Consider the following 47,394-nt stretch of genomic DNA (forward strand, 5'->3'; position numbering starts at 1 on the left):
CGAGGCCCACGGCGACGACGCCGAACGGTACGTCCTGTCCACCCTCATCGACGAGATCCATCGCGAGCAGACCCCGATGGCCTTGGTGATCGAGGACTGGCACCTCGTCACCGCACCGGGCACCGTCGCGGCACTGGACTTCCTCCTCGACCGAGGATGTCATCACCTGCAGATCGTAGTGACCAGCCGGAGCCGGGCCGGGCTGCCGCTCAGCCGGATGCGGGTGCTCGACGAACTCGTCGAGATCGACTCGGACGCTCTGCGGTTCGACGCCGAGGAAGCCGAGGGCTTCCTGCGCGACGTGAGCGGCCTCGACCTCGGTCCCGAAGACATCCGGGGCCTGACCGATGTCACCGACGGCTGGGTCGCCGCGCTGCAACTGGTGTCCTTGTCCCTGCGCGACAGCGAGGATCCGACCGATCTGATCGAGAACCTCTCGGGCCGCCACCACGCCATCGGCGAGTTCCTCGCGGACAACGTGCTCGACACCCTCGAGGCGGAGGTGTACGAGTTCCTGCTCGCGACGTCCGTCACCGAGGAGATCACCGGCAGCCTCGCCACCGCGCTCACCGGCGACCCGCACGGACAGGCGATGCTCGAGCAGATCGAGGCCCGGGATCTGTTCCTGCGCCGGGTCGACGACGAGGGCAGCTGGTTCCGCTACCACCGGCTGTTCGGGGATTTCCTGCGCCGCCGGCTCGAGCGTGATCATCCCGAACGCGTGGAGCCGCTCCATCGTGCCGCCGCGCAGTGGTTCGCACACCAGCACATGCTGCGCGAGGCCGTGGACCACGCCCTCAGCGCCGACGACCAGGAACTCGCCGTCGACATCATCGCCGCCGACGGGATGTTCCTGATCGAGCACTCCCACATGACGACTCTGCTGGCGCTGGTCGCCAAGCTACCGCCCCGCGTGGTGGCCGGACACCCGCGGCTGCAGATGACGGTGGCGTGGGCGAACGCGTTGCTGCAACGGGCCGACCAGACCCGCACCGCACTCGCGGCGGCGCGGGGATGTTTCAGCTGCTGCAACGCGGCGGCGGAGGACATCGCCGTCCTGCAGGTCGAGGCCGACGTCGTCGAGGGTGTCGTCGCAGTCTCCACCGACCGCATCGCCGACGTGGCGGACAGGGTCGCGCCGTGCCTGGACGATCCGGACGCGTTCCGGCCGTGGGTGGTGTCCGTCGCGGCGAATGTGGCGACCTTCGTGGACATCTACCGATTCGACTTCGAGTCCGCCCGGCAGCGGCAGCGGGGGGCCGAGCCGTACCACCGCGCCGCCAACGGCCCCTTCAGCCGCGTGTACGGGCAATGTCTGCTCGGGATCGCGGCCAACGAGCAGCTCGACGTCGCCGTCGCCGAGAGACATTTCCGTGCGGGACTGCGGACCGCGCGCAAGGTGGGCGGCATCCACACCCACGCCGCGCGGCTGGCCGCCGCCATGCTCGGGGAGCTGCTCTACGAACAGGGCCGGATCACCGAGGCCGAGGCTCTGCTCGACGAAAGTCACGAGCTCGGAACCGAGGGCGGCGTACCCGACTTCATGATCGCCCGGTTCGTCACGGCCGCGCGGCTCAAGGCGCTGCGCGGTGACCGCGCCGCCGCGGCGGCACTGCTCGACGAGGGAGCGCGGGCCGCCGACGACTACCGGTTGCCGCGACTGCGTGCCCGGGTGGTCAACGAGCGCGTGCGGCTCGGCCTGCCGGGGCCGCAGCCCGCCCCGCGACGGATGCCGGCGTCCGATGCCCCCGACCCCGACGGCATCACGGAGATCACCGCTCAGGTGGAGGACGCCACCGCCATCCGGCTGCTCTACGGCAGCGGCAGGGCCGAGGACGCCGCCGAGGCATGCGAGTGGGCCCGGCTGTGGCACCGTCGCGTCTCCGGACGCGGTCGGCATCGCGCCGAACTGCAGGCGGTGCGGCTGCTGGTGGCGTGCCTGCACGCCGCCGGACGGATCGAGGAGGCCCAGCACGTGCTGGCCCCCGCCGTGGCGACGTGCGGGCGCCTGGGCATGCTCCGTTACCTCGTCGACGGGGGAGCCCACGTGGTGCCGCTCCTGCCACTGCTGCGCGATCGGCTGCGCACCCTGTTGTGGCCCCCGGACTGGCCGGCGGTGGACGAGGCCTTCCTCGACGAGATGGTGCGGCTGGCGGAGGCCGGCGGCGCGAGCATCGCGCTGTGAACCCGGGCCGCCCCGAACACCCCGGGGTAGGGCAGACTGCGAGCGTGACCGCTGCCGTCCCCGACCACATCCGCACCAGGCTCTGGCGCGACGGACGGCTCGTCGCCGAGAACTACCCGCTGGCGGACGTCTCCGAGTACCTCCAGGACGAGACCGCCCTGGTGTGGGTGGACCTGCACGATCCGACGCACCGCGAACTGACCGACATCGCGGAGGAGCTGGCGTTCGATCCGCACGCCGTCGAGGACGTGGTGGCGCACGGGGAACGCACGAAGGTCACCCGTTACTCCACTCACACCTTCCTCACCGTCTACGCCACGTCGCTGGCGGACGGGAGTGAGCCGGCCGACACGCTCGGGTCCCGGCTCAGGACCACGCGGGTCTCGGTGTTCGTGGTCCCCCGCGGCCTGGTCACGGTGCACCGGGGCACCGGCCTGGACGTCGACGAGGTGGTGCGGCGGTGGGACGACAACGCCGATCTGCTCCGGCACGGCACCGCCGCGCTGCTGCACGGGCTGCTCGACGTCGTCGTCGACGGCCAGTTCGAGACCATTCAGGGGCTCGACGACGCGATCGAGGAACTGGAGGACCGGTTGTTCGACGAGCGCGCGCACATTCGCGCGCTCCAGCGTCACACCTACCGGGTACGCAAGGAACTCGTCCAGTTGCGCCGTGTCGTCCTGCCGATGCGTGAGGTGGTCGCCGCGGTGATGCGGCACCGGGCCGAGCGGGGCAACTCCGTCGAACTCGACGGCTGGTACAGCGACCTGTACGACCACGTCATCCGCGCGACGGAATGGACCGAATCCCTGCGCGACATGATCACCACCGTCTTCGAAACCAACCTGTCGCTGCAGGACGCGCGTCTGAACACCGTGATGAAGAAGCTCACGGGGTGGGCCGCGATCATCGCCGTGCCCACCGCGGTGACGGGCTGGTACGGGCAGAACGTGCCGTACCCCGGCTTCGGGCAGTGGAGCGGGGTGCTGTCGAGCACCGCCGTCATCGCCGCGTCCGCGGGAACCCTCTACATCGTGTTCAAGCAACGCAACTGGTTGTGACGCACGCCCGGGTACGGCACGTGCCCGCTCGGGCTACGTGGTGCCTTCGGAGTCGTCGAAGAACCGCCAGTCGTCGTCGCCCTCGACCCTGACCTCCATCCGCCAGCCCAGCTCGCTGTTGTCGGCCTTGGAGTCCACGAACCAGGCGTGCGCGTCGTCCGCGCTCTCGATGTCCTTGGTCGCCACCACTTCGCCCTTGGGGTCGATCACTCGGTATGTAGCCATGCCGGGTGCTTTCCCCGGCGATCCGGCGCCCAAACCCGCGCCGCGCAGGGTTGGCGCGGCCGGGGGTGGGGTATCCGGTTCCGGAAGAGACCACGGACGAAGGAGGATGAAGTGGCTGATTTCATCGACAAGGCCAAGCACAAGGCGGAGGACGCCACCGGTCAGGCCAAGGAGGGCGCCGGACGCGCGACCGGTGACCGCGACCTCGAGGCCGAGGGCCGCGGCGACCAGGCGTCGAGCGGTCTGAAGCAGGCGGGCGACAAGATTTCCGATGCCGCCGGCAAGGTCAAGGACTCGTTCAAGAAGTAGCCGCGGCACGCACGCGCGTGGCCCCGTCGACCCCGTCGACGGGGCCACCGCTCGTGTCCGGGGCCGTCAGCGTCCCTCTCCGGGCCGGGCCTGCTCCCCGGAGGTCGCGTCGCCGTACTGCTCCTTCGACAGCGGGATCTGTGTTCGACCGGGTTCGGGCGAGAGGTCGTCGCGCGGACCGGCCGCCGGCGCGTATTCGTGCAGTTCCCGGGGGCCCTGGTCGAGCCGGAACGGCGGGTACTCGTCGCGCAGCAGCGCCGCGTAGGCCCACACCCGGAAGCGCCAGCGGTTGATGCCCACGACGAGATCGAACAACCCGCTCGGGTAGCGAGCGGTGAACAGCAGGGCGATCGCCGCGACGAGCACGAGAATGCCGAGCAGGGACCACGAGTAGATCCAGACGGCATCGTCCCAGTTGTCGGAGGTCGCGGTGGCCCCGCCCCCGACGAGCACGCCGAGGACCAGGTAGTGCGGGATGGCGAGCAGCCACCACTTGACCAGCACCAGTCCCCGGGAGAGACGTTCCGGGTAGGGGACGTCGAAGTCGGCGGGATAGTCCGTGCGGTGCAGCGTGAAGGGCGGATACCGGTCGGTGCCCAGGGCCGCGTACGTGTAGAACCCGACGCGCCACCACCACCGCATCACGCCGACGTTGAAGTCGAACAGCGCCCGCGGATAGCGGCCGGTGAACAGGATCGCGAAGCCCGCGACGATCGTCGTGACGAAATGTGCGATCGCGAGGAAGAAGAGCACGATGTAGTGCGGGATCGCCAAGAGCCACTTCACGAGCCACAGCCCGCGCGACGGCGCGTCCGGGTCGCCGCGCAGCATCACCGGGTAGGTGCCCGGGGCGACGGCGGCCGGCGGCGGCGCGTGCGCCGAGGGCGGGCCGTGCCGGCCGAGTCCCACCGCGCCGAGGACGAGCAGCGGCACCCCGATCACCAGCAGGACGAGCCCGCCGACGAGCAGCCACAGCGCGAGCGGTCCCAGGAACGGGAACTGGGCACCCGCCTGCAGGTCCACAGCGACGCCCGGGGTGGCGTCGGCGTTCATCACGACGATCGACCACACCCCTTCCTGGAAGTCCCAGCGCAATTCCTGCGTTCCGGGTCCGGCAGCCGAGGCGGCCCAGAAGTCCTCGTCACCGGGCACCCGGGCGGGATCGTCGCCGGGGATCTCGCGGTACTCGGCGCGGAACGGCTCGAACCGGACGTCGGTGAGTTCGGCGTGTGCGACTCCGGACAGGAAGGCGTCGACCTCCCGCTGCGGGCCGATACCGACGAACACCGGGCGTCCGGGATCCTCCGATGCCGCACGCAACCTGAGCCGGCCGAAGTCCTCGGCGCCGAAACCGGTGGGCGTGTCGTCGAAGACCAGGTCGATGCGTTCGGAGACGAGCGCGCTCGAGTCGGTGCGGTAGCGCTCGGTGGGACCGGTGAACCAGCCGTCGTCACGCTGGACGAAGTACCCCCAGCCGAGCACCCCCGCGGCGGCGAGCAACGCCAGTCCGAGCATCGAGAGCAGGACACCAACCACGAACATGACGATCTTGCCGGCCTTCATAGCGGCCTCCGATTCGGAGTGTCGTACACGCGGTCTGCACTCACCGTAGACGCGACCGAACCGGACGAACAAGGCTTTGCCCCACCTCGTCCGCACCGCACCCCGCGACACGTCACGCACAGGTTCCGTGCGCGTAACGCATCGGCCATCCGACGGCGTGTAGGGTGAGGGCATCGACGACACGTCTCGGTCGATCGCTTCCGATCGGGCGAGTACAGCGTGATTTCGGTCGAGCACCACCCACCGAGCCCTGCCCCGGAACTGCCGTACCCGCATACCGGGTGCGGGTGTAGCGGCGGCAGCGTCGGGGTACCACAGCTACGCTGCCCGACACGGTTCGCCGGCCCGAAAGGACATCATGCACAACGAAACCGAGTTCCAGACGCCGCTCTTCGTCGAGCCCACCACTCCCGGCGACGAGGGCAGCACCGAGCCCGTCGCGACCTCGCAGCCGCCGAGCGGTCCGTACGACTACACCACCATCTTCTCCGCGCGCGCCTGAACGCCAGCCGTATCGTTCCGGACCGCGGGATGGCATGCCCGCCAGACGATCCCGGCACCGCGCCCGCACCGGACGACCCGTGCGGCCGGACCGCCACCCGGTGGCGTAGGGTGGACCTCGGCCGGAGGGGAAGACCCGGCCACGCGAACGCCCCGGCTCCGTGCCGGGGCGTTCGTCATTCCGGGCGCCGCCCGCGGTGACGATCGGGACGGGCGCCGCCCGCAGTGACGAACAGGACGGGCGCCGCCCGCAGTGATTGGAACCGGCCGGGAACGGGAACGCACCCTGCGGGTCGCCCCACGGCCCGCTCCCGACCGGAAGGATTGATCACATGACCGAGGTGCTGTTCGTCGTGACCGGAGCCGATCACTGGACGCTCGCCGACGGGACGCGCCACCCGACGGGATTCTGGGCCGAGGAACTGATCGAGCCGTACCGGGTGTTCACCGATGCCGGCTTCCGTCTCACGTTCGCCACGCCGGGCGGCCGCAGCCCGGCCGTGGACGAGGCCAGCCTCGCGCCCGACGCCACCGGCGGCGAGGACCGCAGTGACGAGCTGCGGCGGGCTCTCACGGAGCTGAAGCCGGTCCTCGATTCGCCCGCCGTGCTCGAGGACGTGCGCGCCGAGGACTACGACCTCGTCTTCGTCCCGGGCGGACACGGTCCGATGGAGGACCTCGCCGCGTCCGAACCGTTCGGCAGGCTGCTCGCGGAGTTCGTGGCCGCCGGCAAGCTCGTCTCCGTCGTATGCCACGCTCCCGCAGCGCTGTTGCCCGCACGGGGTGCCGACGGCGGCTGGCTCTTCGACGGGTACCGGATGACCGGCTTCACCAACGAGGAGGAAACGCAGGCCGGGCTCGCCGAGAAGGCACCGTGGCTGCTCGAGGACCGCCTCCGCGAGAGCGGTGCCCGATTCGACGCGGGACCGGCGTGGGAATCGCACGTGGTAGTCGACCGCCGCCTCTACACCGGGCAGAACCCGGCGTCGTCGCGTGCGGTGGCCGAGCGAGTGGTCGAGGCGACGAGGGGATAGCCCGCCCGGCACTCGAGGACTCCCGGAGGGCGGATTCGACACCCTCGGCCCACGGTGCCCGTATCGACGCTGCGCCACCGGGTATCTGTCGTAGGCAACCCGAGGAGGCGCGGATGCGAGCGATGGTGTACCGCGGACCGTACAAGGTACGCGTGGAGGAGAAGGACGTCCCGAGGATCGAGCACCCGAACGACGCGATCGTTCGGGTGGAGCTCGCCGCCATCTGCGGTTCCGATCTCCACCTCTACCACGGCATGATGCCCGACACCCGCGTGGGTATGACGTTCGGGCACGAATTCGTCGGCGTGGTCCACGCGGTCGGGTCGTCGGTGCAGAACCTGAAGCCCGGGGATCGGGTGATGGTTCCGTTCAACGTGTACTGCGGCTCGTGCTACTTCTGTGCGCGCGGGCTGTATTCGAACTGCCACAACGTCAATCCGAACGCCACCGCCGTCGGCGGCATCTACGGCTACTCGCACACCTGCGGCGGATACGACGGTGGCCAGGCCGAATTCGTGCGCGTACCGTTCGCCGACGTCGGACCGGCGCTCGTCCCGGACTGGATGGACGCCGAGGATGCGCTGATGTGCACCGACGCGCTCGCCACGGGGTACTTCGGGGCGCAGCTCGGCGACATCGTCGAAGGCGACACCGTCGTGGTCTTCGGCGCGGGACCGGTGGGCCTGTACGCCGCGAAGTCGGCGTGGTTCATGGGTGCCGGACGTGTGATCGTGATCGATCACCTCGACTACCGGCTCGAGAAGGCGCGTACGTTCGCGCACGCCGAGACGTACAACTTCGCCGAGTACGACGACATCGTCGTGCACATGAAGAAGGTCACCGACCACCTCGGCGCCGACGTGGCCATCGACGCGGTCGGCGCCGAGGCCGACGGCAATCTCCTGCAGCACGTCACCGCAGCCAAGTTCAAACTGCAGGGCGGCTCTCCGGTCGCCCTGAACTGGGCGATCGACTCGGTTCGCAAGGGCGGGACGATCTCGGTGATGGGCGCGTACGGCCCGATGTTCAGCGCCGTGAAGTTCGGTGACGCCATGAACAAGGGACTGACCCTGCGGATGAACCAGTGCCCGGTCAAGCGGCAGTGGCCACGCCTGTTCGAGCACATCCGAAACGGCTACCTCGATCCCAAAGAGATTGTCACGCACAGGATCCCACTCGAAAACATCGCGGAGGCCTATCACATCTTCTCGGCCAAGTTGGACGACTGCATCAAGCCGGTCGTCGTGCCGAGCGGCAACTGAGGAGGAACCGGCGACCATGCCCTACACAGCGGACAAGCCCGGACGCAGGAAGTCGAGCGACGAACTGCGCGCCACCATCCCGGGGTGGGGCGTGGACCTCGACCCGAAGGATCGGCCGGCCGTGCCGAAGGAACGGTTCGATCCGGGTGCGAGCGGTGCCCACTGGGATTTCCCGGAACGCCAGGAAGAGCGATGGCCCCGCGAACGCTCGATCGAGCATGCGTTCCTCCCCCCGGTCTTCGGCACCTCCTGCCCGCCCCGGGGATTGTCGGGGGTCCTGCGCAAGTATGCCTACCGCCGGTTCAGCGAGGGCCGCGCCGCGCACTGGCTCATCCTCCTCGGTGCGGATCGGGTCGACGCCGCCGAGTCCCACCTTCGCTCCTTCGCCACGGGACGTCCGGACAATCCGATCACCGAGACGGGGGTCCGGAGCGAGTTCACACACCACGGGATGAGATCCCGAGCCGGGCGCAAGCGAGTCGACGTCGCACACGAGTGGATGGATCCGATCATCGTCGGCGCACCGTGGGTCGTGGCCGGCGCCGCCACGGCCACCGCGGTGCAGACACTGCGGAGACGTCGCTTCCGGTGACCAGCGGCGCGACTAAATCTTGCAGACATACCGGGCATCCGGTTTCCTGTAGGTGTGCGCCGCCGGTGGAAGTGGGACAGGGAAGAACCGCTCTTCGGTGACCCCGAGTCCCCGCGCGGCATGGTGGCGATCGTCGCAGTCGTCGCCGCGGTGGTCGTCTCGGCGACAGTGCTGTTGCTCCTGACCTCGGGCGGGACGCTGCGCTGACGTTGCCAGGGAAGACTCACCGGCGGCAACGACGGCTGCCGGCGTGTTGCTCCTCCCCCGGCCTTCCGGGCGCCGTATTCGGCCGAATGCGACCCGGAGGGGGTGCTCGCCTGGAACGATCCGGAGTGTGAAGCACTTTCGGATAGTCGACCGAGACGGTGCCGTCATCGACCAGCAGTCGTTCGAGACCGAGGACGAAGCCCTCGCATGGGCGCACACCCACCCGCGGTCGGGAACCCCGGAATGGACGCTGGAAGAACAGGTCGGGCACGACTGGGAGAAACGGGAGAAGCGGGAGCGGCCCTGACCACGACCGGTCGGGACCGCCCCCGCCGTGGATCACCCCTCCTGACGCTGCGCCCAGGTCAGCACGAGCTTCGGCTCTCCGGGATCGGAGGAATCGAGTTCCAGCGTGGCGTCTTCCGGGGCGCCCGCGAGGAAGGCCCGGACGATGCTCATCGTGACCGGGGTACCCAGGGACAGAACGGCACTTTCGGTTTCGTTCGACATTCTCCGAACGTATCGTCATCGCGGGCCCTGCGCTGGGCGAGACGAGTGGACCGGACGTCCGGTGAGCGGTCGGCGCGATGTCGTGAACCGATCACCGTTCGGGCAGGGTCATCGCTCGACGGGGTCGCGATGTCAGGGAGTCAGCGCCCGGCAATCGTCGAGCTGAGCAGGTGGCTGTCCACCACCCCGCTCCCGGCTGTCGTCCTGGATGACCGTGCCGACGTACCGATTCGTGAACGGGATCTCGTCGGCCTCCACGGTCCCCTGCAGCACGATCCTGCCGTTGACCCGGGCCGTGTACCGATTCCCGTCGGCACGCAGCTCGACGACCGCGCCTTCGGGAAACTTCGACGTGGACGCGTACTGCGGCGTCCCCGCGGCGGGGGCGAATCCGTTCGGGCTGGAAGGATCTTCGTAGTACAACGCCATCATGCTCTCGGTGAAGGCGAACTGCACACCGGTGTCGACACCGGGATTGGCGCGCACCACCGGACCGATCGACGAGTGCTCCGGGTCGTGACCGTTCCAGCGGACCACACACCGCATCACCTGCGTCTCGCTCGGCATCGGCTCACTCCAGAACGCGAGACTCAGCGGAGTCGACGGAGTTCCCCGGCCGTCGAGATGACCGTTCGTGATCCTCAGGGTGCCGCCCCCTCGGGTGATCCAGTTCGGGCCGAGCGGGCCGTCCGGACGATCGAAGTCGTCGGCCGCACGCACCACCAGCGGCGCCGGCGCGCGGCGGATGCCCCCTTCGTCGGCGGTGGCCACGAGCGGGGAGCCGGCCGTCCCCGGAATCGGAGCGAATTCGGGCGCGGAGGCGCGGACCTGTTCGTCTGCGGTACCCGGATCCGCGGAGGCAAAAGGGGAGAGTCCGGTTGCGAGGGCCAGCGACCCACACACGATGCCGAGCCGCACTGCACCCCTGCGGACGGACGCCCCCAGGCGATCGTTTGGTTCGGTAAGCACACAGGGCATTGTAGGGACGGAAGTCGCGGCTGCCAGTGATGCCCGTCACGGCCCCCGCCCTCGGCCCCGCGGGTGGCGGGCCGGAAGCCGCGGCGGACGCGCTGGTCGAGTCGCTCCCGGATGGCCAGCTTTGTGGTGCCCCCAGTCGGACTCGAACCGACACTCGGCGGATTTTAAGTCCGCTGCCTCTGCCAATTGGGCTATGGGGGCGCAAGAAGAGAGTAGAGCGTGGTACCTCGGCGCCCGCAGCCGCGTCGCGCCCAGTCATCCGCGGCGACGATCGTCGCCGCGTACGGCTGGGGGCGGGGGGGCTGTCGGCTGAGGTGCCGCGGCTGCCTACGCGATCGACAGGGCGATTCCGTCGAGGATGTCGTGCTCGCTCACGACCAGCTCGCCGATGCCCGCGCGACGAGCGAGTTCGTCGGCCAGCACCGTCGTGACGACGGCTCCGCCGCCGATGACGTCGACCCGTCCGGGGTGCATCGGGCCGAGCGCAGCGCGTTCGTCGTGCGTGGCGGCGAGCAGGCCGTCGCACACCTGGCGCAACCGGTCGAAGCCGACGGTGGACAGGTGCACCCGCTCGGGGTCGTACTCCTCGAGCTCGTTCGCGAGCGCCGCGATCGTGGTCATGGTGCCGGCGACGCCGACCCAGGTGCGGGCCTGCTCCACCGGCACGTGGGCGAGCGCCTCGGTGATCTTCTCCCCCGCGAACGTGCGGGCCGCCGCGACCTGCTCGGCCGTGGGCGGATCGTCGTGCAGGCACCGCTCGGTCAGGCGCACGCATCCGATGTCCGTGGAGTAGGCGGCATGCACGCCGTCCGCGTCGCCGAGCACCACCTCGGTGGATCCGCCGCCGAGGTCGACGACGACGAACGGCCCTCGTGACGGATCGAGTTCGCCGACGGCACCGGTGAAGGACAGCCGCGCTTCCTCGTCGCCGGAGATGACTTCGGCCTCGGCACCGGCGATCACCGCGCCGAGGACCTCGCGGGTCATGGCGAAGAAGTCGTCCCGGTTGGCGGCGTCGCGGGTGGCGGACGTGGCCACCATCCGCACCGCCTGCGCCCCGGTCTCGCGGACGAGCCCGGCGTATTCGACGAGGGCGACGCGGGTGCGTTCGATCGCCTCGGGAGCGAGGCGGCCGGTCGCATCGACGCCCTGCCCGAGCCGCACGACCCGCATCAACCGGGTGACGTCCGTGAGCCGGCCGTCGTCGTCGAGATCGGCGATGAGCAGGCGGATGGAGTTGGTGCCGCAGTCGATCGCCGCGACGCGGCGGGTACCCGCGGTCACTCGCTCTGCCCTCGCAGTTCGGCGTAGGTGGGCCAGTCGACGGGGATCGCGGTGCCGCGTAGGCCGGCGTCGGCGGCAAGGGCGACGGCCTCGTCACCGAACGGGTTCACGCCCGGTCCCTTGGCGAGGGAGTGCGCGATGAGTACGTGCAGGCATTTGACGCGGTCGGGCATGCCGCCGCCGCTGAAGTCGGTGCCGAGCGATTCGATCGCGTCGCGTTCGGCGAGGTAGGACTCGTGGGCACGGCGGTACGCGGCCGCGATCGCCGGGTCCGCGGCGATCCGCTCGGTCATCTCCTTCATGACCCCACCGGATTCCTGCCGGCTGGCCTCGGCGGTGAGCCGCGGATCGGTGAGGTAGAACAGCGTCGGGAACGGCGTGCCGTCCGGCAGCTTGGGCGCGGTCTTCACCACGCCGGGGGCGCCGTCCGGGCAGCGGTAGGCGATCGCGAGAACGCCACGCGGAGCCCGCCCGAGCTGGGCGGCGACGGCGTCGAGGTCTTCCTGTGCGACGGGATCGGTCACCCGGTCGGTTCTCCTGGTTCTGGGGGCGCCACCGGCATCTGCCGCGGCACCGGGGCGGGTTCGGGTTCTGGCGCGGGTACGGACACCGACTGCCACAGGTCGCTGTACCAGGCGCCGGTGGAGGGCAGCTCCTCGGCCTGTTCGGCGACCGGTTCCTGGTAGTCGCCGGGCAGTTGCACCTGGTAGGGAGTCTCGCCGGGCATGACGAACCGCAGCCGTTCGCGGGCCTGGGCGCGGATCCACGCCGGGTCCTCGATCTGCGCCTTCTGTTCGCGCAGCGCCGCGATCTCCTGCTCGAGCTGCGCCCGTTCCGCGGCGACCCGCTCGGCCTCGGAGCGCTGGCTGACGTACGTGCGCAGCGGAACCGCGAGGGTCAGGGCGAGCCCGCACACCACGAGGGCGAGGACGACGGCACGGCCGGTGGACAGGCCGAAGAAGGTGCGCTCGGGGCGGGCGGCCCGGGATTCGCGCGGCGTCCCGACCCGGGTGGGCCGGGCCCGGCCCCCGGTGCCTCCGGCGCGGGCGCCTGCGGCGTCGGCGGGTGGTTCCGTCGAGGCGGTCGGTCCGGCCGGGCGGGCCCGGCTGGGCCGCCGAGCGCCTGGCGCACCCTCGGTGCGGGTGCGCCGGGCGCCGGGCCGGGACCTACCGCGCTGGCTCATGCGGGTGCGCTCAGCCCTCGATGCTGAAACGCGGGAACGCCAGTTCGCCGGCGTACCGGGCGGCGTCGCCGAGCGACTCCTCGATGCGCAGCAGCTGGTTGTACTTGGCGACGCGCTCGGAACGGGCCGGGGCACCGGTCTTGATCTGGCCGCTGCCCACGGCGACGGCGAGGTCCGCGATGGTGGTGTCCTCGGTCTCGCCGGAGCGGTGGCTCATCATCGACTTGTACCCGTTGCGATGCGCGAGATCGACCGCGTCGAGGGTCTCGGTGAGGGTGCCGATCTGGTTCACCTTCACGAGCAGCGCGTTGGCGGCACCCTTGACGATGCCTTCCTCGAGGCGCTCGGGGTTGGTGACGAAGAGGTCGTCGCCGACCAGCTGCACCTTGTTGCCGATCTTGTCGGTCAGCGCGACCCAGCCGTCCCAGTCGTCCTCGCTCAGCGGGTCCTCGATGGACACGAGCGGGTATGCGGAGAGCAACTCGTCGTAGAAGTCGGCGAGCTCGTCCGCGGTGCGGTCCTTGCCCTCGAACTTGTAGCCGGTGCCCGCGGTGTAGAACTCGGTGGCGGCGACGTCCAGCGCGAGCGCGACATCCGTTCCGAGCTTCAGACCGGTCTTGGCGACGGCCTCGCTGATGAGGTCGAGGGCCTCCTTGGTGCCGGCGACGTCGGGCGCGAATCCACCCTCGTCACCGAGGCCGGTGGCCAGGCCGCGGCTCTTGAGCACGGACTTGAGGGAGTGGTACACCTCGGCGCCCCAGCGCAGGGACTCCTTGAAGGTGGGCGCGCCGATCGGGGCGACCATGAACTCCTGCACGTCGACGCCGGTGTCGGCGTGAGCGCCGCCGTTGAGGATGTTCATCATCGGCACGGGCAGGATGTGGGCGTTCGGGCCGCCGAGGTAGCGGAACAGCTCGAGCCCGGAGGACTCGGCCGCCGCCTTGGCGACGGCGAGGGAGGCACCGAGGAGCGCGTTGGCTCCGAGCCGGCCCTTGTCGGGGGTGCCGTCGGTGTCGAGGAGGGCCTGGTCGACGGTGCGCTGTTCGGTCGCGTCGAGACCGATGATCGCCGGGGCGATCTCGCCGAGGACGCCCTCGACGGCCTGCTCGACGCCCTTGCCCAAGTAGCGCTCGCCGCCGTCGCGCAGCTCGACGGCCTCGTGCTCACCGGTGGAAGCACCGGACGGCACCGCAGCGCGGGCGAAACTTCCGTCGTCGAGCAGCACCTCGACCTCGACCGTGGGGTTACCACGCGAATCGAGGATCTCGCGGGCTCCTACCTGCTCAATGATGGCCACTGGCTGATTCTCCTTCGATGGACTTCACGCTGCGGGGTCTGCACGCTGGGGACAGCCTAACCGCCCCGACCTGCGCCCGAAGCACGGCGCGCCCCGCGGTGGCGGCCACCGGCGGGTTGCCCGGTGGCGAGGCGGACGGATCGGACAGTCGCGTCAGGGTCGACGGCCCACCCCGTACGCGGCGGCGCGGTCGCGTACCAGAGCGAGGTACTCACCCGAGAGGTTGTAGGCCATGAGAGCGCGCGTCCACCCCTCGGCAGTGGTGAGGTCGCCTCCGCGGTCGCACAGATAGCGGCCGGCGGACAGGGCCGCGTCGTCGATGTTGTCGGGATCGGCGACGCCGTCGCCGTTCGCGTCCACACCCCAACGGGACCAGGTCTCGGGAATGAACTGCATGGGCCCGACGGCCCGGTCGAGAACGGGATCACCGTCGAGGCGGCCCCCGTCGGTGTCGCGGATCTCGGCCAGTCCGGGTCCGCCGTCGAGGGGCACACCGCGGATCGGCGGGTCGACGCGGCCGTCCGGGGCGATGGCGGCGCCGTTGTACCGGCCGTGCCGGCTCTCGACGCTTCCGATACCGGCGAGGGTCGTCCAGGCGAGACCGCAGCCGGGGCGCGCGGCGGCGAGCACGGCGGCGGCGTGACCGTAGGCCTCGAGGGCGGTGCGGGGGATGCCGAGTGCCTCGGCCTGCGGCGCGGCCCAGTCCCGCAACTGGTCGGCGGTGCGGCCGGGGGCGTCGACGTCGATCGCCGGGACGGCGGTGCCGGGTACGGGCGGGACGCCGTCGGGGATCGGGATGCGCGGCTCGCGTGGGCTCCAGACCGCAACCCCGACGACCACGAGGATCGTCGCAGCGACCGCGCCGAACAGGACGCGCGGCCACGGTGAGCGTCGCGGCGAGGTGGCAGGGGGCATGGTTCCCATCATCCATATCGCCGGCAAAGCGCAGGTAAAGAGACCAAGGTCCCTTTCGACGGCGCTCTCGCCGGGTGTATGTTTTCGGCTTGCATCACCTAATAGAGGTTCGCCTCACCTAACTTTTGGAGTCGTGTCCATGTCAGTGCTTGCCGCGAGTTCCGGGGCGCCTTCGATCGCCACCCAGCTGATGGGTTCGGGTCTCATCGGCCTGCGCGAAGGCCTCGAAGCAGGCATCGTCGTGATGATCCTCGTCGCCTTCCTCGTCAAGTCCGAGCGCCGCGATGCACTGCGGTGGGTACGGCTCGGCGTCGGCACTGCCGTCGCCATGGTGGCCGCGACATTCGCGATCATCCATCTCGGCACCACCACCCTCACCGGGCTCGCCGCCGAAGTCGCCGCGGGTCTCGCCTCGCTCGTCGCGGTGGTGATCGTGACCGCCATGGTGCTATGGATGCGCACCGCATCGCGGTCGATCTCGGGCGATCTGCGCGCCGGGATGGAGAAGGCACTGCTCGCAGGACCGGCCGCGGTACTGACCCTGTCGTTCTTCGCGGTCGGGCGTGAAGGCCTGGAAACCGCGCTGCTGATGGTCGGGTACGCCGAGAACACCGCCGGCAGCGCGTGGCCGCTCGTCGGCCTGCTCCTCGGGCTCGGCGTGGCCGCCGTCCTCACGGTCCTGATGTACCTCGGGGCGATCCGGATCGACATGGCCCGCTTCTTCCGGTACACGGGTGTCTTCCTGGTCGTGGTCGCCGCCGGCATCCTGGCCTACGGCCTGCGCGCCCTCCAGATCGGCGGCGTCCTGCCCGGCGGCTCCACTCTCGCCTTCGACGCCTCAGCCCACTACGACGCCGGCAGCTGGTACGGAACCGTGCTGGCCGGCATCCTCAACCTCCGCCCGGATCCCACGATCCTGCAGGCCGTCGCGTGGGTGAGCTACCTCGCCGTCGTCCTGTCCCTGTTCCTGCGTCCCGTCGCGCCGGCGCGCACGGCCGAACCCGCCGTCGCCGCCTGACCCCTCCTGTTCGAAAGGCACCGATCACATGCGCCGATCCACGTACGCCCTCGCGGCGGCAGCGGCCCTGCCCCTCGCTCTGGCGGGCTGCACCGAGAAGTCGACCGCAGCCGACGACTCGATCGCCGTCACCGCCACCGACAACGCATGCGAGGTGGCGGCGGCGAAGGGCACGACCGGGCACTCCTCCTTCAGGATCACGAACAACGGAACCACGGTCACCGAGTTCTACGTGTTCGCCGCCGGCGACCGGGTGATGGGCGAGATCGAGAACATCGGCCCAGGACTCACCCGGCAGCTGATCGTGAACCTGCCCGAGGCCGGCACCTACGACCTGTCCTGCCGCCCCGGGATGGTCGGGGACGGCATCCGGCAGGAATTCGTGGTCACGGGTGATTCCAAGGCCGCCACCGACGCCGACGGCAAGCTCGCCGAGGCCGGGGACGGTTACCGCCGGTACATCCGCAGCCAGACCGAGGCGCTCGTCTCCGCCACCGGCGAATTCGTCGCCGCCGTGAAGGCGGGTGACGTCGACGAGGCCAAGCGGCTGTTCCCGATCAGCCGCACCTACTTCGAACGGATCGAACCCGAGGCGGAGAGCTTCGGCGACCTCGATCCCCGGATCGACCTGCGCGAGGCCGACCTCGAGCCCGGTCAGGCGTGGACCGGCTTCCACCGGCTCGAGAAGGACCTGTGGGTGCAGGGCGCCCAGTCCGACACGACTGCGATCGCCGATCGACTCGCCGCCGACGTCCAGGAGCTGGCCGACCTGGTGAATGCCGACGACTACACGGTCGATCCGACCAAGATCGCCGGCAACGCGCAGGGTCTGCTCGACGAGGTCTCGACCTCGAAGATCACCGGTGAGGAGGACATCTTCTCGCACACCGACCTGTGGGACTTCCAGGGCAACGTGGACGGCTCCCAGGCCGCGGTCGCGGCTCTGCGCCCGATCCTCGACGCGAACGACCCGCAGCTGGCGCAGGCCATCGACACCCGCTTCGCCGATCTGGACGCCGTGCTCGCGCAGTATCGGCAGGGTGACGGCTTCGTCTCCTACGACACGGTCACCGAGTCGCAGCGCCAGGAGCTCTCCCGCCTGCTCGACGCACTCTCGGCCGAGGTGAGCAAGGTGCAGGGCGTCGTCGCGGGGGCAGGGGGCGCATGAGCGAGACGCCGACCTCCGCACCCGCGTCCCGCGCGGGCATCTCCCGCCGGCGCCTGTTCGGTGCCGTCGGCGCCGGCGCCGCGCTCGCCGGGGCGGGCGCGGTGGTCGGCCGGGTCACCGCCCCCGGCACGGACGCCGGCCACGCCGGCACCGTCCCGTTCCGGGGTGCGCATCAGGCCGGGATCGTCACCCCCGCCCAGGACCGCATGCACTTCGTCGCCTTCGACGTCACCACCGACGACCGGGACGAGATGATCACGCTGCTGAGGACGTGGACGGAGATGGCCGAGCGGATGACCGCCGGGCGCGAGGCCACCGAGGACGGCGCCACCGGCGAGGGCCCCTACCATCCGCCCACCGACACCGGCGAGGCCCTGGACCTCGACGCCTCCCAGCTGACCCTGACCATCGGGTTCGGACCGTCGTTCTTCGAGCGGTTCGGATTGTCCGCTCGCAAACCTGCTGCGCTGCAGGATCTTCCACACTTCCCGGCGGACAACCTCGATCCCGCGCGCAGCGGCGGCGACATCGCGATCCAGGCGTGCGCCAACGATCCACAGGTCGCGGTGCACGCCGTCCGCAATCTGGCTCGGGTCGCGTTCGGCACCGCGTCGGTGCGCTGGTCGCAACTCGGCTTCGGCCGCACCTCGTCGACTTCCACGTCGCAGCAGACACCGCGGAACCTGTTCGGGTTCAAGGACGGAACCAACAATCTCAAGGCCGAGGATCCCGCGGCGCTCGCCGAATCGGTCTGGGTGGACGCCGGCGACGACCAGGCCTGGCTCGCCGGCGGCACCTACCTGGTGGCGCGACGGATCCGGATGCTCATCGAGCAGTGGGACCGGGCGGTGCTGCAGGAGCAGGAACAGGTGATCGGCCGCACCAAGCGCGAGGGCGCTCCGCTCGGGAAGACCGGCGAATTCGACGAACTCGATCTCGAGTCCAAAGGACCGGACGGGCCGTTCGTCCCCGTCGACGCGCACGTGCGGCTCGCGTCGGCCCAGCACCTCGGCGGGCTGAAGATCCTGCGCCGGGGATACAACTTCACCGACGGCTCCGACGGACTCGGCCACCTGGACGCGGGCCTGTTCTTCATTGCGTTCTGCCGCAACCCGCTCGAGCAGTTCGTGCCGATGCAGCGCGAACTGGCGCGACGGGACGCACTCAACGAGTACATCCAGCATGTCGGGTCGGCGGTGTTCGCGTGCCCGGCCGGGCCGGCGCCGGGCGAGTACTGGGGGCAGGCGCTCTTCGAAGCGTGAGGGACGACGGGCCGGTTCAGGCCCGGTCCCCCACCGGCGTCTGCCACGGGAGCTCGATCCGCTGCCGGTGCAGCAGTTGCTCGACCGCCTCCGCCGACTTCGGACGGCTCAGCAGGAAGCCCTGCGCCCGGTGGCATCCGAGTTCGAGCAGCTTCGTCGCCGCCGCGACGGACTCGAGCCCTTCGGCCACCACGTCCAGCCCGAACGCGGAGGCCAGCCCCATGATCGACTCGACGATGACGCGGTCGCTCTCGCTGCGCTGCAGATTCAGCACGAACGCCTTGTCGATCTTGAGGGTGTGGACCGGAAGGGACTTCAGGTGCGCGAGCGAGCTGTACCCGGTGCCGAAGTCGTCGATCGCGCAGCACACTCCGAGGCGCTCGAGCCGGCGCAGTGTCTTACGCGAACGTTCGAGATCGCTGACGACCACGTACTCGGTGATCTCCAGACACAGGCACGAGCTGCCGAGGCCGAACTCCTCCAGAGCGCTCTCCACCGTCTCCACGAAGTCGAGGCTCACCAGCTGCACGGGCGAGACGTTCACACTCATCGTCAGGTTCAGGCCCGGGATACGCCGCCGCCACTCGGCCAACTGTTCGCACGCCGTCCGCAGCACCCAGCGCCCGAGTTCGCCCGCCAGATTCGTCGACTCGGCCACCTCGATGAATTCGGCCGGCTGCAGCTTGCCCAGCACCGGGTGATTCCACCGCACCAGGGCCTCGACCCCGAGAATGCTGCCGTCACGCAGGTCGAACTCGGGTTGATAGTCCAGGGTGAGATGCTCGTCGTCGATCGACGTCCGCAGGCTCAGTTCGATGAGGTTGCGGCGCTCGCTCGCGCCCCGCATGTCCTCGGTGTATGCGACGACGCTGTTGCCGCCCTTGCTCTTGGCCATCAGCATCGCCTCGTCGACACGCCCGAGCAGCGCCACCGGGGTGATCCGTCCGGGCTCACCGACGGCGACGCCGAGGCTGCCGCCGCGGCCCACGACCTGGCTGCCCAGCTGCACCGACATCCCGACCGCCCACCGCAGTGCCTCGGCACGTTCCCGGGCCGCCTCGAGCGATACGGCACCGTCGAGCACGACGACGAACTCGTCACCGCCGAGGCGGGCCACCATGTCCTTCGGATCGCACACGCGCGACAACCGCTGCGCGGTGCGGCACAGGAACACGTCGACGGCGGCGTGACCGAGAAAATCGTTGAGCGGCTTGAGGCGGTCCAGATCGAGAAACAGGACGGCGACCGGTCCCGGCTGCCCCCGCTTCAGCCGTTCCTCGAGGTGTTCGAGGAGGGCGCGCCGGCTCGCGAGACCGGTGAGGTCGTCGTGATAGGCCGCGTCGCGCAGGTCCTGTTCGGCGCGGACACGGGCCTGCACCTGCGCCAATAGGGCCGCGATCATCATCAAGGTGTTGATCTCGTTCTCACTCCAGTCGCGATCACCGGCCTTGATGAAGCCCAGGGTGCCGGTGGTGACGTTTCCGGAGATCAGCGGCACCGCCGCGACCGAGACCTCGGGCACTCCCGAACCCAGGCGCACGCGGTTCGCGTATTCGGCCCCTGACTGTCCGGGACGACTGACCGCTGGTTCCTTCATGGTCTCCGTCATGGCGAAGATCGGGTCGGCGTCGCGGAAGTGCACCACCCCCAGAGGATCCGGGTCCGGCACGAATTCCCGCGGGGGCCACTCGGCGACGAGCACGGTCGCGTGGATCTCGTGGTCGTTGTAACGAAGAAAGCAGTTGTCGACCTCGAAGTGCTCGACGAGGTCCTGGAGCACTTGCTCGATCACCGAGTGATGAGACACGGCGTCCGCCGGCATGAGGCGGGAAGCGACACGGGTGACAATGTTCTCGAAGCTCTTCTCCACCATCTCAAACCCCTTGGGAACAGCACATTCGACGCACACGGGACCGCATCAGGGATGTCTTCGAACCCTATCCGAGCGGCGCGCGCTGCGAACCCGTTCCGGCCGCGCCCGCGCCACCCGGAGCAGGAGGGCGAAACGCAGGCCGGTCGGTCTGTCGAACGCGTCGTCGAGCGCCGACTGCAGCTTTCCGAGCGCGCCGAATCGGACCTCGGAGAGTCGGACGAGGTCGGTGTCGTCCTCGGCGTAGAGGAACACCGGGGAGGCCGGCTGGACTGCAAGACCCATGCCGTGGGCGCGGATCCACACGCTCTCGGCGGTCATCCCCGCCCGGACGTAGTCGGCGGGCTGTGGCCCCGGCGCGAAAACCGCCACGAGAGCCGAACTGCTGCGCACCCGCATTCCGGTCAGCCGACCCAGCCCGTGCCCCAGGTCCCACTCTCCGAGTTGGTCGAGGACATCGTTTCGCACCGCCAGGTCGAGCATCGTGCGTTCCGCGTCGTCCATCCCGAGTGTTCCGACGTCGATGCCGCTGGCGGTGTCCTCGGAGTGCGGCCACCGCAGTTCCGCGAGCATCTCCCGGCGCAGAACGGGCGTCAGGTAGCGGATCCTGTCGGATTCTGCGAGCAACTCCGCGGTCTCGGCGAGGCGATCGGCGCCGGTGACGACCCGGATCCGGCCGCCCTCCTGCTCGGCCGCCTCGTACAGGGCAGCCGTCTCGGCCTCGGAAAGCGGCGATCCGTCGCCGGGTCGCCGATTGGTGCCGCGCGAGAGCATGGGCTCGTACTGGGCGGCCAGGACCGAATCGGTTCCGTCCGAGAACTGCATCGTCGCGAGCACTTCGCGCGGCGGCTCGGCGGCGTCCCGCTCGAGCACCCGGACCGCACCGAGTATCCGGTGCGCCGCCGCGGCGATGCGCGCGTTCTGCAGGGCTGCGCCCAGCGCCACGTAGCTGCCTCGGGCGTGGATGTCGATCGCGGTCGGCGTGAAGTCGTCGGCGGCGGCGACCTCGAGCCGCTCGCCGTCGGCCGTGATGGACCACGGCTGGCTGTTGCCTCCCGAGGGGGCCCGGCTTGCGGCGTGCAGCACCCGGTCGATCGGATCATCCGATTCCGCGGGCGGAGGTACGTCTGTGCCGGCCCGGCGTCCGGGATCCGCGGGGAGTGCCAGGGCGTCGAGACAGGCTTCGACGTCCACGCGGCCTCGTCCCGCATTCAGGGGTTGGCCGAGGCCGAGCCGTCGCACCACCGCGGCGACCGTCGCGCCGCCGAGCATCACCTCGCTGCCGAGCTGAGGCCAGGTGGCCAGCGTCTGCTCCACCTCCAGCAGGGACGCGGCCATCCGGGTCGAGATCCGCTCCGGTCCGAGCAGGCGCAGCGCGTACGGGATCTTCTCCCGGCCCGACAGGGCGGCGAGGCGATCCGGCTCGATCTCGCCGAGCAGTCCGTGGAACGGCCGTCCCGGCAGCAGATCGTAGCGTTCGACGTCGATCAATCCCCGGTCACTCGTTTCCATCACCACCGGCACGGCCCGTCGGGCCGCCTCCGCACGCAGTGCGACCTTCACGTCCAGCGAGTCGCACTCGTCCACGACGATGTCGAGGCCGTCCAGGAACTCGCCGACCGTCTCCGGTCCGATCCCGTCGGGCCACACCGACAGGGGCAGGTACGGATCCAGCTCCGAGAGTCGTCGCGCGGCCACGACCGCCTTGTTCGTGCCCAGGTCCACGAGGGAGGCCGGCACCCGGTTGAGATTCGACAGCTCGATCGGGTCGAAGTCGGCGAGCCGCAGTTCCCCGCACACCCCGTCGAGCACCAGCGCCTGTGCGACCGAGAAGCCGACGCTCAGGCCGACGATTCCCACAGTCGTTCCGCGCAGCCGGTCCTGTTCGGCGGAGGTCACCTTGTTCCGATTGCGGTCCAGCCGCAACCGCCGGAACGAGTGCGGTCCGAGCACACGGACCACGGTCCGGCGCCACGGGTAGTGGACCCACCGGGCCGGCTCGTCGAGCACGTCACTCCCGGCCGGCGGGAGCACTTCGCGCAGTCCCCGCACCTGATCGGAGAGACGATCGACGACGACAAGTCCGGGTTCGGAGCGCAGGCGGTCGAGCCCCTCCATGTCCTCCGGCCGGTCCTCCGCGAACACCGACGGCGTCCATCCGGCCTCGCCGTCGGACCTCACGCGGGCTCCCCGCCGACGGGAAACCCGTCCACTTCTCGTCGGAGTTCGTCGCCGAGGGGATCGGCGTGCAGACGGTCCCACCACATGAGCCGGGTCCGATAACGGGCGTCCGGATACGGAGTAGCCGGCATGCTCTCGTCGACCACTCCCCCACAGGTCCGCCACAGATCGAGGAGGTTGTCGGCGGCGGTGGCCATCATGTAGCGGGACTGGAGGAGGTCCATGAACTTGGCGCCCATCCGGGCTATGGCCAAGGTGAGTTCCCGGCGCTGGGGCACGTCCTCGGACACCCATGCGGCCTTCGCCTCGATCAGACCGAAGGGGATCCGGCTCTCGATCATGCGGCGGAGCCGCTCGACGTGCTCCGGAGCGTTCCACTCGGTCAAGGCATGGGACTCGTCCGCACTCCGGAACGGCCCCTGGGCTCGTACCCCTCCCACGACGACTCCCCGTCGATCCACCCCCGCGCAGAACATCGCCGTGCTCTCGCCGCTTCGCACCGTCTCGTAATCCAGTGCGGACTCGACCCCGAATCGGCGGTAGGCCCCCAACGCCCGGGCAAGATATTCGTTCCACAGGTCCGGCGCCGCGGCGGGCACGGCGGCGACGAACGAATATCCCGAGGCCGGATCGCTGTAGGTCGAGACACGCTCGCGCACCGAGTCCGATGCGACGCGCACTGCTCGATCCACTGTCGGCCTCCGACCTTGCGGATGACCCCGCACGGAGTCACCCGGTGGACCACATCAGGCCCTCTCGCTCACCGTCATGCTCCTCGACCGGGACAGCACGGGTCATACATGTGGCTGTATGGAATCGAGTATGCAGTATCGGGGTGTTCGCCACAGCCTTCTTCAAGCCAGAGATATGTAGAGTTCCGTCTCTCCCGACGGGCCGATGACAGCCACCTCCTCCCGGTAGGCCCGCTCGATCCGCCCCTCCTTCTCGGCGATCTCGACCTGGTGCCACACGTCCTCGACGGGATCGGAGTGGTCGCTGTCCGGAACGAAGCGGGCGAAGTATCCGGTGGGGACCCGGACCAGCGAGTCCCCGGCCGTCAGGTCGGACAGTCCGTCGCAGCGACGGCCGACCACCGCATTCCAGCCGACCTCGGGGTGCCAGATGTAGACCACGACCACCGCGCCGATGCCGCGCGCGCGAATGCGGTCCTCGGTGAAGGTCAGCAGTTCGGACCGCTGACCGGACGACCCCGGCTCGAGCCCCGGCAGAACCAGCCCCCCCACATAGTGGTCGTGCAGCTTGGTGAGTTCGAAACTCATTGCGCACCAGCCTTTTCCGGAGTCCGGATCGCTACGTACATATCGATGCGGTACGCGTGGGGATAGAACTCGAAGTCACCGGTGAACGACCGGACGATCTCCCCCGCCTCCTCGGCGGCACGGATCTGGTTCCACAGATCGATGAAGACGCCGGGAAACGTGCCGGTCGAGGAGAACTTCGCGTACGTCCCGGCGGGCAGACAGGCCACGAGATGACCTTCGGTCACCTGATCCAGCGACTCGCACTGGTATCCGACCGTCTGGGTGTAGTAGGAGTCGATGTCGACCGCGTGATCGGTGTAGGCCGAGGCCAGCGGCCCACCGAGTTCCTGCTTGAGCACCGCCGACCAGGCCCGTTCGAGCGCCCGGTCGCGAACCTTGCCGAGAGCCCGGCGCGGGCTCCGCACGGGCAGGCCGGCGACGAGGGTCTGTTCACGCTGCACGATCTGAAACGACATCGGGCGACCTCCCCAGGATCTCACGGTACGCCTCGACACCCCTGCGTGCCCGACCCACGAGTGAGGGTGTGAGTGGTTCCGAGTCTAGGGGTGTCTACCAACTGGCGCCAAACAGCAAGCAAAACAATCTTTCGGTTTGTTACAGGCTTTCATTCATCCTCCAGGTATGATTACCTTGTCTAGTCGGACCTGATGTTGCGAAAATTCTCGTCGCACGGTCCCGGCCGACTGCCCGAGGGGTGTGATCAATGAAGTGCCGCCTGTGCGAATCGGACCGGCTCCTCAGCGTGCTCGATCTCGGCGCCACGCCGCCGTGTGAGCGCTTCCTGGCCGCCGACGAGCTGGACCTGCCCGAAAACACCTACCCCCTGCACCTGCGATTGTGTGAGGAGTGCCTGCTGCTGCAGATCCCGGCACTCATCACACCCGAGGACACCTTCACCGAGTACGCCTACTACGCGTCGTTCTCCGACTCGTGGGTGGACCACGCCCGGCAGTTCGTCGAGACCGCCGTCCGCGACCTGCAGCTCGGACCGGACTCGTCGATCGTGGAGGTCGCCAGCAACGACGGCTACCTGCTGCGGCACGCGGTCGCGGCCGGCATCCCGTGCCTGGGCATCGAACCGTCGGTGAACGTCGGCGCCGCGGCACGTGGGATCGGCGTCCCCACCGTCACCGCATTCCTCGACGAGGGACTCGCCGAGGACATCCGCGAAGAGTACGGGCCGGCCGACCTGGTCGTGGCGAACAACGTCTACGCCCACATCCCCGACCTGCTCGGCTTCACCCGATCGCTGCGCACCCTCGTCGCCGACGACGGCTGGATCTCCATCGAGGTGCACCACGCGCTGAAACTGGTCCGCGAAGCGCAGTTCGACACCGTCTACCACGAGCACTTCCAGTACTACACAGTGCTGTCCGCGATGCGGGCGCTGGCCACCGGCGGTCTGTCGGTCGTGGACGTCGAACTGCTCGGCACCCACGGCGGATCGATCCGGCTCTGGGCCCGGCCGGACGAGGTCGCAGGTCCCCCCGGGACACGGGTGGAAGCCGTGCTCGAGGAAGAGCGCCGGGCCGGTCTCCACACGACGGCGGGCTACCGAGAACTCGAAGCCCGCGCCCGTTCCGTTCGCCGAACCCTCCTGCGCTTCCTCCTCGACTGCCACGATCAGGGCCTGTCCGTCGTCGGTTACGGCGCACCGGGAAAGGGAAACACCCTCCTCAACTACTGCGGTATCCGCCCGGACCTGATGGCGTACACCGTCGACCGCAACCCGTACAAGCACGGGCGTTACACCCCCGGCGCCCGGATCCCGATCCTGCCGCCGGAACAGCTCGAGAAGGACCGGCCCGACGTGGTCGTCGGCCTGCCGTGGAATCTGGCGGCGGAACTGACGACCCAGTTGCAGTACATCTCCGCCTGGGGCGGCCGGCTCGTCTTCCCGCTCCCCGAACTGCACACCACCATCGGCCCCGCCGACTTCGTCAGGAGGATCACGGTATGAAAGTCGTTCTGTTCTGCGGCGGCTACGGCATGCGGATGCGCAACGACCGGACCGACGAAATTCCCAAGCCCATGCAGATGGTGGGCCCGCGGCCGCTCCTGTGGCACATCATGAAGTACTACGCCCACTACGGTCACACCGAGTTCGTCCTGTGCCTCGGCTACGGCGCGGCCAAGATCAAGGACTTCTTCCTCGACTACCACGAGGAACAGTCCAACGACTTCGTGCTCCACGACAACCGGGTCGAGTTGCTCAACACCGACATCAGCGACTGGTCGATCACCTTCGTCGACACCGGTCTCGAATCCGCGATCGGCGAGCGCCTGCGCCGCGTGCGCGAGCACCTCGGCGACGACTCGCACTTCCTCGCCAACTACGCGGACGTGCTCACCGACGCTCCCCTCGACGTGATGATCGAGCGGTACCACCGGTCCGGCGCGACGGCGTCGATGCTCGTCGTCCCCCCGCAGTCGTCGTTCCACTGCGTCGATGTGGCGGAGAACGGCGAGATCAAGGAGATCGTTCCGGTCAGCCGTTTCCCGATCTGGGAGAACGGCGGGTACTTCGTGCTGAGTCAGGAGATCTTCGATCTGCTCCCACCCGGGGGCGACCTCGTCGCCGACGTCTGCGGCACCCTAGCCGGGCAGGGTCGGCTGTACGGCTATCGGCACAACGGCTTCTGGAAGCCGGCGGACACGTTCAAGGAACGCGCCGAGCTCGACGACAACTACGCCCGCGGCATCCATCCCTGGACCGTGTGGGAGACGGCGCGGGCGGTGGTGACATCGTGATCGACCTGCACGTCCTCGACGTCCGCGAGATCGCGGTGCTCGGCGCGCACTGCGACGACATCGCGATCGGGATGGGTGGCACGCTGCTGAGCTTGATCGCATCGGCGCCGATCCCCCCACGGGTGCACGCGTTCGTGCTGTCGGGTGAGGACTCGCGACGCGAGATCGAAGAACGCCACGCGCTGGCCGCACTGTGCCCCGGGGCCGACGTCGAGCTCACGGTCCTCGACGTTCCGGACGGCCGAGCCCCCGCGTACTGGGACGCGATCAAGACCGCCCTCGAATCCTTCCGGCACACCTGCGAGCCGGACGTGGTGTTCACACCACAGCGCGGTGACGCCCACCAGGACCACCGGTTGCTGTCGGAACTGGTCCCCACGGTCTTCCGTGACCACCTCGTGCTCGGCTACGAGATCCTCAAGTGGGAGGCCGATACCCCGCACCCGGCGATCTACCACCCGCTGACCCGCAAGGTCGCCGAGGAGAAGGCCCGGATCCTCCTCAAGTACTACCCATCCCAGGCCGGTCACGACTGGTTCGACGAACAGGCGTTCCTGGGCCTGTCCCGCCTCCGCGGTGTGCAGTGCCGACGTCCGCACGCCGAGGCATTCGTCCTGGAGAAGGCCACCCTCCGCTTCGGAAAGGCATGACATGCGCGTCCTCGTCACGGGTCATCAGGGGTATCTCGGGTCGATCATGGTGCCGGTTCTCCGCTCCCACGGTCACGAGGTGACCGGCCTGGACTCGGGTCTGTTCGCGGACTGCCTGCTCGGCCCCGCGCCCGACGAGCCGCCGGCCCTGCGCCTCGACCTGCGAGACGTCACCGCGTCCCACCTCTCGGGTTTCGACGCCGTGATCCACCTCGCCGCGCTGTCGAACGACCCGCTGGGCTTCCTCGAGCCTCGGATCACCTACGAGATCAACCATCAGGCATCGGTGCAGCTGGCCCGGTGTTCGAAAGCCGCGGGTGTGCGCCGGTTCCTCTACGCCTCGACCTGCTCGGTCTACGGTTCCGCCGGCGACGACCTGGTCGGCGAGAACGCCCCGCTCCGCCCGCTCACGCCCTACGCGGAAAGCAAGGTGCGGGTGGAGGACGACGTCGCGGCGATGGCCGATTCCGGCTTCTCCCCCGTCTTCCTGCGCAACGCGACCGCATTCGGGTTCTCGCCACGGCTACGCGCCGACATCGTCCTGAACAACCTCACCGGTTCGGCGTACCTCACCGGCGAGGTCCGCGTGCTCTCCGACGGAACGCCGTGGCGGCCCCTCGTGCACGCACAGGACATCGCGGAGGCCTTCGCGCACGCCCTCGTCACACCCACCGAGCGCGTGCACTGCGCAGCCTTCAACGTGGGCACCGAGGCCAACAACGTCACCGTCGCCCAGATCGCCGAGGCCGTGGCCGACACCGTTCCCGGCGCCACCGTTGCCATCACCGGCGAGAGCGGCCCCGACCCCCGGTCGTACCGCGTCGACTTCTCCGCTGTCCGTAGAGCTTTCGACGGGTACGAGGCTCGATGGACGGTGCGCGACGGCGCGGCGGAGCTGTACCACAGCTATCGCCGATACGGCCTCACCGCCGACGCGTTCGCCGCGCGCTTCACCCGGCTCGCGCATCTGAGCCGCCTCCAGGAGACGGGCGAGCTCGATTCGACGCTGCGATTCCAGCGGATCGGGGTCTCGGATGCGTGAACTAGAGCGAGGCGAGAAGATCGGACCAGGTGCCTGCGGCGTCGTCCCGCGCACTGATCACGCTGACCGGCAGCGGCCAGGCGATCGCGAGGGTCGGATCGTCGTAACGCACCGCGACATCCTCGGCCGGATCGTGCGCCCGGTCGATCCGGTAACACACGTCGGCAATGTCCGTCAGCGCCTGGAAACCGTGCAGGAATCCCGGTGGGACGAACAGGTTCGCGAACTCGACGTCGTCGAGCCGGAACGCTTGGTGCCGACCGAAGGTGGACGATCCCGGGCGGACGTCGACGAGCACGTCGTGGACCGCGCCGTGGGCACACCGCACCAGCTTCGCCTCGCCGCGCCCGGATCGACCGTGCATGCCACGCATCACCCCGCGCACGGATCGGGACTGCGAATCCTGCAGGAAGTCGGAAGCACGTACGCCGGTCGATCCGGCCTGTTCGTCGAAGAGCCGGGCATCGAATGTGCGGGTGAACAGGCCTCGTCCGTCCCGGAACGGCTCGGGACGGAACACCAGGACGTCGCGCAACTCCGTCGTTTCGACACGCACCCGACGATTCTCCCGCACCTTCCGTGGCCCCGGCACCCGAATGGACCCGAAGGGGTGCCGACATGACGACCTGCCGCGGCTGCGGCGGCGCCGGCGTCGAACAGGTTCTCGATCTCGGCGCGATGCCCGCAGCGGACCACTTCCCCCTCGCCGGGACCCCCGTCACCCCGGCCGAGACGTCGCATCCGCTGGCAATGGCCCTGTGCCGGGACTGCGGCCTCGCGCAGCTCGCCGACGACGACACCGTCCCCGACGAGCCCCGCGGCGTCGAACCGCAGGCCCTGCGCGACCAGGCCGCCGCTGCCGTGCGCGACGTCGCGGACGCCGGTTGGCTCACGGGCCGCACGGTCGCCGAGTTCGGAAGCCCCCACGGCGGCACCTGGCTGCCGCTGCTCACCGACCGCGGATACGAGATCGTGCCCACCCGGCGTCCGGCCTCGCTCGTACTCGACTGCTTCGGGATCATGCACGAACCCGACCAGCACACCGCCTTCCGGCAACGCACCCGCGCCCTCACCGCCGACGGCGTCCTGCTGCTCCAGTTCCATTCGCTCGCCACGATCGTGCGGCAACGGCAGTGGACGGCGCTGCGGCACGGCCACTTCGCGTACTACTCGCTGACCGCACTGCGACATCTGCTCGCCGATGTCGGCCTCCACGTCGCCGACGCCTGGACCTTCGACCTCTACGGAGGCACCGTCCTCGTCGCCGCGACCCGCGCGCGCCGACCGTTGTCCCTCGCCGCCCGCCGGATCCTGACCGACGAGAAGGCCGTCGGCGTCACCGAACCCGTCGCCGTGCACGCGCTGCAGCGGGCCGCCGACGAGCAGGCTGTTGCCTTGCGCACCTGCCTGAAGACGATGGCGCGGCAGGGACGGCGTGTCTACGCGTACGGCGCGGCGTCCCGCGCGGTCGCGCTGTTCGCCCGGGCCGGCCTCGATCAGCACCTGGTGGCGGGGGTCGCAGACGCCTCCCCCGCCAAGCAGGGCCGGCGGATGCCTGGCACCGACGTGCCGATCATCTCTCCAGAACAGTTGCTGCGCCTGCGGCCGGATCGCGTGCTCCTGACCCTGCCCGACCTGCTGCCAGAGGTGCGGCGGCGTTATCCGGAACTCGACGGACGGTGGATGATCCCCGCCGACCATGCGGCGCCGCGACGCGGGACGCACGGCCTGCGAGCCGCGCGGGTGACCACCGGCGCCGGAAGCGAGGTGCAATCGTGACCACCAACGCGCGCCGCGGCCCACGGGCCGTGTTCGTCCACCGGCCGCAGGCCGTGCAGCCCCGCGGCGCCCTGCCGGCCTCCGGTTCGGACGCCGCGGCGGAGCCGATCACCCCACGGCACTTCGCCGCTCGGTTGCGGGCGCACATCGACTTCTTCCCACTGACCGCGGACCTGGTGGTGCTCTCGGTGGTCTTCGCGCTCACCGCGGCCGGCAGACCGGTCGCGAGCGCCGCGCTGCTCGTCCTGCTCATGACGATCCTGGGCACCTACCGGGCACACCTGACGCTCTCGGTGCTCGACGACCTGCCACGCATGCTCGCCGCCGTCACCCTCGCCGGGGTGGTCACGGCGCTGACACTCGCACCCTACGGACCGTCCTTCGGCGCCGTGAAGGTGACCGCCGTCGCCTTCACGGTCGTGACGCTCTCCCGTACCGCCGCCTACGCCGCCGAGCGGCGTGTCCGGCGGAACGCGCGTCACCGGCGCCGCACCGTGATCGTCGGGGGCGGTGAGATCGCCGCGATGCTGGCGGACGAGATCGCCGGCGAGCCGTCGTGCGGGCTCGAACTGGTGGGTCTTCTCGACGACGACCCCCGGCCCGATACCGTGCGCCGCCTCGACGTACCCGTCCTGCCACTGAGTGGAAACCTGCGAGAATTTCTCACCGCCGAGCAGATCAGCACGGCCATCCTCGCCTTCTCCCTCGTTCGCGACTGCGACATGCTGAAGATCCTGCGCGAGTGCGACCGCCTCGACTGCGAGATCTACGTCGTGCCCCGACTGTGGGAGATGGCGGCCGTGAGCGGGGACATGGAGCGCATCGGGGCGATGCCCCTCACGCGGGTCCGCCGTGCGGCGCACCGTTCGCTCACATGGGGAATCAAGTTGTGGACGAGCCGGGTCCTCAGCGCCGTCGCACTCGTCGTGCTGGCGCCGCTGCTGGTGGTGACCGCTGCCGCCGTCTGGTTCTCCGACAGATCGGCACCGATCCTGTTCCGGCAGCGGCGCATCGGCCTGGACGGCCGGGAGTTCGAGCTGTTGAAGTTCCGCACCCTGAAGCCTGCGAACGAGGACGAATCCGCCACGAACTGGTGCATCGCCGGTGACGCCCGCCTCGGCCGCGTGGGCAAGATACTGCGCGCGACGTCGCTGGACGAGCTGCCGCAACTGTGGAACGTCGTCCGCGGCGACATGACCCTCGTGGGACCGCGGCCCGAGCGGCCGCACTTCGTCGACAAGTTCGGTGCGACGATCCCCAGCTACACGGCGCGGCACCGGGTTCCGGCGGGCCTGACGGGCTGGGCGGCCGTGAACGGGTTGCGTGGTGACACCTCGATCGTCTCGCGGGCCCGGTACGACAACTTCTACATCGAGAACTGGGGGCTGTGGTTCGACCTCAAGATCATGCTGCGCACCGTCTCGGCGGTCCTCTCGATGAAGGGACGATGATGGACACCCGGAGCGGCCGTGCCGTCAACGTCGCAGTGTCGCCAGCAGTCCCCGGGATCGCGCCGACAACCGTTCGAACGCGGCCCGCACGAGGCGCGAGTCCCCGGCGATCACGTCCTTCCGGGACACCAGGTCCGGGTAGTCCTTCGCGATTCGGTGGTGAAAACGCATCATGTCCGTGAGCTTGCTGAGCGAGGACGTCCGGCTGCACAGGTTGAACGTCGAGTCCCGCCATGCCGCAACACGTTCGGACATCCCGAAGAACATCCCGAAGGTCGAGACCCGGGCGAACAGGTCCACGTCCATCGGGAACACCAGGTCACCCCGGAAGCCGCCCACCCGGTCGAAGTGCTCACGCCGGAACATCGCGGCGGCGGTGGGACCGAAGTCGGCCGGCCCGCGGCGCACGATCGTGCCGATGAGGGCACGCGGGGTGTGCAGGCCTTCGAGTCCGGGGATGCCCAGCCCGCTCTCCCGGATGTTGCCGGCTTCGTCGATGACGTCGAACCGTGCGGAGGTGAGCGCGACGGTCGGATCGGCCATCACCCTCGCCTGTGCCTCGATCGACCCGGGACGCAACAGGTCGTCGGCGCACACGATCTTCACGAGCGTCCCGCCGGACAGGGACACGGCCTTGTTCCAGTTGTCGCCGATCGAGAGCACCGCGTCGTTGCGGACCACCCGGACGCGGGAGTCGTCGAACGAGCGCGCGATGTCCGCGGTGCCGTCCTCGGTCGCGTTGTCCAGCACCAGGACGTCGAGGTCGGCGTCCTGTTCGAGGATCGAGCGCATGGTCGCGTCGAGAGTGCGGACTGCGTTGTACGCGGGGACGCAGACAGAGATCGAAGCGGTCATGAGAACCCTCCGTGACGTTCGAGTTCCGTCGCCGGAAGGGCGTCACCACCCAGGCGGCGGATCGTGCGGGGTGCCGGCTCGGACCTGCGTCGGAGCGTACCCGCATTCGAATCGGGATCGCACCGCATTCCCTCGACCCCTCGCGGACGCCGGGCGGCCGACGGCGGTGTCGCCGTGACACCCTCCGCCCCTACCTCCGATCGTCGGCCCGGCGCGCCGCTGCGGATCCACATGACCGGATCCGAGTGGTTCGCCACGGCACCCGGCGGGCTGAACCGGTACTTCACCGACCTGTACCGCGCCCTGCGCCACCGGCCGGGCGTCGACGTGTCCGCGATCGCGTTCGGCGACCCGGAATCGGGCGGACAGAGCTGGGGTCCGACGGGCGGATCGACGCTGCGCCGAGCCTGCGCCGCCTTCCGGGACCGCACCGCGCTGCCCCGCCAGGCGATCATCGACCGGCACTTCAGCCTCTACGGGCGTCCGTCCGTCGGCCGGGGCGGCCCGCACCCGCTCGTGGTGCATTTCCACGGGCCGTGGGCAGCGGAGAGCCGCCTGGCCGGATCCGGCGAGATCGCCGCACGCGCCAAGTACCAGCTCGAGCGCGCGCGATATGCCGGCGCCGACCGGTACGTGGTGTTGTCCGGACACTTCCGGGACGTACTCGTCCACTCGTACCGCGTCCCACAGGACCGCATCCGGGTCCTCCCGCCCGGGGTCGACCTCGACCGCTTCCGTGCGACGGACGTCCCGGGTTCCGCACGCACGGTGCTGTGTGTGCGCCGGCTCGAGCGGCGGATGGGCGTGCACGTCCTTCTCCGCGCCTGGCCGGGCGTCGTCGCCGCACATCCGGACGCCCGCCTGGTGATCGTCGGCACCGGCACCGAGGAGGCCGCGCTGCGGACTCAGGCCGCCGAGTCCGCAGTAGGCGATTCCGTCGTATTCGAGGGCCGCACCGACGATGCGCGGCTGGCACACCTGTACGAGCAGGCCGCCGCGACGGTCGTGCCGTCGGTGGCACTCGAGGGCTTCGGGTTGATCGCGCTCGAGTCGCTGGCTGCGGGCCGCGCCCCTGTCGTCACCGACTGCGGCGGTCTGCCCGACGCCGTGCGCGGACTCGACCCGTCGCTGATCGTGCCCGCAGGCGACGCCGAGGCCCTGGCCGACCGGCTCGCCGGTGCGCTCTCGGGCCGGGTGCCGGGGCGACGGGAATGCCGCCTCCACGCCGAAACCTACTCCTGGGACGTGGCCGCCCAGCGGCACGTCGCGCTGTACGCGGAGCTGGTGTCGTGACCAGCGCGCTCTTCGTGACTCACACGGCCGCACCGTCCGGCGCCGAGATCGCCACCGCCCGGTTGGCGAAGGCGCTACGGGACCTCGGTGTCGACGTGGCCGTGGCCTTCGCCCAGGACGGTCCGATGGCAGAACGGTTGCGAGCGGTCGGCGTCGGCACCACGATCCTGCAGGGCACGTTCGACAGCCGGGCGATGACGGTCACCGATCCCACCCTGCCCGGGTTGCTCGCCGGTTCCGCTCGGCTGATCCGGCTCGGATGGGAGCTGGGAGCCGTCGCTGTCGAGCGGGGTGCCACGGTGGTGATCGCCGAGAGCTCGAAGGCACTGATCATGGGCGCCGTGGCGGCGCGCCGAGCGCGAGTTCCCCTGATCTGGCACGTGCACGACCGGGTCTCCGCCGAGTACTTCGGTCCGGTGCTCGCCACGATCGTCCGGGGTCTGGGCCGCTCGCTCAGCCGCGGTTACATCGCCAACAGCAGATCGACGATGTCCTCGTTGATCCCGCGCCGGTGCGCCCTCGTGGCGTATCCCGGCGTCGAGCCGGCACGGAGTGCACCGCGGCCGCCGCAACGGGAACCGGCGGAGACGGTCGTCGCGGTCGTCGGACGGCTGACGCCGTGGAAGGGACAGGACGTGTTCCTGCGTGCCGTCGCGGAAACGGCAGTGCGTCCGGCGCACATCTACCTGGTCGGCGGCACGTTCTTCGACGAGGAACCGTACCGCGAGCGACTCGAACGCCTCGCCTCCGACCTCGACCTACCCGTGACCTTCACCGGGCATGTGGACGACCCCGAGGGCTACATGCGGGCCGCAGACATCCTCGTGCACTGCTCGGTCATCGCAGAGCCGTTCGGCCAGGTGGTGGTGGAGGGGATGCGGGCCGGATGCGCGGTGATCGCCTCCCGCCCGGGTGGCCCCACCGAGATCGTCGATCCCGGAGTGAACGGACTGCTGGTCGACGCCGGTGACCGACACGGGCTCACCGCAGCGCTGGACACCCTGATCGGCGACCCGGACCTGCGCAGCCGGTTGGCGGTCGCGGCCCGGCAGCGCGCCGAGAGCTTCGACATCACCGAATCCGCGCGGGCGGTGGCGCGTTTCCTGGACACGCTCGGAGTCCCCTCCCACGCGGAGGTGGACGCCACATGATCGAGGAACGCGGAATGAACAAGGCCGTCGCGCTGGTGCGGGACATCGGCTTCGTCAGCTTCGGCAAGTACGGTCAGTACGTCGTCACGGCCGTGACCCTCCCCCTCATCGCGCGCGTCCTCGGGCCGGAAGGGCTGGGACTGCTCGCGATCGGAATGTCGGCCTACTTCATCGGATCACTCCTCGTCGATCTCGGGATCACCCAGTTCCTGGCGGCGAAAGTCCCCAACTCGGACGTCAACCAGATCCGCGGCGACTATCTCACCATCCGCCTCACTGTTCTCGGCACCCTCGGCACGGCGCTCGTCGCCGGCCTGATGCTGGGCGTCGACCCCCACGTCCACATGATCCTGCTCGGCTTGTTCGCCGGAGGCTTCTGGTCGGTGTCGGAGGACTGGGTGTTGATCGGGCAGGGCAGGTTCGTCGCCTCGACGGTCTACCAAGGGGCCGGCCGGCTCGCGTACCTCGCGCTGTTGCTGGTGGTGCTCCCGCGCTTCCCGAGCGCCTCGGTGGCATTGCTCTGCATGCTCGTCTCGTCGATCCTCACCGTGGCGCTCACCTGGCGGGATTCGCTGCGCAAGTACGGACGTCCCGCGCGGCCGCGCCGGATCGTTCCCACCGTCCGGATGGCCGCACCCGTGTTCACCTCCCGCCTGCTCGTGGTCAGCTACGGGCAGGGGGCCGCGGCCATCTACTCGGCCGTGCTCGACGCGGCATCGCTCGGCCTGTACTCGGCCGGCGACCGCCTGGTGCGGGCCGTGCAGTCCATGCTGGATCCGATCGGTTTCGCGCTCCTGCCGCGCATGGCCCGTAGCAGCGGCGGCGCTCGGTTCTGGCGGCGCGCGACCCTCGCGATGCTCGCGTGCGTCGGCATCGCCGTCCTCGTCACCGCGGCATTGTGGATCGCCGCGCCGCTCGCGGTGCGACTCGTCTTCGGCAGCGACTTCGCCGACGCCGTCCCGCTCCTTCGCGTCGAGGTCCTCATCCTGCCGGCGACCGCACTGAGTTCCTTCGTCACGACGGCGGTACTGCCGGTGCGGGAGGACACCTCCGGCGTCCTGATCGGCGCGATCATCGGCACCTGCATCGCGGCCGTCGCGCTCTACATGGCCTTCCGGACCCATTCGGTGTGGGCGCTCGTGTACGGCACCGTCGCCTGCGAGTTCGGCGTGGCCCTGTGGTACGTCCTGCGGACACGGCACCTGGCTCTGCGCGAACGGCGACCCGCGCCGTCCGAAGCGGACGTCGACGCCGCCGACGTCCCCGTTCCCCGGGGGGAGAAACGATGAGAATCCTCTACATCGGCGACGACTGGGTCGGCAGCAACGCCCGCTCGCTGGCCGACGGCTTCCGGCAGGCGGGACACGACGTGGTCGTCGTGGACACGACCTCCGTGACGCTCCCGGCGCGGTTCTCGCCGCCGTGGATCTACTCGAAGACCCGAGGACAGCGCGCACCGTGGGACCTCGACGCCGTGCACCACCGGATCGAGTCGATTGCGGCGGACTTCCGGCCCGATCTCCTGTTCTGTTTCCGCACAGTACATCTCGACCAGCGCCGGTTGCTCGACACACCGGCCCGCCTGCACGTGCACTACAGCCCCGACGATGCCTCGAATCCGTACAACACGTCACCGGGTTACCTCCGGTGCGAACGCGAGTGGGATCTGGTGGTCACCACGAAACGGCACAACGTGCCGGAACTGATCGATCGCGGAGCCCGCGCGGTGAAATTCGTCCCGAGCGCCTACGATCCGGCCTGGCACCACCTCTCGGCGCGTCGGGACCCGCGCCGGTACCTGGTCGGATTCGTCGGCAACTGCCGGCCCGACCGCCGCGACACCGCCGTCGCCCTGGCCCGCCGTTACGGCGAGCGGATGCTCGTCCGTGGCCCCGGCTGGCGACGCGTGCCGGCACTGCGTCGCACCCACGCCGTCGTCGGCGGGCCGGTGTACGGGGAGCACTTCTCCGTGTCGGTCGCCTCGATCACGGCCAATCTGGTGTTCCTCAACTCCGACAACCGCGACACCCACACGTGCCGCACGTTCGAGGTGCCGGCGGCCGGCGGGTTGTTCGTCGGGCAGCGCACGAACGAGCACGCGGCGCTGCTCGCGGAAGGCCGCGAGTGCCTGCTCTTCTCCGACGACGACGAGCTGCTCGAGATCCTGCAATGGTGCGAACAGCATCCCGAGCAAGCCCGCGCGATCGCCGAGGCCGGACACCGACGGATCGTCACCGGTCACCATCGGTACGTCGACCGGGCGGCGGAGATCGTCGCGGTGCTGGAGGACGGAGAGAGCTCGCCCGGCGCGGGCATCGCCGGGCTCGCACCCGCCGTGGTGGACCGCGACCGCGGAGTGCAGGAGGGGGCACGGTGACCGGCCCCGGCATCGAACTCGTCCTCGTGGGCACCGCGCTGATCACGATCGTCGTCGCGGCCGCCTACATCCGCGGCGTCGCGCGGGTGTTCCTGATCGCGCAGGCCGTCTACTGGACCCTGTCGTACATCGCGCGTCCGCTCGTGTTGCTCGCGGTGCAGCCGCGACCACGGTACGCGGACAACATCGCCGACCCGCGGCTGGCCACGATGGGCTACGACCGTGGCATCGCGGAGGTCCTGCAGCCGGTGGCGTTCGGCCTGTGGGTGTACGCCGGTGCCGTGGTGGCCTACGCGATCTGGGCTCGCCGGCACCACCCCGCACCGCGGCCGGCCGCCGGGGACTTCGTCCCCACCCTGGCGGCCGTGTACGCCCTCGGTCTCCTCGGACGCGCGGTCACGTACCTCACCGGATCGACGGGGCAGGCCGGTGACGTCCAGAGTTCCAATCCCATACTGGGATTCGTCGCCCAGCTCGCCACTGTCGGGGCGATCGGCCTGATCATCTTCATCCGGCCTGCGGACCGCCGGACGACCGTCGCACTGCTCGCAACGCTGCTGACGGTGGAGTTGCTGTGGACCGTCGTGGTCGAATCGAAGACGCCGATCATGAGCGCCGCGATGGCCGTGGCCGTCCGCTTCGCCATGTACGGCTGGACGCGACTGCGCGTGGTGTACGTCGCCGTGATCTCCGTGGTGGGCATCGGCGGGTTCGGGTGGCTGCAGTCGATCAAGCAGCCCGACTACATACAATCCGAAGTCCTGGCCCGAGATTCGGCGTATCCGCCGTGGGTGCAGCCGTATCTGAGCATCCTGCGGCGGTTCGATCTGCTCGAGGCGGCCACGGACAGCTACTACATGACCATGCGCCCGTGGATGACCCCGTTCGAGGTAGTTCAGCACGGTCTCCAGAGCCTGATTCCCGCGCAACTCCTCGGCACCGAGAAGCTGCGATCCGGCACGGCGTGGGCCACCGAGGTACGGGGGTCGTCCATGGACATGAGCCGGGTGTCGGTATCCCTCGCCGACGGGAACATCAACGAGGGCTTCGTCATCGCCGGCTACGCGGGCGTGGCGGCCGGGGTGCTGTTCACCTTCGGCCTGCTCCTGCTCGGCGTGCGGGCGCTGCAGGCGCGGCACATCGTGGTCGTCGGCCTGGGCCTGGCGATCACGGCATCCCCGATCCTCTTCGAACGGGGAATTCTCGGCAGCATGGAGGTCATCGGCAAGTCCCTCCAGCTCGTAGTGCTGATCTGGCTCGTCGACATGACGGTGCGCGAATACCGCACACGCACCGGCGCGGCGAAAGACCCGGTCTCGGCACCACACGAAATCGGCACAGTCGTCGGGGTACGAACAAAGGGGTGGAGCAATGGCACTGAGTGACTACACGGGCATAATCCGGCGCAGATGGTTGACGGTGGTGGCGACGGTCCTCGCCTGCACGGCCCTGGCGTGGGCGTACGCGTCGACCATTCCGACCGCGTACGTGTCGACGACCCGGATGTACGTGTCGATGGCGACCGGAACGTCGGTCAACGACTCGTACCAGGGCGGTCTCGCGGCGCAGCAGCGCATCACGTCGTACCCGTACGTCGCGACGGGCGCCACCGTCGCGGACCGGGTGGTCGACAGGCTCGGGCTGACCATCTCCCCGGGCGAGCTCCAGGGCAAGGTGTCGGCGACGTTCCCGCCGGCCACGACCCTGCTGGACATCACGGTCACCGAGACCACCCCCGAAGCCGCGCGGCAGCTCTCCCGGGCCGTCGCGGACGAGTTCGCGCAGCTCGTCGCGGAGATGGAGACCACGGTGATCGGAGCGGCACCCGCCGCCCGGGCCTCCGTGATCGATCCGGCCCCGCTGCCCAGCGCACCCGTCGGCCCCGACACGAAGCGCATCCTCGCACTCGGCGTCCTCGCCGGTCTCGGACTCGGATTCCTCCTCGCGTTCCTCCGGGACCGGTTCGACCCGACGATCCGGACACCGGAGCAGCTCGGCCGCACCGTCGGCCTGCCGATCCTCGGGACGATCTCGCGCAGCAACACCGACGCGGCGAAGGACATCGGGCGCCTGCGGGCCCACATCACCGCCGCCCGCGGTGACCGGGACCGGATGGTGGTGATGCTGACGAGCTTCACCGAGCGCTCGAAGCCGTGCGTCGCGGCCCGGCTCGCGAAAGCACTGGCGGACACGGGTGCCCGCGTGGCGCTGATCGACGCCGACACCTCCGGGGACGGAGTCACGGGCCGGCTCGACATGCAGTCCTACGCCGGTATCGCGGAATGGCTGCGCGACCAGTACCCGCCGCTGACCGAGCTGCCGACGTGGTCGGAGGCCGGAGTTTCGGTCCTGCCCCTCGGCGCCGCCGACGAACGCACGCCGGACCTGCTGACGTCCGAGCGGTTCGCCGACATCCTGTCCGGGCTCGGGGAGCATTTCGACTACGTCCTCGTCGCCACCGCCCCCGTGCTCACGGACTCGGCCGCCCTGAGCCTGTCCGCGCACTGCGACGCGACGATCGCCGTGGTCGAACTCGGGACGACGAAGGCACCCCGGGTACGGGCTGCCGCGGACAGCTTCGCCGCGTCCGGGACCGGCCTCGTCGGTGCGGTGGCGACCGTCCCGGCACGCGCGCGCCGGTTCCCCCAGCCGAAGAAGCGGCGCACGCAAGCGGAACCGGACCTCGGTCTCGTCTACTCCCCCTAGTCCCGAGGGTCCCGGAGGTGAATGCATGGCCGACGAGGTGGTGAGCCGCCGGCGACTGCTGGCCGCGTCGCTGGGCGCGGCCGCAGTGCTGCCACTGGCGGCGTGCCCGTCACAGCAGGCGCCACCGAACGTCGAAAGGGAGGTCTCCGAGGTGTCGAGAGTGTCGCCAGGGCGCAACGTACGGGACTTCGGGGCGGTCGGCGACGGCATGGCCGACGACACCGAGTCCATCGCCCGCGCGGCGGCGGCCGGGGAGGGTCCCGCAGTGCTGTACCTGCCGGCCGGGTACTACCGTGTCACCGCGTGGCCGGATCTGCCCGACTTCTCGACGGTCACCGGCGACGGTGGCGACGTCACCATCGTCTTCTACGAGGGCGACGGCACCCTGGTCTCCCTCCGCGACCGGCACCGCGTGCGGTTCGCGCGGATCGGGTTCTATCTCACGGGCCCGGAAGCGGTGGCCGTGTCGCTCTCGGGCTCGTTCCGGTGTTCGTTCGATTCCGTCGTGCTGCGGGGCAGTCACCTCAGCGAGAACTTTCCGCAGTACCGGGCGCAACAGGGTGTCGTCCTCGAGAGGAACACCGGCGGAACGTCCTTCGTCGACTGCGACATCAACAACTTCGGCATCGGGATCGTCACCTCGTGCATCCAGAACTACCTGACGGCGTCGAAGTTGACGAACAACTACGTCGGCGTCCTGGGTACCGGCAACGACAACAATGCGGGATTGTCGTTGACCAACGTGGAGTTCGTCTCCGACAACGACCCGAGGACGACCGACAGACACGTGCGGGTCGACGGCGCGGCCAACAACTGGTGGCTGACCAACGTGTGGTTCGAGGGCGCCGACATCGCCCTCTCGATCGGCGAACGCGGCCGCGGCGGCCCGTCTCAGCTCGGTCTCGTCAACTGCAAGATTGCGGCCCGAACCGTGTGCCTGGACCTGGTCCATTGCCGGCAGCCGTATCTCGCGAACGTCCGCTTCGATCCGGACACCGAGGTCTTCCCCACCGAGTTGCGGATAGACCCGGAGGGCTGCCCGGAGGGGACGGCCGTCAACCTCGTCTCCAGCGCGTCGACCGACATCGATCTCGCGGTGTTTCCGGAGGGCTGGAACGTGACCGGACGCGGAATCGTCTCGGGCGCGGTGTTCGCGGGACCCGTCGTGGCCCGCGCGGTCGACGAGACCGATCTGCTGCAGGCGCAGAACCGGGACGGGGAAACCCTTTCCGCGATTCTGTCCGACGGGTCGTGGCTGTCGGACCGGCCCGGCTCTGCTCCGATCCTCAGGGACGACGGCGGAAACTACTGGCGGTTGCGGGTCACCGCCGACGGCAGGCTCGGAACGGATCCGCTGGGTGACCGACGGCCGTCGGGATGAACGCAGGCGCACCGCCCGTGCGGCCGCGGTCAGGACAGCACGTCGTCGACGACCTGCTGCATCCGCTCCCGGAACACGGCGTGCGAGAACGTCTCGGCATGCGCGCGGATCACGGCGGCGTCGTAGTCCGACCCGTCGAAGTCCTGCATGGCGGCGGCGAAGTTGTCCACCAGCTCGGCGTCCCTGCCGCCTGAAACGAGCCGCCCGGTCACCCCCGGCACGACACTGTCGAGGGCCCCGCCCGCGCCGAGGGCGAGCACCGGCGTGCCGCAGGCCATGGCCTCGACCGGCACGATCCCGAAGTCCTCGAGCCCGGGCATCACCAGAGCCATGGCACGCCGGTATATGTCGACCAGCTGCTCGTGCGGCGCCCGCCCGACGAACGTCACCGTCGGCCCCGCGATACTGCGACAGTGGTCGAGGCTGCGGCCGTCGCCGACGACCACGAGACGCACCCCGGCCGCGTTGGCGGCCAGGATCGCCAGATCGGGTCGCTTGTACGGCACCAGGCGCCCCGCGAGCAGGAAGAAGTCCTCCCGGGGAAGACAGGGATCGGGGGTGAACGACTCCGTGTCGACCGGCGGATGCACGACGACGGCGTCGCGGTGCCACCACCGGTTGATCCGGTCGGCGACGGCCGTGGAGTTCGCCACGATCCGGCGCAACCGCGGCGCGGCGGCGAGTTCGGCGCGCCGGGCGGACGACGCGAGCAACGCCAGCGCCGCCCCTCCGAGCCGGCCACCGGCCTCGCCCTTGCGCAGCGAGGCGTCCCACGCCCACCGGGCCGGGCTGTGCACGTACGCGATCGTCGGCACGGTCGTGGCGAACACGGCCTGCGTGGCGAACGCGTGATGGCTGACGAGCACGACGTCCGCGTCGGCCAGGTGCATCCCGCGAAAAGCCCGCGGCATCAACGGCAGAAGCGGCGCGTACGACCGCTCCCCGCCCAGGTGGTACAACCGGTCGAGCCACGTCGTGTCGGTCCGCGTGCGCAGGACGGGTGGGATTCCCGACGAGCGCGCGATCGGCACGTGGGCCCGCGCGTCCGGCCACTGCACGGCCAGCTGCTCGACGACGTGTTCCGAGCCCGCGATCTCGGTGAACCGCTCGTGGACGAGGGCGACGCGGGGGGCGTTCATGGACCGGGACGACCGGCGGCACCGGCGCCGCGAGACGTACGCGGGGATCCTCGATCCGGACGGATCATGCACCACCCCTTTCGGTCCGGACTGCTCGGACGACCTCCACCCCAGCATGGACGGTACCAGCACGCGACCTCCGCGTCAGGGCATTCGGGCTGCTCGCACGGGCTCCGCGGGCGGGCGGCCCCGACCCGATTCCGGATCCGATTCGACCGTTCCGGTCGAAACCGTACGGCTCCTACGGGTACGCTTGGCACACACCCTCGACCGCCGATGCCGCCGTTGTCTCGTCCACCCCGGCCGGACCGCTGAGCAGAGGTGAACGCGTGAAACGTCCCAGGCCGTCGGTCGTGCTGTCGTCAGCCGGCCGCCTCTATACCCGCCCCCTGCGGCACCGGTTCCGCCGCCGGCAAGGGCGCACCCTGTGCTTGCGGATCGGTCCGGTCGAGGTGTCCGGACACGTTGTGTCCCTGCGGTCGCCACGGTTGTCCGATTGGCCGCAGTGGCAGGCCATCCGGCTACGGGATCAGAAGTTCATCGAGCCGTTCTGGACGTCGTCCCCGCGCCCCTGGGCGCAACGGCACACCGAACGGGACTGGGCCGACGAGTTCCTGCACGCCCGACGCGAGGCGCGCGCCGGGCGGGCACTGCCCCTCGTCATCGAGGTGGACGGCCGGCTCGCCGGTCAGTTCAACCTCGAGCGCATCGACCGGTGGGCCGGCTTGGCCGAGGCGGGAGTGTGGATCGACTCGACCCTCGCCGGCGAGGGAATCGCCCTCGCCGCCGGTTACCTCCTCGCCGAGTACGCGTTCGGCACCGTCGGACTGCACCGCATCACCGCGCCCGTGTGCGTCGGCAACGCGCCGGCGGCGCACTGCGCCGAGCAGGGCGGGATGCGCCGGGAAGGCACCATGGTCAGTTATCTCGATGTGGGCGGCCGGCGCAAGGACCACGACCTGTGGGCCATCACCGCGGAGATGTGGGCGGCGCAGAAGGACCGGATTCCAGATCGCGCCCGTCGGTGAGCTCGCCGTCGACAAACCGCGCGATGCGGTCGAAGACGGCCCTGCTCGCCCGGATCTGGTCCTCGGCCCGGGCCAGCAACGCGGGCCGCGACTCGGGCGCGCCGGCCCACATGCTCCGGATTGCATCGCGGAGCCGGTCCTCCATCCCGTCCCGGTCGAGCCGCACCGTCTCGATGCCGGTCCCGAACATGGAATTCAGGCCGGCGAACTTGTCGTCGTAGTACCGGGACGTCGACAGTCCCACCACCGATATCCCCTGGGACAGCGCGAAGACCGCGACGTGGTAGGCGCCGGTGACGATGATCCGGCACCGGCCGACCTGCCGCGAGAGTGCGCGAGCGCCGGCGAACCGGCCGAGGGGCCGCACCGCGCCGGGATATCCGTCCAGGAGCGGCATCGTGGACCGTCGGTCCTCCGCGTCGTGCTCGGACACGATCAGCGGAACGATTCCGCCACCGTATCCGGCCGCCGCATCGCGCACGACACGACCGACGGAGTCCTGGATCACGGCCCCGACCGGTGAGTACTCCGCGACCCTCAGGCACACCCCGAGGTCCGTGCCGAGCTCGGCCCGGCGCGTGGAATAGCCCAGTTCGACCGCATCGTCGCCGGTCACCACGATGCGCTCCGGCGGAACCCCCAGGGAGCGCAGCAGTTCCGGGCCCCGCACGTCCTCGCGCAGTGCGATCAGGTCGACCCGCGGAAGCACGCGCGCCGCCCGCTCGAGCAGGTCCGGTTCGGTCAGCGGGCCGAGACCCTGACCCGTCATCGCAGTGGGGATTCCACGCTCGGTGGCGTATTCGAGCAGATCCAGAGTACGTTCGGTCTGGAACCGATCGACGTCGGTCATGTATCCACCGCCGATCGCCACCACGACCGAGGCCGTGTCCACCGCGTTCGGCACGCATCCACCGTCCCTGCTGAGTGCAGCGCGGCCCGGAACGACTGTCCTCGACGCGGGCTCGTTGCTCGCGGCGCCGCGGCCGACAACTCGCCACACCCGCCGCGCGACCCTCCCCGGAAGAGCGACGGCGGCGTCCCAGCCGTTCATCGGCACACCCGCGACCTCGGGGCCGATCCGGCTCATCGGACCCGGCCGCCGGCGCCACCGCGGCCAGTTCCCGCCCCGCTGGTAGCAAATCGGATCGACACGCGATTCGTAGGCGCGCAACAACGCCGGGGCGGAGGTGAGAACCCCGATCCGTGCATCCGGCCACCGTTCGGCGAACCGCCGGACGGTCACGTCGAGAATCGCCAGATCGCCCCTGTTGTTGAGCCAGTACTCCCCGTTCTCGAGGAGGACGCGGACTTCGGACCGGGGGGACGCCGCGCGTGGAATGCGATTCGCCATGTCAACACCTTCGGGCATTCGCAGAGTCGGGGATCTCGGGCCGCAAGCCACACGCGCCTGCCCGAATTGTCCGGGCCGGCAAGGTAGGTCGAGTCGACTCGAACAATACCCGATTCCGTGCGGCCGCGTCCGTACCGTGGGCGCTGCCGGTCGGGGCGGGCCGGGTACGCAACACCGAATTCACCCGTTCACCACGACGATCGTCGCCGCGGATGAAACAATCGAAGCCCGCGCAAGTTCTCCGGGGGTTCGCGCATGAGTCACCCGTCCGAACATCTCCGTCGATCGTTCACCCGGTCGACCGCACTCCAGGCCCGGCTCCACGAGATCGTGCCCGGCGGTGCGCACACGTATGCCCGGGGCTCCGACCAGTACCCGGAATCCATGGCACCCGTCCTCGAACGCGGGGCGGGGGCCCGCGTGTGGGACGCCGACGGAAACAGCTACGTCGAGTACGGGATGGGCCTGCGGTCGGTGACGCTCGGGCACGGCTACCGTCCCGTCGTCGACGCCGTCGCCACCACGATCGCCGACGGCACCAACTTCAGCCGGCCCACCACTCTCGAGGTGGCCGCGGCCGAGGACTTCCTCGCCCTGGTGCCCGGCGCCGACATGGTGAAGTTCGCCAAGAACGGCTCCGACGCCACGACCGCCGCGGTGCGCCTGGCCCGGGCCGTCACCGGCCGCCGGCACGTGGTGGCGTGCGACCAGCCGTTCTTCTCCGTCGACGACTGGTTCATCGGCACCACCCCGATGAAGGCAGGAATCCCCGAGGAGATCACCGAGCACACCCACCGGTTCCGGTACAACGACCTCGACTCGCTCGACCGGGCGCTGTCGGCCAGGCCGACCGCGTGCGTGATCCTCGAGGCCGCCACCGCCCTCGCCGAACCCGATCCCGGCTTCCTACCCGGCGTGCGCCGACTGTGCGACAGGCACGGGGCCCTGCTGATCTTCGACGAGATGATCACCGGATTCCGCTGGTCCGAGCACGGGGCACAGGGCGTGTACGGCGTGCGGCCGGACCTGTCGTGCTGGGGCAAGGCGATGGGGAACGGCTTCCCCGTCGCGGCCCTCGCCGGCCGGCGCGAATTCATGGAGCTCGGCGGTCTGCGCACCGACGGGGACCGGGTGTTCCTCCTGTCGACCACGCACGGACCGGAGTCCGGCGGACTGGCCGCGTTCCGCGCGGTGGTGCGTGCCTATGCGACCGAGGACCCGATCGGCCGGATGGAAGCGGCGGGCCGCAGACTGGCCGACGCCGTCAACGCCGCGGCCGCGGACCTCGGCGTGGACCGGTACGTCCAGGTGATCGGTCGACCGTCCTGCCTGATCTTCGTCACCCGCGACCCGAACCTGCAGCCGTCCCAGGAATTCCGCACGCTGTTCCTGCAGGAGATGCTCCTCCGGGGTGTACTCGGGCAGTCGTTCGTGATCTCGGCGGCCCACACCGACGCCGACCTCGAGGAGACGGTGGAGGCGGCGCGCGGCGCCCTCGCGGTGTACCGGCAGGCGCTCGACGCGGGCGGGGTCGCCGGCTTCCTGCACGGCCGGCCCGTCGCCCCGGCTCTGCGCGCCCGTGCGGAGCCGCGGCGGCTCGGCGAGGCGCCGGTCGGAACTCACTTCTCCCAGTAACGCACCCATGCGTCCGCGTCGAGACCGCCGTACGGCACGCCGTCGGCGTGAGCGGCCTTCTCCGTCGCGCGCACCGTCGCGACGAACTGCAGCGTCGCGCTGCGCAGCGCGTCCTCCGCGCCACCGTCGCCGGTGACGTACACCGTCCGGAGTTCGGGCGGGACGAGGTGCGCGGGAAGCCCCGCCCGGGTGGCCCGGGCGATCACCTTGTCGGTCAGCGCCAGCGCCGGCTGCGCCGTCGCGATGCCGTCGAGGCAGGAGGGCCGGGCCTTCTCCGCCGCCTTCGCCACCTCCCACGCCGCCTCCTGCTCGGCCACGTCGATCGGGCCGGTGTGACCGTTGGTCAGGTGCGGACTGCGCGACGCGAGCTTGGCGACGAGCGTGTCGGCGACGTCGTCGACGGTGAACGGGTCGGTGCCGGACTCCTCGGCGATCCGCGAGTGGAACAGCACCTGGAGCAGCAGGTCTCCCAGTTCCTCGCGCAGCCCGTGCGGGTCGCCCTCCTCGATCGCGTCCAGCAGCTCGTACGTCTCCTCGAGCAGGTAGCGGCGCAACGAGTCGTGTGTCTGGGTGACCTCCCAGCCGCCGAAGCCCCACAGCCGGTCCATCACGTCCACGGCACGCAGCAGGCGCTCCCCCGGCGCGGGCGGGGCGGCGATCACCCGCTCTCCCCGCCGTACGCGGTCGCGCACCGCCTCGTGTCCCGCGTCGACGGCGATCAGCGTCTCGGCGCCGGATCCCACGGTGGCGCCGAGGGTTTCGCGCACCGACACCGGCACGTCGTCGGTGCAGTCGAGCGGCCCGGTCAGCAGCGGCACCGCCTCGAACGGCACCGATCCGGGCCGGTACGGGTCGAGCAGAATCACCGTCACCGCCGTCGCCTCACTTTCCCCGTCGCTGCGCTCGCCCCGGTCGCA

The 47,394-nt window shown here is 69.9% G+C and carries 45 protein-coding genes, 1 tRNA gene and 1 pseudogene; 27 read left to right on the forward strand and 20 right to left on the reverse strand.

The features are described from left to right. Together OEY_RS28070 and OEY_RS0105440 are read left to right on the forward strand one after the other, a co-directional pair. Positions 1–2,185, forward strand: a pseudogene (locus OEY_RS28070) (serine/threonine-protein kinase); the annotation flags it as partial. Positions 2,186–2,229: 44 nt separating this feature from the next. Further along, positions 2,230–3,246, forward strand: coding sequence for a magnesium transporter CorA family protein (locus OEY_RS0105440; protein ID WP_010592899.1), 1,017 nt, complete (start codon positions 2,230–2,232; stop codon positions 3,244–3,246). A gap of 33 nt (positions 3,247–3,279) precedes the next feature. Here OEY_RS0105440 and OEY_RS0105445 read toward each other — a convergent pair whose 3' ends face one another. After that, positions 3,280–3,471: a hypothetical protein gene (locus tag OEY_RS0105445; protein WP_010592900.1), complete on the reverse strand. Its 192-nt coding sequence runs from the start codon at positions 3,469–3,471 to the stop codon at positions 3,280–3,282. Positions 3,472–3,582: 111 nt separating this feature from the next. Here OEY_RS0105445 and OEY_RS0105450 point away from each other — a divergent pair, with 111 nt between their 5' ends. Continuing rightward, a complete protein-coding gene (locus OEY_RS0105450) occupies positions 3,583–3,780 on the forward strand; it encodes a CsbD family protein (RefSeq protein WP_010592901.1) in 198 nt (65 codons plus the stop codon). 66 nt (positions 3,781–3,846) lie between these two features. On the opposite strand, the gene OEY_RS0105455 is transcribed toward OEY_RS0105450, so the two are convergent. Then, positions 3,847–5,343: a DUF4389 domain-containing protein gene (locus OEY_RS0105455; protein WP_010592902.1), complete on the reverse strand. Its 1,497-nt coding sequence runs from the start codon at positions 5,341–5,343 to the stop codon at positions 3,847–3,849. A gap of 358 nt (positions 5,344–5,701) precedes the next feature. On the opposite strand from OEY_RS0105455, the gene OEY_RS30790 reads away from it, so the two are divergent. From OEY_RS30790 to OEY_RS0105485, 6 genes are all read left to right on the forward strand, one after another. Then, positions 5,702–5,845, forward strand: a complete 144-nt coding sequence (locus OEY_RS30790) for a hypothetical protein (RefSeq protein WP_017680289.1) — start codon at positions 5,702–5,704, stop codon at positions 5,843–5,845. A gap of 331 nt (positions 5,846–6,176) precedes the next feature. Next, complete coding sequence (locus OEY_RS0105465) at positions 6,177–6,878, forward strand: type 1 glutamine amidotransferase domain-containing protein (protein WP_010592903.1); 702 nt, start codon at positions 6,177–6,179, stop codon at positions 6,876–6,878. 113 nt (positions 6,879–6,991) lie between these two features. Then, positions 6,992–8,140, forward strand: coding sequence for a zinc-dependent alcohol dehydrogenase (locus OEY_RS0105470; protein WP_010592904.1), 1,149 nt, complete (start codon positions 6,992–6,994; stop codon positions 8,138–8,140). 16 nt (positions 8,141–8,156) lie between these two features. Beyond that, positions 8,157–8,732 (forward strand): hypothetical protein, encoded by a 576-nt coding sequence (locus OEY_RS0105475; protein ID WP_010592905.1) that lies wholly within the window; start codon positions 8,157–8,159, stop codon positions 8,730–8,732. A gap of 54 nt (positions 8,733–8,786) precedes the next feature. Further along, positions 8,787–8,939 carry a hypothetical protein gene (locus OEY_RS30795; protein ID WP_172603545.1) on the forward strand — a complete coding sequence of 51 codons (153 nt, stop codon included), beginning with the start codon at positions 8,787–8,789 and terminating at the stop codon, positions 8,937–8,939. Positions 8,940–9,066: 127 nt separating this feature from the next. After that, positions 9,067–9,246, forward strand: coding sequence for a hypothetical protein (locus tag OEY_RS0105485; RefSeq protein ID WP_017680292.1), 180 nt, complete (start codon positions 9,067–9,069; stop codon positions 9,244–9,246). 32 nt (positions 9,247–9,278) lie between these two features. On the opposite strand, the gene OEY_RS30800 is transcribed toward OEY_RS0105485, so the two are convergent. From OEY_RS30800 to OEY_RS0105525, 8 genes are all read right to left on the reverse strand, one after another. Next, positions 9,279–9,449: a hypothetical protein gene (locus tag OEY_RS30800; RefSeq protein WP_017680293.1), complete on the reverse strand. Its 171-nt coding sequence runs from the start codon at positions 9,447–9,449 to the stop codon at positions 9,279–9,281. A 132-nt stretch (positions 9,450–9,581) separates the two neighbouring features. Then, positions 9,582–10,418, reverse strand: coding sequence for a hypothetical protein (locus tag OEY_RS0105495; protein ID WP_230831643.1), 837 nt, complete (start codon positions 10,416–10,418; stop codon positions 9,582–9,584). Between the two features lie 133 nt (positions 10,419–10,551). Further along, a tRNA-Leu gene (locus OEY_RS0105500) sits at positions 10,552–10,628 on the reverse strand. Between the two features lie 126 nt (positions 10,629–10,754). Beyond that, on the reverse strand, positions 10,755–11,711 hold the full coding sequence (locus OEY_RS0105505; RefSeq protein WP_010592907.1) for a Ppx/GppA phosphatase family protein: 957 nt from the start codon (positions 11,709–11,711) through the stop codon (positions 10,755–10,757). Beyond that, the gene (locus OEY_RS0105510) at positions 11,708–12,235 is read right to left on the reverse strand and encodes a DUF501 domain-containing protein (protein ID WP_010592908.1); all 528 of its coding nucleotides are present in this window, start codon (positions 12,233–12,235) and stop codon (positions 11,708–11,710) included. The genes OEY_RS0105505 and OEY_RS0105510 overlap by 4 nt, the downstream gene beginning before the upstream one ends. Beyond that, on the reverse strand, positions 12,232–12,894 hold the full coding sequence (locus OEY_RS0105515) for an FtsB family cell division protein (protein ID WP_010592909.1): 663 nt from the start codon (positions 12,892–12,894) through the stop codon (positions 12,232–12,234). Before OEY_RS0105515 ends, OEY_RS0105510 begins: the two co-directional genes overlap by 4 nt. Before the next feature lie 10 nt (positions 12,895–12,904). Next, positions 12,905–14,191 (reverse strand): phosphopyruvate hydratase, encoded by a 1,287-nt coding sequence (eno, locus tag OEY_RS0105520; RefSeq protein WP_010592910.1) that lies wholly within the window; start codon positions 14,189–14,191, stop codon positions 12,905–12,907. A gap of 153 nt (positions 14,192–14,344) precedes the next feature. Next, complete coding sequence (locus tag OEY_RS0105525; protein WP_010592911.1) at positions 14,345–15,106, reverse strand: lytic transglycosylase domain-containing protein; 762 nt, start codon at positions 15,104–15,106, stop codon at positions 14,345–14,347. Between the two features lie 139 nt (positions 15,107–15,245). Between OEY_RS0105525 and efeU the strand changes: the two genes are divergently transcribed. The 3 genes from efeU to efeB are packed head-to-tail and all read left to right on the forward strand — an operon-like array spanning position 15,246 to position 18,554. Next, positions 15,246–16,124 carry an iron uptake transporter permease EfeU gene (efeU, locus tag OEY_RS0105530; RefSeq protein WP_010592912.1) on the forward strand — a complete coding sequence of 293 codons (879 nt, stop codon included), beginning with the start codon at positions 15,246–15,248 and terminating at the stop codon, positions 16,122–16,124. 28 nt (positions 16,125–16,152) lie between these two features. Next, on the forward strand, positions 16,153–17,292 hold the full coding sequence (gene efeO, locus OEY_RS0105535; RefSeq protein ID WP_010592913.1) for an iron uptake system protein EfeO: 1,140 nt from the start codon (positions 16,153–16,155) through the stop codon (positions 17,290–17,292). Continuing rightward, positions 17,289–18,554 carry an iron uptake transporter deferrochelatase/peroxidase subunit gene (gene efeB, locus OEY_RS0105540; RefSeq protein WP_010592914.1) on the forward strand — a complete coding sequence of 422 codons (1,266 nt, stop codon included), beginning with the start codon at positions 17,289–17,291 and terminating at the stop codon, positions 18,552–18,554. Before efeO ends, efeB begins: the two co-directional genes overlap by 4 nt. Positions 18,555–18,570: 16 nt before the next feature. Here the strand turns inward: efeB and OEY_RS0105545 are convergent, their stop codons facing one another. From OEY_RS0105545 to OEY_RS0105565, 5 genes are all read right to left on the reverse strand, one after another. Then, complete coding sequence (locus OEY_RS0105545; RefSeq protein WP_010592915.1) at positions 18,571–20,427, reverse strand: putative bifunctional diguanylate cyclase/phosphodiesterase; 1,857 nt, start codon at positions 20,425–20,427, stop codon at positions 18,571–18,573. A 45-nt stretch (positions 20,428–20,472) separates the two neighbouring features. Continuing rightward, entirely contained in the window at positions 20,473–22,605 is a 2,133-nt protein-coding gene (locus tag OEY_RS0105550) for an Rv1355c family protein (protein WP_010592916.1), read from the reverse strand. Beyond that, complete coding sequence (locus tag OEY_RS0105555) at positions 22,602–23,285, reverse strand: hypothetical protein (RefSeq protein WP_010592917.1); 684 nt, start codon at positions 23,283–23,285, stop codon at positions 22,602–22,604. The genes OEY_RS0105550 and OEY_RS0105555 overlap by 4 nt, the downstream gene beginning before the upstream one ends. Before the next feature lie 174 nt (positions 23,286–23,459). Beyond that, on the reverse strand, positions 23,460–23,885 hold the full coding sequence (locus tag OEY_RS0105560; protein ID WP_010592918.1) for a hypothetical protein: 426 nt from the start codon (positions 23,883–23,885) through the stop codon (positions 23,460–23,462). Continuing rightward, positions 23,882–24,343, reverse strand: coding sequence for a GyrI-like domain-containing protein (locus tag OEY_RS0105565; protein WP_010592919.1), 462 nt, complete (start codon positions 24,341–24,343; stop codon positions 23,882–23,884). The genes OEY_RS0105560 and OEY_RS0105565 overlap by 4 nt, the downstream gene beginning before the upstream one ends. Before the next feature lie 248 nt (positions 24,344–24,591). Here OEY_RS0105565 and OEY_RS0105570 point away from each other — a divergent pair, with 248 nt between their 5' ends. Genes OEY_RS0105570 through OEY_RS0105585 form a run of 4 tightly spaced genes read left to right on the forward strand, consistent with a single transcriptional unit; the run spans position 24,592 to position 28,331 of the window. Then, positions 24,592–25,848: a class I SAM-dependent methyltransferase gene (locus OEY_RS0105570; RefSeq protein ID WP_010592920.1), complete on the forward strand. Its 1,257-nt coding sequence runs from the start codon at positions 24,592–24,594 to the stop codon at positions 25,846–25,848. Further along, positions 25,845–26,639: a glucose-1-phosphate cytidylyltransferase gene (locus OEY_RS0105575; RefSeq protein WP_010592921.1), complete on the forward strand. Its 795-nt coding sequence runs from the start codon at positions 25,845–25,847 to the stop codon at positions 26,637–26,639. The genes OEY_RS0105570 and OEY_RS0105575 overlap by 4 nt, the downstream gene beginning before the upstream one ends. Continuing rightward, on the forward strand, positions 26,636–27,289 hold the full coding sequence (locus OEY_RS0105580) for a PIG-L deacetylase family protein (RefSeq protein WP_029539901.1): 654 nt from the start codon (positions 26,636–26,638) through the stop codon (positions 27,287–27,289). Before OEY_RS0105575 ends, OEY_RS0105580 begins: the two co-directional genes overlap by 4 nt. A 1-nt stretch (position 27,290) precedes the next feature. Next, positions 27,291–28,331, forward strand: coding sequence for an NAD-dependent epimerase/dehydratase family protein (locus tag OEY_RS0105585; RefSeq protein WP_010592923.1), 1,041 nt, complete (start codon positions 27,291–27,293; stop codon positions 28,329–28,331). A gap of 1 nt (position 28,332) precedes the next feature. Here the strand turns inward: OEY_RS0105585 and rfbC are convergent, their stop codons facing one another. Continuing rightward, complete coding sequence (gene rfbC, locus OEY_RS0105590) at positions 28,333–28,887, reverse strand: dTDP-4-dehydrorhamnose 3,5-epimerase (protein ID WP_010592924.1); 555 nt, start codon at positions 28,885–28,887, stop codon at positions 28,333–28,335. Positions 28,888–28,949: 62 nt separating this feature from the next. Here rfbC and OEY_RS0105595 point away from each other — a divergent pair, with 62 nt between their 5' ends. Next, positions 28,950–30,110 (forward strand): class I SAM-dependent methyltransferase, encoded by a 1,161-nt coding sequence (locus OEY_RS0105595; protein WP_010592925.1) that lies wholly within the window; start codon positions 28,950–28,952, stop codon positions 30,108–30,110. After that, on the forward strand, positions 30,107–31,561 hold the full coding sequence (locus OEY_RS0105600; protein ID WP_010592926.1) for a sugar transferase: 1,455 nt from the start codon (positions 30,107–30,109) through the stop codon (positions 31,559–31,561). Before OEY_RS0105595 ends, OEY_RS0105600 begins: the two co-directional genes overlap by 4 nt. 24 nt (positions 31,562–31,585) lie before the next feature. Here the strand turns inward: OEY_RS0105600 and OEY_RS0105605 are convergent, their stop codons facing one another. Further along, complete coding sequence (locus tag OEY_RS0105605; RefSeq protein WP_010592927.1) at positions 31,586–32,416, reverse strand: glycosyltransferase family 2 protein; 831 nt, start codon at positions 32,414–32,416, stop codon at positions 31,586–31,588. 231 nt (positions 32,417–32,647) lie between these two features. On the opposite strand from OEY_RS0105605, the gene OEY_RS0105610 reads away from it, so the two are divergent. From OEY_RS0105610 to OEY_RS0105640, 7 genes are read left to right on the forward strand one after another with little or no spacing between them, the layout of a single operon-like run. Beyond that, the gene (locus tag OEY_RS0105610) at positions 32,648–33,709 is read left to right on the forward strand and encodes a glycosyltransferase family 4 protein (protein WP_010592928.1); all 1,062 of its coding nucleotides are present in this window, start codon (positions 32,648–32,650) and stop codon (positions 33,707–33,709) included. After that, positions 33,706–34,860 (forward strand): glycosyltransferase family 4 protein, encoded by a 1,155-nt coding sequence (locus OEY_RS0105615; RefSeq protein WP_010592929.1) that lies wholly within the window; start codon positions 33,706–33,708, stop codon positions 34,858–34,860. The genes OEY_RS0105610 and OEY_RS0105615 overlap by 4 nt, the downstream gene beginning before the upstream one ends. Beyond that, positions 34,857–36,149 (forward strand): lipopolysaccharide biosynthesis protein, encoded by a 1,293-nt coding sequence (locus OEY_RS0105620; RefSeq protein WP_010592930.1) that lies wholly within the window; start codon positions 34,857–34,859, stop codon positions 36,147–36,149. Before OEY_RS0105615 ends, OEY_RS0105620 begins: the two co-directional genes overlap by 4 nt. Next, the gene (locus OEY_RS0105625; RefSeq protein WP_010592931.1) at positions 36,146–37,237 is read left to right on the forward strand and encodes a CgeB family protein; all 1,092 of its coding nucleotides are present in this window, start codon (positions 36,146–36,148) and stop codon (positions 37,235–37,237) included. Before OEY_RS0105620 ends, OEY_RS0105625 begins: the two co-directional genes overlap by 4 nt. Continuing rightward, the gene (locus tag OEY_RS0105630; RefSeq protein ID WP_010592932.1) at positions 37,234–38,622 is read left to right on the forward strand and encodes a hypothetical protein; all 1,389 of its coding nucleotides are present in this window, start codon (positions 37,234–37,236) and stop codon (positions 38,620–38,622) included. Before OEY_RS0105625 ends, OEY_RS0105630 begins: the two co-directional genes overlap by 4 nt. Then, positions 38,609–39,943: a polysaccharide biosynthesis tyrosine autokinase gene (locus OEY_RS0105635; RefSeq protein WP_029539903.1), complete on the forward strand. Its 1,335-nt coding sequence runs from the start codon at positions 38,609–38,611 to the stop codon at positions 39,941–39,943. Before OEY_RS0105630 ends, OEY_RS0105635 begins: the two co-directional genes overlap by 14 nt. 25 nt (positions 39,944–39,968) lie before the next feature. After that, positions 39,969–41,324: a glycosyl hydrolase family 28-related protein gene (locus tag OEY_RS0105640; RefSeq protein WP_010592934.1), complete on the forward strand. Its 1,356-nt coding sequence runs from the start codon at positions 39,969–39,971 to the stop codon at positions 41,322–41,324. Positions 41,325–41,353: 29 nt separating this feature from the next. Here the strand turns inward: OEY_RS0105640 and OEY_RS0105645 are convergent, their stop codons facing one another. Beyond that, positions 41,354–42,463: a glycosyltransferase gene (locus OEY_RS0105645; protein WP_010592935.1), complete on the reverse strand. Its 1,110-nt coding sequence runs from the start codon at positions 42,461–42,463 to the stop codon at positions 41,354–41,356. 353 nt (positions 42,464–42,816) lie between these two features. Between OEY_RS0105645 and OEY_RS0105650 the strand changes: the two genes are divergently transcribed. Continuing rightward, positions 42,817–43,491: a GNAT family N-acetyltransferase gene (locus tag OEY_RS0105650; RefSeq protein ID WP_272942264.1), complete on the forward strand. Its 675-nt coding sequence runs from the start codon at positions 42,817–42,819 to the stop codon at positions 43,489–43,491. On the opposite strand, the gene OEY_RS0105655 is transcribed toward OEY_RS0105650, so the two are convergent. Beyond that, on the reverse strand, positions 43,433–44,842 hold the full coding sequence (locus OEY_RS0105655) for a polysaccharide pyruvyl transferase family protein (RefSeq protein WP_010592937.1): 1,410 nt from the start codon (positions 44,840–44,842) through the stop codon (positions 43,433–43,435). The two genes, OEY_RS0105650 and OEY_RS0105655, sit on opposite strands and share 59 nt — an antisense overlap. A 255-nt stretch (positions 44,843–45,097) precedes the next feature. Here OEY_RS0105655 and OEY_RS0105660 point away from each other — a divergent pair, with 255 nt between their 5' ends. Then, positions 45,098–46,477 (forward strand): glutamate-1-semialdehyde 2,1-aminomutase, encoded by a 1,380-nt coding sequence (locus tag OEY_RS0105660; RefSeq protein WP_010592938.1) that lies wholly within the window; start codon positions 45,098–45,100, stop codon positions 46,475–46,477. Here OEY_RS0105660 and OEY_RS0105665 read toward each other — a convergent pair. Continuing rightward, a complete protein-coding gene (locus tag OEY_RS0105665; RefSeq protein ID WP_029539902.1) occupies positions 46,462–47,349 on the reverse strand; it encodes a MazG family protein in 888 nt (295 codons plus the stop codon). The genes OEY_RS0105660 and OEY_RS0105665 overlap by 16 nt on opposite strands. Between the last annotated feature and the right edge of the window lie 45 nt (positions 47,350–47,394).

Origin of the sequence: Rhodococcus sp. P14 (assembly GCF_000256505.1) — a bacterium.
Lineage (GTDB): Bacteria > Actinomycetota > Actinomycetes > Mycobacteriales > Mycobacteriaceae > Rhodococcus > Rhodococcus ruber.

Excerpts from the sequence above, each read along its gene's own strand:
- OEY_RS0105445 (WP_010592900.1), bottom strand. The coding sequence starts at position 3,471 with ATGGCTACATACCGAGTGATCGACCCCAAGGGCGAAGTGGTGGCGACC.
- OEY_RS0105455 (WP_010592902.1), bottom strand. The coding sequence starts at position 5,343 with ATGAAGGCCGGCAAGATCGTCATGTTCGTGGTTGGTGTCCTGCTCTCG.
- OEY_RS30790 (WP_017680289.1), top strand. The coding sequence starts at position 5,702 with ATGCACAACGAAACCGAGTTCCAGACGCCGCTCTTCGTCGAGCCCACC.
- OEY_RS0105465 (WP_010592903.1), top strand. The coding sequence starts at position 6,177 with ATGACCGAGGTGCTGTTCGTCGTGACCGGAGCCGATCACTGGACGCTC.
- OEY_RS0105470 (WP_010592904.1), top strand. The coding sequence starts at position 6,992 with ATGCGAGCGATGGTGTACCGCGGACCGTACAAGGTACGCGTGGAGGAG.
- OEY_RS0105475 (WP_010592905.1), top strand. The coding sequence starts at position 8,157 with ATGCCCTACACAGCGGACAAGCCCGGACGCAGGAAGTCGAGCGACGAA.
- OEY_RS30800 (WP_017680293.1), bottom strand. The coding sequence starts at position 9,449 with ATGTCGAACGAAACCGAAAGTGCCGTTCTGTCCCTGGGTACCCCGGTC.
- OEY_RS0105515 (WP_010592909.1), bottom strand. The coding sequence starts at position 12,894 with ATGAGCCAGCGCGGTAGGTCCCGGCCCGGCGCCCGGCGCACCCGCACC.
- OEY_RS0105525 (WP_010592911.1), bottom strand. The coding sequence starts at position 15,106 with ATGCCCCCTGCCACCTCGCCGCGACGCTCACCGTGGCCGCGCGTCCTG.
- efeU (WP_010592912.1), top strand. The coding sequence starts at position 15,246 with ATGTCAGTGCTTGCCGCGAGTTCCGGGGCGCCTTCGATCGCCACCCAG.
- efeO (WP_010592913.1), top strand. The coding sequence starts at position 16,153 with ATGCGCCGATCCACGTACGCCCTCGCGGCGGCAGCGGCCCTGCCCCTC.
- efeB (WP_010592914.1), top strand. The coding sequence starts at position 17,289 with ATGAGCGAGACGCCGACCTCCGCACCCGCGTCCCGCGCGGGCATCTCC.
- OEY_RS0105545 (WP_010592915.1), bottom strand. The coding sequence starts at position 20,427 with ATGGTGGAGAAGAGCTTCGAGAACATTGTCACCCGTGTCGCTTCCCGC.
- OEY_RS0105560 (WP_010592918.1), bottom strand. The coding sequence starts at position 23,885 with ATGAGTTTCGAACTCACCAAGCTGCACGACCACTATGTGGGGGGGCTG.
- OEY_RS0105565 (WP_010592919.1), bottom strand. The coding sequence starts at position 24,343 with ATGTCGTTTCAGATCGTGCAGCGTGAACAGACCCTCGTCGCCGGCCTG.
- OEY_RS0105570 (WP_010592920.1), top strand. The coding sequence starts at position 24,592 with ATGAAGTGCCGCCTGTGCGAATCGGACCGGCTCCTCAGCGTGCTCGAT.
- OEY_RS0105575 (WP_010592921.1), top strand. The coding sequence starts at position 25,845 with ATGAAAGTCGTTCTGTTCTGCGGCGGCTACGGCATGCGGATGCGCAAC.
- OEY_RS0105585 (WP_010592923.1), top strand. The coding sequence starts at position 27,291 with ATGCGCGTCCTCGTCACGGGTCATCAGGGGTATCTCGGGTCGATCATG.
- OEY_RS0105595 (WP_010592925.1), top strand. The coding sequence starts at position 28,950 with ATGACGACCTGCCGCGGCTGCGGCGGCGCCGGCGTCGAACAGGTTCTC.
- OEY_RS0105605 (WP_010592927.1), bottom strand. The coding sequence starts at position 32,416 with ATGACCGCTTCGATCTCTGTCTGCGTCCCCGCGTACAACGCAGTCCGC.
- OEY_RS0105610 (WP_010592928.1), top strand. The coding sequence starts at position 32,648 with ATGACCGGATCCGAGTGGTTCGCCACGGCACCCGGCGGGCTGAACCGG.
- OEY_RS0105620 (WP_010592930.1), top strand. The coding sequence starts at position 34,857 with ATGATCGAGGAACGCGGAATGAACAAGGCCGTCGCGCTGGTGCGGGAC.
- OEY_RS0105625 (WP_010592931.1), top strand. The coding sequence starts at position 36,146 with ATGAGAATCCTCTACATCGGCGACGACTGGGTCGGCAGCAACGCCCGC.
- OEY_RS0105635 (WP_029539903.1), top strand. The coding sequence starts at position 38,609 with ATGGCACTGAGTGACTACACGGGCATAATCCGGCGCAGATGGTTGACG.
- OEY_RS0105640 (WP_010592934.1), top strand. The coding sequence starts at position 39,969 with ATGGCCGACGAGGTGGTGAGCCGCCGGCGACTGCTGGCCGCGTCGCTG.
- OEY_RS0105645 (WP_010592935.1), bottom strand. The coding sequence starts at position 42,463 with ATGAACGCCCCCCGCGTCGCCCTCGTCCACGAGCGGTTCACCGAGATC.
- OEY_RS0105655 (WP_010592937.1), bottom strand. The coding sequence starts at position 44,842 with ATGGCGAATCGCATTCCACGCGCGGCGTCCCCCCGGTCCGAAGTCCGC.
- OEY_RS0105660 (WP_010592938.1), top strand. The coding sequence starts at position 45,098 with ATGAGTCACCCGTCCGAACATCTCCGTCGATCGTTCACCCGGTCGACC.